Here is a 54595-nt window from a genome sequence, read left to right on the forward strand (position 1 = left end):
AGGTGTGGAGCAGGAGGTGTATGTCGCTGTGCATGGCGGTGATCCCCTCAGTCGGTGGGGCGCGGGAACATGTGGAGGTGGGTGCGTACGACGGCTGATCCTTCGGTGCCCTCCGGGACGCGGTCCCGGTAGCTGTTCACCAGGTCCTGGATCTTTTCGGCAAGTTCCAGGGAGAGTTCAGGGGTGAGGCGCAGCTTGAAGTCGCTGAGGTCGAAGGACTTGCGCCACTCCTCGGGCCATTCGTGCATCGTCCCCAGCCAGGTGTTCAGCTCCTGGGCGTGCGTGGTCGCCACCTCGTGGAGGACGACCCCGACGGCGCCCCGCACCTCGGCGTCCGGGTGTTCCGTGAACGTACTGGTGTTGAAGGTGTTGCCCGCGTGGACTGCCTTCCACCACCGCTCGCGTCCCTTGCCGCGCTCCGGGGCGTCCTCGACGAAGCCGTACGCCGCGAGCTGGCGCAGGTGGTAGCTGGTGGCGCCGCTGGACTCGCCGAGCCGGTCGGCGAGTCCTGAGGCGGTGGCGGGGCCGAACTCCCGCAGGGCATTCAGCAGCCGGATGCGCAGAGGGTGTGCGAGTCCGCGCAGGGTGCGGGTGTCGACGTGGTGGATCTTCGGGTCGTCGGCGTACGGGACCGGCCGGTCCTCGGGCTCGTTCGGTGGCATGGGACGACCATAGACTTGCAAAGAATGCTTTGCAACGTCTTTTTTGCAACTACTTCTTTGTAACCCCCCAGCGGCTCAGCCCTCCTGGATGAACCCCTCCTCGATCAGCCAGTCCTTCGCCACCTCGTGCGGGTCCTCCCCGTCCACGTCCACCTTGGAATTGAGCTCCTGCGCGAGCGGCGTCGTGAGCTTCTCGGTGATGGGCGCCAGCAGTCCGGCGATCTCCGGGTACTTGTCGAGGGTCGCCGTGTGGATGGCGGGGGCGGCGTTGTAGTTGGGGAAGAACTGCTTGTCGTCCTCCAGCACGTCCAGATCCATCGCCTTGATCCGGCCGTCCGTGGTGTACACCTCGCCCAGCAGGCAGCCGCCGGAGTTCACCTGGGTGTAGATGATCCCCGCGTCCATCTTCTTGATGTTCGCGGCCGGCAGGTTCATCCCGTAGTGCTTCTGCATGCCCGGCAGTCCGTCGTCGCGCGAGGCGAACTCGTTCTCCACGCAGACCGTCACGGCCCCCGGGTCCTTCTTGGCGAGCGCGGCCACGTCGGACAGGGTCTTCAGGTGGTACTTGGCGTTGTTCTTCTTGCTGATGGCCAGGGCGTAGGTGTTGTCCAGGGTGGACGGAGGGAGCCAGGTCACCCCGTTGCCCTTGTCCTCGTCGCGGACCACCTCGTACTGCTTCTGCGGGTCGACGACCGGCTTCGCGTGCCCCAGATAGGTGATCCACGCCGTGCCCGTGTAGTCGTACAGGGCGTCCGCCTCGCCCTTGACGACCGCCTCGCGGGCGCTGATCGATCCCGGCAGGTTCGTCCGGTCCAGGACCTCGGCGCCCGCCGCCTTGAAGACGAGGCCCATGATCTGGCCGAGGATGATGTTCTCGCTGAAGTTCTTCGAGGTCACCGTCAGCGAGGCGCCCTTGAGCGGCTGCCCCCGCCCGATCGATCCCGGCTCCACCTCGTCCACCAGCGGCGACCCGCTCTTCAGCCCGCACCCCGTGAGCAGGAGGGCGAGCGCGGCCGTCGACGCCAGGCCCGTGCGTACCCTCACGCTTCCTCCAGTCCGCGTGGCGTCAGCCACAGTTCGACCAGCGAGGCCAGCCAGTCCACCAGCAGGGCCAGTACCACCGTCAGTACGGAGCCGAGCACCAGCACCGGCATGCGCTGCGTCTGGATGCCCGAGGTGATCAGGTCGCCCAGCCCGCCGCCGCCCCCGAAGGTGGCGAGGGTCGCCGTGCCCACGTTGAGGACCAGCGCCGTGCGCACCCCCGCGAGGATCAGCGGTACGGCGAGCGGCAGTTCGACCCGGGTGAGCGTGCCCATCGCGGACATGCCGATGCCCTTGGACGCCTCCACGAGCGTCGGCTCGATCGAGTTCAGACCCGCCACCGTGTTGGAGAGCACCGGCAGGACCGCGTAGATCACCATGCCGATGATCGCCGTCGAGGGGCCGATGCCCAGCCAGATCACGAGCAGCGCCAGCAGCCCGATCGCGGGCGTCGCCTGGCCGATGTTGGCGAGGGCGGTGACCCCGGGGGCCGCCTTCCTCAGCCCGCGCCGGGTCAGCGCGATGCCGAGCGGGATGGCGATGATCAGCACCCAGAAGGTGGAGATGGCGGTCAGCCTGACGTGCTGCCACCAGCGCACCTCCACGTTGTCGCCGGCCAGCGAGTTCTCCGCGATGGAGTCGAGGTCGACGTTGGAGATCCACAGATAGGTCACGACCAGGACGACCGCGCAGACGGCCGGCACCACCACGAGCTTCTGCCAGGTGATGCGGCGCCGCGGCCCGGACGGCGGCGGTGTGGGCTCCGCCTCCTCGTCGCGGAAGGCATGGCCTCCCACGTCGTGCTCACCCGGCGGCCGGGCCCCCTTGGGCGGAGCCTGATGACTGGGGGTCATAGCCCGGTGCCACCGCCCTCCAGCTCGTGCTCCGTCCGGTGGACACGCAGCTCCTCCAGGTCGTGCTGGTGCTCCATCGCCGTGAGCCGGTCGGCCTCCAGGAGCTCCTGCACGGAGTTCATCAGGGTCTGCATGTCGACGACACCGATGAACTCACCGCGCCGCCCCGTGACCGCGACCCGCCCCCCGCTGTCGGTGAGGACGGCCTCCAGCGCGTCGTGCAGCGTCGCGTCCCGGGTGACCGTGTCGTGCACCAGCTGCCCGGCCCTGGCCAGTGAGCCCTTGGCCCGCATCAGGTCGCCGCGCCGCAGCCACTTGTAGGGGCGGTTGTTGCGGTCCAGCATCAGCAGTTCGTTGTGCTGGCCGTCCCGGAGCTTGTTGAAGATCGACTGGAGCGGGTCCTCGACGGTCACCGTGGGGAAGTCGGCGATCCCCACATCGCGTACGCGCGTGAGGTTGAGCCGCTTCAGCGCGGCGCCCGCGCCCACGAAGCCGGAGACGAAATCGTCCGTCGGGTTGGTGAGGATGGCCTCCGGGGTGTCGAACTGCGCGATGTGCGAACGCTCCCGCAGCACGGCGATCCGGTCGCCCAGCTTGATCGCCTCGTCGAAGTCGTGGGTGACGAAGACGATCGTCTTGTGCAGCTCGTGCTGGAGCCGGATCAGCTCGTCCTGGAGGTGGTCGCGGGTGATCGGGTCGACCGCCCCGAAGGGCTCGTCCATGAGCAGTACGGGCGGATCGGCGGCCAGCGCCCTGGCCACTCCCACGCGTTGCTGCTGGCCGCCGGAGAGCTGGCGCGGATAGCGCCCGTGGAACTCGCGCGGATCGAGCCCGACCAGGTCGAGCATCTCCTCGACCCGGTCCTTCACCCCGGACTTCGACCAGCCCGTCATCTTCGGCACGAGGGCGATGTTCTCCGCGACCGTCATGTGCGGGAAGAGACCGGAGGACTGGATGGCGTAGCCGATCTTGCGGCGCAGCTTCACCGGGTCCATGTCGGTGACGTCCTCGTCGTTGATCCTGATCCGCCCGGACGTCGGCTCGATCAGGCGGTTGATCATCTTCAGGGTGGTGGACTTCCCGCAGCCCGACGGGCCCACGAGGATCACGGTCTCGCCTGCCTTGATGTCCATGGACACCTCGTCCACGGCCGGGGCGGCGCTGCCCGGATAGGACTTGGTGAGGTCCTCCAGCTGGATCGTGGCGCCCGCTGTGGTGGCCGGGCGGGGCGGGGTGGTCTCCGCCGGCCCGGTCTCTGCGGTCTCAGACACGGATCCCCCTGGGAATGGTGAGTCGCCCGAGCAGTACGTACGCGGCGTCGAAGAGCAGGGCGAGGATGACGATGCCGATCGTTCCGGCGAGGACCTGGTTGATGGCGTTGGCGCTTCCCAGCGAGGCGAGTCCGCGGAAGATCTCGTTGCCGAGACCGGGGCCCGACGCGTAGGCGGCGATGGCGGCGATGCCCATCAGCATCTGGGTGGAGACACGGATGCCGGTGAGGATGGGCGGCCACGCGAGGGGCAGTTCCACCTTGAGGAGCCTTCGCGTCCGGGACATCCCGATGCCCTTCGCCGCGTCGACGAGGGCCGGGTCCACCCCGCGCAGCCCGACGATGCAGTTGCGGACGATGGGCAGCAGCCCGTACAGCGTCAGGATGATCACGGTGGGCGGGACCCCGAGGCCGACGATCGGGATCAGCAGACCGATCGCGGCGAGCGACGGGATGGTGAGGATCGCCGAGGTGGAGGTGATCGCCAGCGAGCCGCCCCAGCCGCTCCGGTAGCTGACGACACCGATCAGGACGCCGAGGAGCGTGGCGATGACCATGCACTGGAAGACGGCACTGGCGTGCTGATAGGTGTCGGTGAGCAGTTGCTGATGGCGGGTGCCCAGATACTCCCAGAAGTTCACATGGTGCTCCGTAGGCTCAGTCGTTGTCCTCTGCAGCCTGCTCAACCAGCGGGATAATACGCAGGGGCACCGGGTTTTCCATGACGATCGCCGTGGAGGCCCGGACGATGCCATCAAAGCCCACGACGCGGTCGATCACCCGTTGGAGATCCGCGTTGGACCGGGCCACGAGCCGGCAGAGCATGTCCCCGTGCCCGGTGGTCGTGTGCAGTTCGAGCACCTCGGGCACGCCGCTCAAATGGGCACGCACGTCGGCGCCTTGGCCCTGCTTGATCTCCAGCGTGGCGAACGCGGTGACGGGGTAGCCGAGCGCCGAGGGGTCGACATCGGGGCCGAACCCCCGGATGACGCCATTTGACTGAAGCCGGTCCAGCCGCGCCTGCACGGTCCCGCGTGCCACACCGAGACGGCGCGATGCTTCGAGTACGCCGATGCGGGGCTCGCGGGCCAGCAGCACGATGAGCCGGCCGTCCAGATGATCGATCGCCATGATCCGTCTCCCGATGGTCAGCCTGTACAGATAGCCCGCCCATCCTCATGCCCCGCTGGGCAGATTGACCAGTGAGAAGGCGAACTGTTGCGCACCTTGCGAAGCGGCGGGAACCTGCGGACATGACTGAGACTGTGCACACCACCCCCGACACCGCCCGGCAGGCCGATCCCTTCCCGGTCAAGGGAATGGACGCGGTGGTCTTCGCCGTCGGCAACGCCAAGCAGGCGGCGCACTACTACTCGACCGCGTTCGGCATGAAGCTGGTCGCCTACTCCGGACCGGAGAACGGCAGCCGCGAGACCGCGAGTTACGTCCTGACCAATGGCTCGGCCCGCTTCGTCCTCACCTCCGTCATCAAGGCGTCCACCGAATGGGGCACCTTCCTCGCCGACCATGTGCACGCCCACGGCGACGGTGTGGTCGACCTCGCCATCGAGGTCCCCGACGCCCGCGCCGCGTACGCCTACGCCGTCGAGCACGGCGCCACGGGCCTCGCCGAGCCGTACGAGGTCAAGGACGAGCACGGCACCGTCACCCTGGCGGCCATCGCCACGTACGGGAAGACCCGCCACACGCTGGTCGAGCGCTCCGGCTACGACGGCCCGTACCTCCCCGGCTACACGGCGGTGGACCCGATCGTGGAGCCGGCCGCCAAGCGGACCTTCCAGGCCATCGATCACTGCGTCGGCAACGTCGAGCTCGGCCGGATGAACGAGTGGGTGACCTTCTACAACAAGGTCATGGGCTTCACCAACATGAAGGAGTTCGTGGGCGACGACATCGCCACCGAGTACTCCGCCCTGATGTCGAAGGTCGTCGCCGACGGCACGCTCAAGGTGAAGTTCCCCATCAACGAGCCCGCGATCGCGAAGAAGAAGTCGCAGATCGACGAGTACCTGGAGTTCTACGGCGGCGCGGGCGTCCAGCACATCGCGCTCGCCACCAACGACATCGTCGCCTCCGTACGGGCGATGCGGGCCGCCGGAGTGCAGTTCCTGGACACCCCGGACTCCTACTACGACACCCTGGGGGAGTGGGCGGGCGAGACCCGGGTGCCCGTGGAGACGCTGCGCGAGCTGAAGATCCTGGTCGACCGCGACGAGGACGGCTATCTGCTTCAGATCTTCACCAAGCCGGTCCAGGACCGCCCGACCGTCTTCTTCGAGATGATCGAGCGGCACGGCTCGATGGGCTTCGGCAAGGGCAACTTCAAGGCCCTGTTCGAGGCGATCGAGCGCGAGCAGGAGAAGCGCGGCAACCTCTAGGACGGCACACACCAGGGCCCTCCTCCCCGGCCGGGGAGGAGGGCCCTGGTGCCGCTCGCTACGGGGTCGCCGGGGCGCCGCTCCTCGCCGTGCCGGGGGACGGGGCCGACGACGGAGAGGGCTCCCGCACCGTCTCCTTCGCGGGCTCCCGCACCGTCTCCTTCGCGGGCTCCCGCGTGGGCTCCGGCTTCGGGGCGGGCGTGGGCTCGGGGGCGGGCTCGGGCTCCGGCGCGGGCGGCTGCATGTCGGCGGGGCCGCCGTCCGCCGGCTCCCCGAGCTCGTCCAGCGCCTCCCGCGCCAGCGGGGCGGCCAGCGGCGAGAAGTCCGGGTCGGTGCGGAGCGCCTCCTCCAGATGGCCGCGCGCCGGACCGTCCTGGCCGAGGGAGCTCTCGATGACGCCCAGGTGGTACGCGTACGAGGCGTTCCGCACCCCGGTCTCCACCGCCTTCTCGGCGTACTGGAGCGCCTCCTCCGACCGGCCCGCCCGGTGCAGGGACCAGGCCAGCGCGTCCGCCACCGCCGAACTGCGGCGCTGCGCCGCCCACTCCGCGCGCATCAGCTCCACCGCGGCCTCCGGGTCTCCGTGGTCGGCCTCGAAGCGGGCCTCGGTGAGCGACTCGTCGACCCCGGCCGTCCGCGCCCCGGCGAGGAGCTCGCGGAGCGCGGTGTACTGGGTGCGGGCGTCGCCGTCCAGGCCCAGCGACTCGTACAGCTCGCCCAGTTCGAGCACGTACTCGGGGCGGGGCAGCTTCGCCGTCACCGTGCGGTAGTCCGCCAGCGCCTCGTCCGTGCGGTCCAGGGCCACCAGGGCGCGGGCCCGGCCGGCGCGGGAGGCGAGATGTCCCCGGTCGGTGCGCAGGGCCGCCTCGTACTGCGCGAGCGCCTCCGCGGGCTCGCCGCGCTCCGCCGCCAGGTCGCCGAGGCCGTGCAGGGCCGCCGCCTTCTCGGCGGGCGTGGCGGCGAGGTCGGCCGCCTCCTGCGCGGTGGCCAGGGCGTCCTCGCGCCAGCCCTGGTTGCGGTACATCTGCGACGTCCTGGCCAGCGCGGGGGCACCCTTGCGCAGGGTCCCGAACTTCTCCGTGGCCTTCGCCGCCGCCGCGTAGTCCCCCAGGCCGTTGTACGCCTCGATCAGCACCGGGTACGCCGTCCAGCTCTTCGGCTGCCGCGCGCGGACCGTCTCGCCCCACTTCTTCGCCGCGAGGAAGTCGTTCCGGGCGACGGCGAGCGCCCCCAGGCCCACCCACGCCTCCGTGTTGCCCCGCTCGCCGGGCTGCGCCGCCAGCGAGCGCTGGAGGGCCTGCTCCGCACGGGTGTAGTACGCCGCGTCCGCCGACCGCCGCCCCCATTCCACGTACGCCGTACCGAGCACCGCCCAGGACGGCGCGTCGGCCGGGTGCGTCTCCACCCACTTCTGCCGGTCGCCGATCAGCGCCGTCAGATCGGACAGCGAGGCGGGGGAGCCGGCTGCCGCCGCGGCCTCGGCCCGCGCCACGGGTCCCGGAACGGGCGGGGCGGCCTCGCCGGAGTCGTCCGGCACGGCGATCACGGCACCCGCCACGAGCACGGCACCCGCCACCGCGCCGAACGCCGCCCGGCGCAGCGTGGTGCGCATCGGCGCCGGGGGCGGGGGGACGGACGTCGCACCCTGGGGCGGCAGGGTGGAGGGGGAGGGCTCCGGGTTCTGCTGCGGCTTGGCATCCATGGCCATCACTCTGCGTCAGTACGAAGATCGCATCGCGCTCCGCGAAGGGTGCCGCAGACGGGTTCACACCATTGGCCCCGGGTGTCACGCTTGGATCATGGACGCTCTCCTGGAACGACTGAGCACGGGCCTGCCGGCCGAGGCGCTGATCACGGACCCGTCCGTCACCGCCTCGTACGCCCACGACATGGCGAGCTTCTGCGAGGCGGGCGCCCCCGCCGTCGTGGTGCTCCCGCGCACGGCCGAGGAGGTGCAGCACGTCATGCGGACCGCCACCGAGCTGCGCGTCCCCGTGGTGCCCCAGGGCGCCAGGACGGGCCTCTCCGGCGCGGCCAACGCCTCCGACGGCTGCATCGTGCTCTCCCTGGTGAAGATGGACCGCATCCTGGAGATCAGCCCGGTCGACCGGATCGCGGTCGTCGAGCCGGGGGTCGTCAACGCCACGCTGTCCCGGGCCGTCAACGAGCACGGGCTGTACTACCCCCCGGACCCGTCGAGCTGGGAGATGTGCACCATCGGCGGCAACATCGGCACCGCGTCCGGCGGGCTGTGCTGCGTGAAGTACGGCGTCACCGCCGAGTACGTCCTGGGCCTGGAGGTCGTCCTGGCCGACGGCCGGCTGCTGAAGACCGGCCGGCGCACCGCCAAGGGGGTCGCGGGATACGACCTCACCCGGCTCTTCGTCGGATCGGAGGGCAGCCTCGGTATCGTCGTCAAGGCCGTTCTCGCGCTGCGCCCGCAGCCGCCGCGGCAGCTCGTGCTGGCCGCCGAGTTCCCTTCGGCGTCGGCCGCCTGTGACGCGGTGTGCCGGATCATGGAGCGGGGGCACACCCCGTCACTCCTCGAACTGATGGACCGTACGACCGTGCGTGCCGTCAACGCGATGGCCTCCATGGGCCTTCCCGAAACCACCGAGGCGCTGCTGCTCTGCGCCTTCGACACACCCGATCCCTCGGCCGACCTCGCCGCCGTCGGGAAGCTGTGTGCCGAGGCGGGCGCCACCGAGGTCGTGCCCGCCGACGATGCCGCGGAGTCCGAACTCCTGCTACAGGCCCGGCGGATGTCACTCCCCGCACTGGAGACCGTCAAGTCCGCCACGATGATCGACGACGTCTGCGTGCCGCGCTCCGAGCTGGGCGCGATGCTCGAAGGGACCGCGGCCATCGCCGAGAGGTTCGGCCTCACCATCGGCGTCTGCGCCCACGCCGGTGACGGCAACACCCACCCCGTCGTCTGCTTCGACCACACCGACGCCGACGAGTCCCGCAGGGCCCGTGAGTCCTTCGACGAGATCATGGCGCTGGGCCTCGAACTGGGCGGCACCATCACCGGCGAACACGGCGTCGGCGTACTGAAGAAGGAGTGGCTCGCCCGCGAACTGGGCGAGGTCGGGGTCGAGCTGCAGCGGGGCATCAAGGCGGCGTTCGACCCCCTCGGCCTGCTCAATCCCGGCAAGCTGTTCTGACCGACGGGCGGCACCGCTCAGGCCTCGCCGTCCTGCTGCTCCTCCTGGGACCAGGGGTCGCTCATCCACAGGTCGTCGGCCGGAAGGGGCGTCAGCAGCTCGGCGAGGGCCGCGTCCAGCCCGAGCAGCCCGCTCTCGGTCCCCGGCGGCACCACCCGCAGGGTGCGCTCGACCCAGGCGGCGACGGCCGCCGACGGCAGCTCCAGCAGGGCGTTGCCGTCGGGGGAGGTGAGGGCGACGCAGATGACGCCCCGGTCGTCGACCTTGGTCGGCCAGATCCGTACGTCCCCGTGCCCGCACGGCCGGAACACCCCTTCGACGAGCAGCTCCCGGGCGAACGTCCAGTGGACGGGGGACTCGGAGCCGATGTGGAAGGTGATGTGCACGGCGTAGGGGTCGTCGGTGAAGTACGACAGCCGCGCGGGCACGGGGAGGGACCGCTCCGGCGACAGGACCAGCTTCACTTCCAGCTCGCGTTCCACGGCGTTCTGCATGAGGGTGCACGACCTTCCGGTACTCGTAGGGGCCGGTCCCATGACCGGTCCGCACAAGGAGAGAGCGCCCTCACGGACGACTATGACGCGACTTCCAAGAAAAACTTCCGGAGACCTGGAAAGTGGTCCAAACGCCAGGACAGGCCCGGGGCGCGCGGCTGTCTGATAGATGTGGACTCTTGTATTGAGGTCGGCCACCCCCCGACGGCCGGCCGACCTGAGGCCACGAAGAGATACGGGACCACGGTGATGAGCGCCCCAACCCCGGCACCCGGTGACGAAAGCCCCCGCGAGGGGTACTACCCCGACCCTTCCATTCCCGGATATGTCCGGTACTGGAACGGCGCTTCGTGGGTTCCCGGCACCAGCCGGCCCGCGCCCCAGCAGGGCGAGACGACTCCTGCCCCGGCGCCCGCCCCTGTGGCGGACGCGGCCCCGCGGCGGCCCGCCCCGGCGGAGGAGACCGGACCGATGTACCTCGACGAGGTACAGGAGGCGGAGAGCACGGACAGCGGCGCCGCTCACCGCCCCGGCGGCGGTGAGCCGGACGTGGCTCCCAGCAGGCCCAGGCCGGCGTCCGCCTGGCAGGCCGACACCTCCCGGCAGACCGGCTTCGGCGGCGAGCGCGATGCCCGCGTCTCCTGGGGCGGCCAGGATCCCCGTACGCCCGAGGCGCCCGCGCCCCGTCCCGTCACGCCTTCGGCCCCCGCCCGGACTTCGGCCCCCGCTCCGGCTCCCGCCCAGGCTTCGGCTCCGGCTTCCGCCCGGACTTCGGCCCCCGCTCCGGCTCCCGCCCAGGCTTCGGCTCCGGCTCCCGCCCAGGCTTCGGCTCCGGCTTCTGCCCAGGCTCCCGCTCCGGCGGACGGTGCCCCGGCCGACCGCGCGCCCGGGGATGCCCGCACGCCAGGGACCCCGGACCCGACGCGCGGCGCCCTGCCCGGGATGCGGGACGGCGGCGGCGTGTCCGACGGCACCGTCGCCATCCGCGTCGACCGGCCCGGCGCCGGTGACGGGGGCCGTCCGCCGACCGACGGCACGGTCACCATCCGCGCGGTGGGCCCCGGCGGTTCCGCCCGCACCCCGCGTCCGCGCGATGCCGGGCAGGCCCCCGCCGACGGCACGATGACGATCCGCGCCACGACGCCCGCGGCCCAGCCGCAGCCCCAGGCGCCGACGCCCGCTCCCGCCCCGGCGCCCACCCCGCCGCAGGCGCAGGCGCCCGGGCTGTCCACGCCCCTGACCCCCGGCCCCGGTGGAGGGTCGGCGTCCTGGGCGCAGCAGGCCCACCAGCTCGCCCAGCCCGAGCAGGGCGCCCGGCCGCCGCAGCGGCACGTGCCGCAGGGGCAGAGCCCGATGCCCGCGCAAGCGCAGGGCGCCCGGCCCGAGCAGCAGCAGCCGGTCGTGCCCTGGAAGCCTCCGGTCGAGGACCCCTTCCAGCAGCTGGCCCGCGCCCAGGCCTCCGCCAGGCCCGCCGGACTCGGCAAGCGGCTGGCGGCCCGGATCGTCGACACGGTCGTGCTCGGCGCGCTCGTGGGCGCTGTCGGCTTCCCGCTGGCCACCCGGGCGATGGACCACATCGACCAGAAGATCGAGGCGGCCAAGCAGTCCGGCGAGACGGTCACCGTCTGGCTGCTGGACTCCACCACGGCGGGGCTGCTGGGCGGGGTGCTCGCCGCGTTCCTGGTGCTCGGCTTCCTCCTGGAGGCGCTTCCGACCGCGAAGTGGGGCCGCACGCTCGGGAAGAAGCTGTGCGGTCTCCAGGTGCGGGACATCGAGTCCCACGACGCCCCGAGCCTGGGGGCGGCGCTGCGCCGCTGGCTCGTGTACGGGGTGCTGGGCCTGATCGTGCTCGGAGTGGTCAATGTGCTCTGGTGTCTGATCGACCGTCCGTGGCGCCAGTGCTGGCACGACAAGGCGGCCCGCACCTTCGTGGCGGGCTGAGCGCCCCCGCCCGTTCCGGCACACCCCTTCCGTCCCACCTTCCTCAGGAGCCCTGGTGCAGGATCTCGCGGATGCGATCGAGTCGATGGAGCAACTGGTCGTGGGCTGGCGGGCGATGGTGCTCGACCGGGACGTGGCGGCCGACGTACGCGACCTGCCCGGCATCGCCGTACGGTGGGCCGATTCGCGCTTCGCCTTCTGGAACTGCGTCACCCTGACCGACGTCGGCGCGGACCCGGCACTCGTGCGGCAGCGCCTGGGGCACGTCGCGGAGATCATGCGCGCCAAGGAGCGGCCGGGGTTCCTGTGGGTCTTCGAGGACCTCCTGACCGCCGAGGCCCGTGCGGCCCTCGGCGAGGCGGCCGGGCAGGCAGGCCTCGTGCACGCCTTTCCCGGCACCGGCATGGCCGGGGACCTGCTGCCGCTCCCGGCACCGGCCCACCCCGACCTGACGTTCGTCCGCGTGAGCACCGACGAACACCTGCGGGCGTACGCCGATCTCAACTCCCAGGCGTACGGATTCCCGCTGGAGGACGGCCGGGACGGTCTCGTCGGTTCCGCGCTCTGGAAGGACGGGGTGCACGCCTACCTGGGCCTGCGGGACGGGGTCCCGGTGACGTGCGCGGCGACGGTGGAGGCGGCCGGCCGCCTCTTCGTCGTGCTCGTCGCCACGGCTCCCGGGTGGGAGCGCAGGGGCTACGGCGAGGCGGTGACGCGCAAGGCCCTGTACGAGGGCGGCCGGGCCACCGGTCTGACCCGCGCGACCCTGCACGCCACCGCCGCGGGCGCGCCCGTGTACCCGCGCATCGGGTTCGAACCGAACTCCCCGATGGCCTTCTACGCGCTGAGGAACTAGGGCCTCTCGTTCGGATCAGGCCAGGGCGGGCTGAACGGGCCGGGGCGTGTACCAGGCGGGGCCGGATGCCCGGCGGACTGTCCGTGAGAGTGCCTCGTACGCCCGTGTGCTGACGCCCCGTCCCCCGAAGGGACCTCAGCCGTTGCGGGCCTTTACGGGCCGGGGTGCACTGCCCCCATGAGCAACAAACCGCCGCCCCCGCCGCCCGGCCAGCCGCCCGAGGACGACCCCTTCTCCAAGCGTCCACCGCAGGGACCCCCGCCGGGCGGCGGCTCGCCCTACGACAGCGCGCCGCCCCCGCCCCCGCCGCCCGGTCGCGATCCGTACGGCGGGGGGCCCTACGGCGGTGCCGACCCGCTGGCCGGCATGCCGCCGCTCGCCCAGCCGGGCAAGCGGATCCTGGCGCGGCTGATCGACTTCCTCATCATCTCGATCCCGCTGTACCTGATCTCGCTGCCCTTCGGCGGGGCGGTCGACGTCACGTCGGACGACGGCAACGACGACTTCGGCAACGCCGTGGGCAACACCTACAGCGGGCACCAGCTGGTCTGGTCGCTGATCGGGCTGGTGATCTACGTCGCGTACGACACGTACTTCACCCACAAGGACGGCCGGACCCCCGGCAAGCGGCTGCTGAAGATGCGCGTCGCGATGCTCAACGACGGCTCGGTCCCCGACACGAGCTCCTCGCTGATGCGGGCCGTCGTGCTCTGGCTCCCGGCGCTGCTGTGCTGCCCCTGTCTGTGGTGGCTCATCAACATCGTGCTGATGTTCACGGACAAGCCGTACAGGCAGGGGCTCCAGGACAAGGCGGGCAAGACCGTGGTCGTCACCGTCCCCTGACCCGGCGGGTGTTCAGCGGTGCAGCGAGTGCTCGCCCATGCGCCGGCGCTGGGCGGCGGCGATCTCGATGTCCTCGATCGTGCGGTGCGCGCGGAGCCCGGCGGGCGGCGCCGTCGGCCTCCCGGCCGTCCTCGCGCGGGAGGGCAGGGGCACGGTCGTGGCCACCAGCAGGCCCAGGACCAGTGCCGCGGTGCACACGGCGGCGATGCCGATGCCCGATCCCGTACGGAACAGCAGCAGCATGGCGAGGGCGGAGAAGACGACGGTGGCCGAACCGAAGGAGAACTGTGCGGCAGTCGGACGCGGCATGGCGGTATCCGTCCTCGGGGTGTCGGATGGGGGAGTCTCTCAACACGTTCGCACTGTCAATCGACTCTACGACGGTGGATGCCCGTGAGGAACGGGTAGTAAGCGTGACCTAACCCACGGTACCGGTGCACGGGGGGCGCACGGAGTCACGTGGAGGCCAAGGATGAGTATCGGCGCGCCGGTTGGACGCTCGACCGGCAGGGATATCCGTCCGGATAGCGGAAGTGGACTCCCGCATAGTGCACTTGGCCTGTGCAAGTCAAGATCTGTCTTTTCTCTCATAACTCCGATCGAATGTCGTCACTTGTGACGCGTTAATCTGCGCGCGGCCCGTAGGACACCCCCTGGCCGCGGACGCGAACGCCGGGGAGGACTGCATCAAGTGACCACTCAGAGACGGGCGCTACGGGCCACCGCCGTAGCCGTGTGCCTGGCCGCCACCGCGGCGACGGCATCGGCCTTCGCCACGGCCCAGGCAGTTGACAGGACGTCGGGATCGGGCGCCGAGGTCGTGGACCGGCGCGATCCCGCGCCGGTCAAGGCGCACGAGCACGACCTCGAAGGACCCTTCAGCAAGGAGCAGGACGCACAGCGCCAGGCGGCGCTGGAGCAGGTCCTGGCCGGCGACAAGAAGGTGACCGTCAAGGGCGGTTCCAAGGTCGTCAAGCTCGGCAAGAGCAAGTACGTCGAGCTGGGCCGCGAGAAGACCGACAAGATCTTCACCATCCTCGTGGAGTTCGGCGACCAGGTCGACGACACGACGATGTTCGACCCGGACGGCGACGGCCCGAAGCCCCCGGTCAAGAAGTACGGCGGCACGCCCGGCCCGCTGCACAACGAGATAGCCGAGCCGGACCCGGCGAAGGACAACAGCACCGCCTGGCAGGCCGATTACAACCAGGCCCACTTCCAGGACCTGTACTTCGGCGAGGGCGAGGGCAAGGAATCGCTGAAGACGTACTACGAGAAGACGTCCTCCGGGCGCTACTCGGTCGAAGGCGAGGTCTCCGACTGGGTCAAGGTCCCGTACAACGAGGCCCGTTACGGGTCCAACTACTGCGGCTCGACCAACTGCGCCAACGTCTGGGACACCGTCCGCGACGGCGTCAACGCCTGGGTCGCCGACCAGAAGGCCAAGGGCCGCACCCAGGACGAGATCAAGGCGGACCTCGCGCAGTACGACGAGTGGGACCGCTACGACTTCGACGGCGACGGCGACTTCAACGAGCCGGACGGCTACATCGACCACTTCCAGCTGGTCCACGCCGGCGAGGACGAGTCCGCGGGCGGCGGCGCCCAGGGCACCGACGCCCTCTGGGCGCACCGCTGGTACGCGTACGGCACCAACGCCGGTGCGACGGGCCCCGAGGGCAACAAGGCCGGTGGCGCCCAGATCGGTGACACGGGGATCTGGGTCGGCGACTACACCGCGCAGCCCGAGAACGGCGGCCTGGGCGTCTTCGCCCACGAGTACGCCCACGACCTCGGCCTCCCGGACCTGTACGACACCTCCGGCGGCGGCGAGAACTCCGTCGGCTTCTGGTCCCTGATGTCGGCGGGCTCCTGGCTCGGCACCGGCGACGGCCAGATAGGCAACCTCCCGGGCGACATGACCGCCTGGGACAAGCTCCAGCTCGGCTGGCTCGACTACGCATCGGCGAAGGCGGCCACGGCCTCCACGCACAAGCTGGGCGTCGCGGAGTACAACACCAAGGACAAGCAGGCGCTGGTCGTCGAGCTGCCCGAGAAGGCCGTCACCACCACGGTCACGAAGCCCGCGGAGGGCTCGAAGCAGTGGTGGAGCGACATGGGTGACGACCTGTCGAACACCCTGACCCGCTCGCTCGACCTCACCGGGAAGACGTCCGCCTCGCTGGACCTGTCCGGCTGGTACGACATCGAGGCCGACTACGACTACCTCTACACCGAGGTGTCCGAGAACGGCGGCAGCAGCTGGACCGCGCTCGACGGCACGGCCGACGGCAAGGCCATCCCGCGCGACGCCAGTGACAAGCCGGCCCTGACCGACGTCTCCGGTGCTTACAAGAAGCTCGTCTTCCCGCTGGACGCCTACGCGGGCAAGAAGATCGACCTGCGCTTCCGCTACCAGACGGACGGCGGCGCGGGCGGCAAGGGCTTCGCGGCCGACGCCATCACGGTCACCGCCAACGGCGCCGCGCTCTTCACGGACGGCGCCGAGGGCGACGACAACGGCTGGACCGCCAAGGGCTTCTCGCGGATCGGCGAGTCGTTCACCAACGACTACCCGCAGTACTACATCGCGGAGAACCGCCAGTACGTCTCGTACGACAAGACCCTTGAGGTCGGCCCGTACAACTTCGGCTTCTCCACGACCCGTCCGGACTGGGTCGAGCACTACTCGTACCAGAACGGCCTGATGGTGTGGCTCTGGGACACCTCCCAGAAGGACAACAACACCTCGGTCCACCCGGGTCAGGGTCTGATCCTGCCGGTGGACTCCCACGCCAAGCCGCTGAAGTGGACGAACGGCTCGCTCGTGCGCAACAAGATCCAGCCCTTCGACGCGCCGTTCAGCTGGTACCCGAACCAGGGCTTCACGCTGCACAACGCGGACGTGGCGCTCAAGATCAAGCCCTCGCTCGGCGTCCCCGTCTTCGACGACCGCAAGGGCACCTACTGGTACGAGGAAAACCCGACAGGAAGTGTCAAGGTTTCTGACACCAACACCCGGATCTCCATCGTGAACGAGCCGCTCAGCGGCTCGACGATCACGGTGAAGGTCGGTCCCTCGACCAAGTAACCGGTAAAGCCGCAGGTCAAAACATGATCGGCCGTCGCCCTCTAGCGGGCGGCGGCCGATCGTGTTTAGGTGCCTCCTACCGAATCCTTATTGACATGAAGTCCAACGGGGGAGCGCGAAGCATGGCAGGCGGAGGTTTCTGCAGGTTGCCGAACGGCACGGTGGTGGTGGCACTGACCCTGAACAGTCCGGCCGGGGGCTCCGGCCCCGGAGCGCCGGTCCGGGTGCTGGTGCACGCGGTGAACCGGGCGCGCGCCCTGACCAGGCTGCGCAACCTCGGGCTGCGGGCCGTCTACCTCAGGGGCAACGCCCAGCCGCCCACGCCGGACGAGATCACGGCGGTCCTGCACCACCCGGACGGGCTGCTGTGGCGCGGGGCGCCCCAGACCGGCCAGGAGCTCTGGCACCCGATACGGGCCCTGCTGGGCTCCTCCGGCTACGCGGGACCGGCCCGCCCGGCGGCCTGAGGGGCCGCGGGGGACGGGCCCGAGGGGGTCGTCGTCGTGAGCGCGCCGGGAGGGGTCAGACGACCGGCTTGCCGGTGAGCTCCACCCCGGCGGCCCGCATCTCCTCCAGGGCCCGCTCGGTGGTCCCCTCGGCGACACCGGCGGTCAGGTCCAGCAGGACGTGCGTGACGAAGCCCTCGCGGGCGGCGTCCAGCGCGGTGGCCCGTACGCAGTGGTCGGTGGCGATACCGACGACGTCCACAGCGGTGACGGAGCGGTCGCGCAGCCACTGGGCGAGCCCGGTGCCGTTCTCGTCGACCCCCTCGAAGCCGCTGTACGCCGCGGCGTACGCCCCCTTGTCGAAGACGGTGTCGATCGCGCCGGAGGCGACGGCAGGGGCGAAGTTGGGGTGGAAGCCCACGCCCTCCGTGCCGGCGACGCAGTGCGGCGGCCAGGAGTGCTCGAAGTCGGGCGCCGAGGAGAAGTGGTCCCCCGGGTCGATGTGGTGGTCCCTGGTGGCCACGACATGGCGGTAACCGGGCTGTGCCTCACCGATCAGGTCGGTGATGGCGGCGGCGACATCTGCGCCGCCCGCCACCGCGAGGCTGCCGCCCTCGCAGAAGTCGTTCTGAACGTCTACGACGATCAAGGCGCGATGCATGACGGTTGTCCTTCGGTGGGGGAGTCGGCGGGTCGTGCGGAGGCGGACGGTGGGGATGCCATCGAGCCTAGAGAATCGGCGTACCCGGCGGGAGGGGGCGCACACATTCCCTCTTCCACCGGAGCGGGCCCGGACGCGCCGGGCGGGCCGGGAGCCCGGTGCGCCTCAGACGTACTCGGTGGGCAGCACCGGCTCGCCCCGGGACAGCTGCATCGCCGACATCGGCAGCCCCGCCCGCGCCGCTATGTGGCGCTCGCGCGCCGCCTCCAGCGGCTCCCGGCCGACGACCTCGCCGCCCTTGACCAGCTGCACCTGCACCTGCCGGTCCGTGAGCTCGGCGGGGATCTCCCCGCTGCCGATCACCTCGGCCTCGGCGATCCCGTGGTCGTCCAGCCTGCGCGCCGCCCACTTGCGCCCACCGCGCGAGGACTTCGCGCCCAGCGACTTCTTCACCACCGGCAGCAGCGGATCGGCCGGATCGGCGGACCGGGCGCGTGCCACCAGCTTGTAGACCATGGAGCACGTCGGGTGCCCGCTCCCGGTGACCAGCTGGGTGCCGACCCCGTACGTGTCGACGGGCGCGGCGGCCAGCGAGGCGATGGCGTACTCGTCCAGGTCGGAGGTCACCACGATCTTCGTCTCCGTGGCCCCCAGCTCGTCCAGCTGCTGGCGCACCCGGTGCGCGACGAGCAGCAGGTCGCCCGAGTCGATGCGTACGGCGCCGAGCTCCGGTCCCGCGACCTCGACGGCCGTGCGGACCGCCTCGGTCACGTCGTAGGTGTCGACCAGCAGCGAGGTCCCGCGGCCCAGCGAGTCCACCTGGGCCTGGAAGGCGTCCCGCTCGCTGTCGTGCAGCAGCGTGAAGGCGTGCGCGCTCGTCCCGACGGTCGGGATGTTGTAGCGGAAACCGGCCGCCAGGTCGGAGGTGGTGTGGAAGCCGCCGATGTAGGCGGCGCGGGCCGAGGCCACCGCCGACAGCTCATGGGTGCGGCGGGCGCCCATCTCGATGAGCCTGCGGCCCCCGGCGGCGGACGACATGCGGGACGCGGCGGCGGCGATCGCCGAGTCGTGGTTGAGGATCGAGAGGATCACGGTCTCCAGCAGCACGCACTCGGCGAAGGTGCCCTCCACCCGCAGGAGCGGTGAGCCCGGGAAGTACACCTCGCCCTCCGGGTAGCCCCAGATGTCGCCGCTGAAGCGGTAGTCGGCGAGCCAGTCCACGGTGGGGCCGTCCACGACGTTCTGGTCGCGCAGGAAGCCGAGCATCTCGTCGTCGAAGTGGAAGTTCTCCACCGCGTCCAGCACCCGGCCGGTGCCCGCGACGACGCCGTAGCGCCGCCCCTCGGGCAGCCGGCGGGTGAAGGCCTCGAAGACGGAGCGCCGGTCGGCCGTGCCCGCCCTCAGTGCGGCCTGCACCATCGTGAGCTCGTACTGGTCGGTGAAGAGCGCGGTCGACGGCACACCGACCCGTCGCCCAAGGTCCGCTGAGTTCATACCGGGGATGCTACTCCCTATTCGTCAAAGTGACGAGATGGGGGCGCCGTTTGTGCGGGGACCCCTCCCTGGTGGCAGCATGGGGTAGGTGAGCGTTGCTGCCCCCGTAGAGATCGAACGTCCCGAATCGGCCGAGGAGACCTTCGCCGTCCCCGAGCCCGATGTCCCCTGGGTGACGCTGGTGCACAACGACCCGGTCAACCTCATGAGCTATGTGACGTATGTCTTCCAGGCCTACTTCGGCTACTCCAAGGACAAAGCCCACAAGCTGATGCTCGACGTGCATCAGAAGGGCCGCGCGGTCGTCTCCAGCGGCAGCCGCGAGGAGATGGAACGCGACGTCCAGGCCATGCACGGCTACGGACTCTGGGCCACCCTGACCCAGGACCGCAACTGACTCGACCGCTGCCCCTCCGTCCGACCCACTCATCGGAGAATTCATGGCCGGCCACTTCGAGGCCACCCCTGGCGGCGGCGCGTCCGTCGCGCTCGACGAGGTCGAGATCGCCATCCTGCGCTCCCTCGCCGTCCAGCTGCTGGAACTGATCGGCCCCGGCGACGAGCCGGCCGAGGGCGAGGACCCGCTCGCCGCCCTGTTCGCCGAGGGGCCCAGCGAGCCGCCCTCGGACCCGGCACTCGCCCGGCTCTTCCCCGAGGCGTACGGAGACGAGGACAAGGAGCTGCGCGAGGCCTCCGCCGAGTTCCGCCGCTTCACGGAGAACGACCTGCGCACCCGCAAGCGCGAGGACGCCCTCGTCGTCGTGCGGACGCTGGACGCGCTCGCCCCCGTGGCGGACGACGGCGCGGTACTCGCCCTCTCCGCCGAGGAGTGCCACCACTGGCTGGGGTCGCTGAACGACCTCCGGCTCACCATCGGCACCCGCCTTGAGGTGTCCGACGAGGACGAGGGCCAGGACGGTTCTCTGTACCGGCTGCCCGACAGTGATCCGCGCAAGCCGATGGTGATGGCCTATCTCTGGCTCGGGGCCCTCCAGGAAACGCTCGTCGAAACGCTGATGCCCGACTGAGGCCGCCCGGGTTCGCTCAACGGACGCTCAAATCCGAATAACGATCCCGTCACCTGAATGGCGTTCTTTGCTGCGCCTGGAAACGCTTGTCCGCTTTTTCCTGTGGTGTGCGCCACATAATGTCCATCGGCGTCTCCTGCCGGCCGTGGTAAATCTTCACGACCGCCCGGGGACGCCACCCCTGTCCCCGGGGGCGCTACGAGTCGGCCGAACGCCGGCGGCACTCCATCCATATCCGGGGGGATCAGGACCTGATCCGACGCCGACGACGGCGCGGATCGGCGTGGAGAAAGGCGCACCACCATGACATCGGCGCAGGTCGACAACGGACAGGCGGACGGCCCGAAGGCCGTCGACGCCCCGGCGGGCGAGGGCTACCAGCGTGGCCTCGGCGCCCGTCAGATCCAGATGATCGCCATCGGCGGAGCCATCGGAACGGGACTCTTCCTCGGCGCGGGCAAGGCCATCGACAGAGCGGGACCCAGCCTCATCCTGGCGTACGCCGTCGCGGGCCTCGTCATCTTCTTCATCATGCGGGCCCTGGGCGAACTCCTCATGTACCGCCCGGTCTCCGGCTCCTTCTCGGAGTACGCGCGTGAATTCCTGGGCCCCTTCTTCGGGTTCGTGACCGGATGGACGTACTGGCTCTTCTGGGTCGTCACGGGAATCACCGAAGTCACCGCAGCGGCGACCTATATGACGTACTGGTGGGATATCCCGCAATGGCTGTCAGCCTTGGTGTTCACCATCATTCTGTACGGCGCCAACCTGATCTCGGTGAAGCTCTTCGGCGAGCTCGAGTTCTGGTTCTCGATGGTCAAGGTCACCGCGATCCTCGGCATGATCCTCATCTGTGCCGGTGTGCTCACGATCGGCTTCTCCGACGCCGGTGACACCGCCACGGTCGCCAACCTGTGGAACGACGGCGGGTTCTTCCCCGAAGGCATCGGCGGCACGCTGATGACCCTCCAGATCGTGATGTTCGCCTTCCTCGCCGTCGAGCTGGTCGGCGTCACCGCGGGCGAGTCCAAGGACCCCAAGACCGTCCTGCCCAAGGCCATCAACACCGTGCCGTGGCGCATCGCCGTCTTCTACGTCGGCGCGCTGATCATGATCCTGTCGGTGGTCCCGTGGGCCACCTTCAAGCCCGGCGTCTCGCCGTTCGTCGCCGCGTTCCAGGAGATGGGCCTCGGCATCGGCGCCGCGATCGTCAACTTCGTCGTGCTCACCGCCGCGCTCTCCTCCTGCAACTCCGGCATGTACTCCACCGGCCGGATGCTGCGTGACCTGGCGCTCAACGGGCAGGGCCCCAAGGCCTTCACCAAGCTGACGAAGAACGGCCTGCCGCTGGTCGGCACCACCTTCTCCGCCGCGCTGATGCTCGTCGGCGTCTGGATCAACTACCAGTGGCCGGGCGACGCGTTCAACTACGTCGTCTCCTTCGCGACCATCTCCGGCATGTGGGCCTGGATCATGATCCTCGTCTGCCAGATCCGCTTCCGCGCCAAGGCCGACCGGGGCGAGCTGCCCCAGTCCTCCTTCAAGGCGCCCGGCGCGCCGTTCACCAGCTGGTTCGCCCTCGCCTTCATCGGTCTGGTCATCGTCATGATGGCCGTCGACAAGGACGCCAGGATCTCGCTGTACTGCGCACCCGTGTGGGGTCTGATCCTGGGCGTCTCCTACCTGGTGCTCAAGGCGCGCAACCCCGAGAACTCCGCCTTCGCCAAGCGCTGACCCGCGCGACGGCCGCCCCGGGACACCGGCCGCCCCAACGGCCCCTGTCCGGCATCCGGGCCCTCGCGTACCACTCCCCGGTACGCGAGGGCCCGGATGCTTATCCTGGGGGCCATGCTGACCCTTACCCAGGCGCTCTACGACCAGATCGTCGCGCACTCCCGCGCGGACCACCCCGACGAGGCGTGCGGAGTGGTCGCGGGCCCGGCCGGGACGGGCCGCGCCGAGCGCTTCGTCCCGATGCTCAACGCCGCGCGCTCACCCACGTTCTACGAGTTCGACTCCACGGACCTGCTGAAGCTCTACCGCGAGATGGACGACCGCGACGAGGAGCCGGTGATCATCTACCACTCCCACACGGCGACCGAGGCCTACCCCTCGCGCACCGACGTCACGTACGCCAACGAGCCCGGAGCCCACTACGTGCTGGTCTCCACCGCGGACACCGACGACGCGGGCCCCTTCCAGTTCCGCTCGTACCGCATCGTGGACGGCGAGATCACCGAGGAAGAGGTCGAGATCGTCGAGGCCTACCCCTCCGCGGCCTGACCCCCGGCGCGGCGCCGGAGAGCACCGCCCGGCGCCGCTTGTCCAACTGGCGAACGCTCACCATCCACCATGTGGAATCACACACCGTCGCAGGGGTGGGGAATCGATACGATGAGCGCATGGTTCTCCATGACGTGAGCGAAAAGACGCCGGGCGCGATGCTCGTCGCGCGGCTGCACGTCGACCTGTGCAGGCTGTCCAGCGCGATGTGTCCGGCTTCTGCCTGCCCGTGAACCGCCCGGCCTGAGCCGCGGTCCGAGCGCGACCACGTACGCACCACCCCTGCGCGGGGGCACACAAACGCGCGCCCCACGCCACCTCCCCGCTTTCGACAGGAGCCCACGCCATGGCCATCGAGGTCCGCATCCCGACCATCCTCCGCACCTACACCGACGGCGCCAAGGCGGTCGAAGGCAGCGGTGAGACCCTCGCCGACCTCCTCGCCGACCTGGACACCCGCCACAGCGGCATCCGTGAGCGCATCGTCGACGGCGCCCAGCTGCGCCGCTTCGTGAACGTCTATCTCAACGACGAGGACGTCCGCTTCCTCGACGGCATCTCCACCAAGCTCGCCGACGGCGACAGCATCACGATCCTCCCGGCCGTCGCCGGCGGCATGCGCTGATGCGGTACGACTCCCCGCTGGCGGCCGTGGGCAACACGCCCCTGGTCCGCCTGCCGCGGCTGTCCCCGTCCGAGGACGTCCGGATCTGGGCCAAGCTCGAGGACCGCAACCCCACCGGCTCGATCAAGGACCGCCCCGCGCTCCACATGGTCGAGCAGGCGGAGAAGGACGGCCGGCTGACACCCGGCTGCACGATCCTGGAGCCGACCAGCGGCAACACCGGCATCTCGCTCGCCATGGCGGCCAGGCTCAAGGGCTACCGCATCGTGTGCGTCATGCCGGAGAACACCTCGCAGGAGCGGCGCGACCTGCTCACGATGTGGGGCGCCGAGATCATCTCGTCCCCCGCGGCGGGCGGCTCCAACACCGCCGTGCGCGTGGCCAAGGAGCTCTCCGCCGAGCACCCGGACTGGGTGATGCTCTACCAGTACGGCAACGCGGACAACGCGGGCGCCCATTACGCCACCACCGGCCCGGAGATCCTCACCGACCTCCCGTCCATCACCCACTTCGTGGCGGGCCTCGGCACCACGGGCACGCTCATGGGTGTCGGCCGCTACCTCCGGGAGCACAAGCCGGACGTGAGCATCGTCGCCGCCGAGCCCCGCTACGACGACCTCGTCTACGGGCTGCGCAACCTCGACGAGGGCTTCGTCCCCGAGCTCTACGACGCGTCCGTGCTGACCACCCGCTTCTCCGTGGGCTCCGCCGACGCGGTCACCCGCACCCGTGAGCTCCTCCAGCAGGAGGGCATCTTCGCGGGTGTCTCGACGGGCGCCGCACTCCACGCCGCCATCGGCGTCGGCCGCAAGGCCGTCAAGGCGGGGGAGTCCGCGGACATCGTCTTCGTCGTCGCCGACGGCGGCTGGAAGTACCTCTCGACCGGCGTCTACACCGCGCCCACCACGGAAGCGGCGATCGAGACCCTGCACGGCCAGCTCTGGGCCTAGGTTCTGCGAACGGACGGAGGGCGCGGCGCGGGAGGAGATCCCGCGCCGCGCCTTCCGTCCGTTCACCCCAGCCCGCGCACCCGCCCCCACACGGCCGGGTCGAGGTCGCCGGCCTTCCGGCGGAAGCCCGACACCGCCACGTCCCGCAGCTCGTCCGTCTCCAGGAAGCTCTGCCGGCCACGGGCGTCCCCCACCGCACCGGGCGGCAGCGCGATCACTCCCGGCCGCTCCTCGTGGTGCTTGCTGGTGATCTTGGCGACGACCGCCGTGCCGTTGCGTACGGACAGGACGAGGCACGGCCGGTCCTTGGAGCCCGGCCCGTCCTCGTAGGGCACGTCCGCCCACCAGATCTCGCCGGGCCTCGGGTCCCCGTGCGGCCGTCCCTTCTTCCGCCCCGGGGCCCGCTCCGGCGTGCGCCCCGGCGGACGCGTCCGCCCGGCCGGACGCCGCGGACCGCGACCGCCCCGCCCCCGCGCATCGGAGACCGTCGCCACCAGGGCCAGCAGGACCACGGCGGCCAGGGCCATCCACCACCACGTGTTCATGCCTCGACCGTACCGGCGACCGGCGCCGCCCGGGCTTCCATCGAACCGGTGACAGCACAGGTGAGTTCCCCCACAACGGCAGGCCCTGGAGGAGCGACCGGTGGCCGAGCGCCTTACGCTCGACGGACCGCACGAACCCTCCCCGTTCCCAGGCCTCGGAGGTTCACGCTCCATGAAGCTCACCGTCGTCGGCTGCTCCGGCTCGTTCCCGTCCGCGGGTTCGGCATGCTCGAGCTACCTCGTAGAGGCCGACGGCTTCCGGCTGCTCCTCGACATGGGCAACGGCGCCCTCGGCGAGCTGCAGCGCCATGTGGGTCTCTACGACCTCGACGCCATCTTCCTCAGCCATCTGCACGCGGACCACTGCATCGACATGTGCGCGTACTTCGTCGTGCGCTACTACCGCTTCGACGGCGGACGCCCCGCCGCGATCCCCGTGTACGGACCCGAGGGCACCGAGCAGCGGCTGACCACCGCCCATGCCGACACCCCGTCCGACCACGCGATGGGCGAGGTCTTCGACTTCCACACGCTGAAGTCCGGATCGTTCGAGATCGGCCCCTTCTCGGTCCGTACGGAGAAGCTCCGCCACCCCGTCGACACCTTCGGCATCCGGGTCGAGCACAACGGGCGCTCGCTCACGTACTCGGGCGACACCGGTACCTGTGACGCGCTGGCCGAACTCGCGGAGGGGACCGACCTGTTCCTCTGTGAAGCATCGTTCATCCACGGCAAGGAGGACATCCCGGACCTCCACCTCAACGGCCGCGAAGCGGGTGAGTACGCGGCGAACGCGGGAGCGGGCCGGCTCGTCCTGACCCACATCCCGCCGTGGACGGACGCCGAGCGCAATCTCTCCGACGCCCGCGAGGTGTACGAGGGGCCGGTCGAGCTGGCGGTTCCGGGCGCGGTGTACGAGGTCTAGAGACTTCCGCCCGGGCCGGGCGCCCGGGAAAGCCGAAGCCCCACTCTCCCGCGCGGGAGAGTGGGGCTTCGGCATGCGCTGCCCAGGGCCTACGCCTTGGTGAGGTCCTCGACCTCCTCCTCGGGCTCACGGCCCGGGGTGGTGAGGTTGAACTTCGTGATGGCGAAGCGGAAGACCACGTAGTAGATCACCGCGAAGACGAGACCGATCGGGATGATCATCCAGGGCTTGGTCGCCAGGTTCCAGTTCAGGAAGTAGTCGATCGCGCCGGCGGAGAAGCTGAAGCCGTGGTGCACGCCCAGGCCCCACGTGACCGCCAGCGACACGGCGGTCAGCACCGCGTGGATCACGTACAGCAGCGGCGCGATGAACATGAACGCGAACTCGATCGGCTCCGTGATGCCGGTGACGAACGAGGTCAGCGCGAGGGACATCATCATGCCGCCGACAGCCTTGCGGCGCTCGGGGCGGGCGCAGTGCGTGATCGCCAGAGCGGCGGCGGGCAGCGCGAACATCATGATCGGGAAGAAGCCGGACATGAACTGACCGGCCGAGGGGTCACCGTGGAAGAAGCGCGGCAGGTCGCCGTGCCACACGGCACCCGCGGAGTCCGTGAAGGAACCGATCTCCTGCCAGGCCACGGTGTTCACGAACTGGTGCATGCCGACCGGCAGCAGAGCGCGGTTGACGACACCGAAGACACCGGCGCCGGCGGCGCCCAGACCGGTCATCCACTCACCGAAGTCGGTGATGATGTTGCCTATCGGCTCCCAGGCCAGGCCGAAGAGGACACCCATGATGGTGCCGACGAAGGCCATGATGATCGGCACGAGGCGGCGGCCGTTGAAGAAGCCGAGCCAGTCGACCAGCTTGGTGCGGTGGTAGCGCTGCCAGATGACGGCGGCCAGGAGGCCCATGATGATGCCGCCGAAGACCTTGGGGTCGTTGTACGTCGCGGCGACGTCGACGCCCTTGTTGGCCGTGGTGTTGACGACGGCTTCGGAGGTCGGGAAGGCGGTCAGCACGTTCTTGTAGACCAGGAAGCCGACCAGGGCGGCGAGCGCGGTGGAGCCGTCGGCCTTCTTGGCGAAGCCGATGGCGATACCGACGCAGAACAGCAGCGGCAGGTTGGCGAAGACCGCGTCACCGGCGCTCGCGAAGACCGTGGCGACCTTGCCCCAGCCGAGGCCCTCGGCGCCGAAGACGTCCGGCTGCCCGAGGCGGAGCAGAATGCCCGCTGCCGGCAGCACGGCGATCGGCAGCTGCAGGCTGCGACCCACCTTCTGCAGGCCCTGGAACACGCCGGCGCCCCGCTTCTTCGCGGGGGCGGCCGGAGCGGTGTCCGTACTCATCAACTTCCTCCAGTAGGCAAGGCGCCGCCAGGGACAGGGGGGTTTTCGGGGGGCGGCGACTCGAGGAACGCGGCGACAGAGACGGCCGCGTGGTCTGGACCACTCAGTGGTGTAGACCAGTTTTAGCACGGTGAGGGTTAGATAAGGAACCTTCAATTTGTCCCGTAGTGCGCCCGACACCCTCGGTGACATGGCGAAGGCCCCCCGGACCGTCTGGTCCGGGGGCCTCGCGGAGGGTCTGGAAGCCTTTACTTCGTCAGGTCGTCCTCGATCGTCTTCTCCTCCTCGACGGGCTCGCGCCCAGGTGTCTGGAGGTTGAACTTGGTGATCGCGAACCGGAAGATCACGTAGTAGACGACCGCGAAACACAGCCCGATCGGGATGATCAGCCAGGGTTTCGTGTCCAGATGCCAGTTGACGACGTAGTCGATCAGCCCGGCCGAGAAGCTGAACCCCGCGTGCACGCCGAACGCCCAGGTGACGCCCATCGAGATGCCGGTGAGGATCGCGTGCACCCCGTACAGCAGCGGTGCGACGAAGAGGAACGAGAACTCCAGCGGCTCCGTCACGCCCGTCACGAACGACGTCAGCGCGACGGACAGCATCAGGCCGGACACTTCCTTGCGTCGCTCCGGACGGGCGCAGTGGGCGATGGCGAGTGCCGCGGCCGGCAGGCCGAACATCATGATCGGGAAGAAGCCCGAGGTGAACTGCCCCGCCGACGGGTCGCCGGCGAAGAACCGCGAGATGTCGCCCTGGACCGTGCCGCCGTCGTCGCCGGTGAACTCGCCCGCCTGGAACCAGAAGAAGGTGTTCAGGAACTGGTGCATCCCGATCGGGATCAGCAGCCGGTTCGCGAAACCGAAGATCGCCGCGCCCCAGGCGCCGAGGTCGATCAGCTGCTTGGCGAACCAGGTCAGCGCGTCGCCCACGGGCTGCCACAGCAGGCCGAACAGCGTGCCCAGGATCACGCAGAGGAACGCCATCAGGATCGGGACCAGGCGGCGGCCGTTGAAGAAGCCGAGCCAGTCGACCAGCTTGGTGCGGTGGTAGCGCTGCCAGATCACCGCGGTCAGCAGCCCGATGATGATCCCGCCGAGGACGCCCGGGTTCTGCGGTACACCGTCCGGGGTCGCCTCGGTCACCGTGTCGTCCACGGGGAACGCGGCCAGCACGCCCCGGTAGACGAGGAAGCCGACGACGGCGGCGAGCGCGGTGGAGCCGTCGGCCTTCTTCGCGAAGCCGATCGCCACGCCGATGCAGAAGAGCAGCGGCAGGCCCACCTCGCCGTCGAGGATCGCCGTACCGCCGTTGAGGAGGACCTTTGCGAACTTGTCCCAGAAGGCGCCGTGCAGCGAGGAGTCGAAGAGATTGCCGAGGCTGACGAGGAGGCCCGCCGCGGGCAGCACCGCCACCGGCAGCTGAAGGCTGCGCCCGACCTTCTGCAAGCCCTGGACCGGCCCGTTCCACCACTTGCGCTGCGGTGCTGCCGCCGCGTTCGCACTCATCGGCATCCTCCCGGAACACGCCAGGTTTGGCGGTCGTTGCAAACTGGTGTAGACCAGTTGCGGTACGGTGCGGAGCCCCGCCGAAAGACAGGGCGCCGGTGATCGTCATCATTGAGGACCGTGCGGTTACCCGCCCGCGAAGTTGGGCCAACCGTGCGTTACCGTGACGAAACGGACCCATGGTGGGCCGCCCCACGCACGTGAAGACCAGGGAGAAGGACATGGCCAGCAAGGCTGAGAAGATCGTCGCCGGGCTCGGCGGTATCGAGAACATCGACGAGATCGAAGGCTGCATCACCCGCCTCCGCACCGAGGTCCACGACCCGAGCAAGGTCGACGAAGCCGCGCTCAAGGCCGCCGGAGCCCACGGCGTCGTCAAGATGGGCACCGCGATCCAGGTCGTCATCGGCACCGACGCCGACCCCATCGCCGCCGACATCGAAGACATGATGTGACCGGCTGAACAGGCCGGCCCACCCAGGTCCCACGCGCAGGCCCCGCTCCGTCCCCGACCGGCCCGGAGCGGGGCCTGCCGTGCACCCGAACGGACCTGGCCGCTCCAGCCGATAGGCTCGGCGCCATGTCTCGTATCGACGGCCGCACACCCGAACAGCTCCGACCCGTCACCATCGAACGCGGATGGAGCAAGCACGCCGAAGGCTCCGTACTCATCTCCTTCGGCGACACCAAGGTCTTCTGCACCGCCTCCGTCACCGAAGGCGTCCCGCGCTGGCGCAAGGGCAGCGGCGAAGGCTGGGTCACGGCCGAGTACTCCATGCTGCCCCGCTCCACCAACACCCGCGGCGACCGTGAGTCCGTACGCGGCAAGATCGGCGGCCGCACCCACGAGATCAGCCGTCTCATCGGCCGCTCGCTGCGCGCCGTCATCGACTACAAGGCCCTCGGCGAGAACACCATCGTCCTGGACTGCGACGTCCTCCAGGCCGACGGCGGCACCCGCACCGCGGCCATCACCGGCGCCTATGTCGCCCTGGCCGACGCCGTCGCCTGGGCCCAGGGCAAGAAGATCATCAAGCACGGCCGCAAGCCCCTCACCGGAACCGTCGCCGCGATCAGCGTCGGCATCGTCGACGGCACCCCCCTCCTCGACCTCTGCTACGAGGAGGACGTCCGCGCCGAGACCGACATGAACGTCGTCTGCACCGGAGACGGCCGCTTCGTCGAGGTCCAGGGCACCGCCGAGGCCGAGCCGTTCGACCGCGCCGAACTCAACGCGCTCCTCGACCTCGCCACCGCCGGCTGCGCCGATCTGGCCAAGCTCCAGGAGGAGGCGCTCGCCCGCACACTCGGCGAGTAAAGAAGCAACCAAATACGCAGCGCACAGCGTCGTAACGGATACGGGCGCACGGGTCGAACCGTGCGTCCGTCCATGTATCCGCCCCCGGGAGGGACCGCACCATGGCCTCGCGCCGCCGTCACCACCGCACCGCACTCGCCGTCACCGCCACCCTGCTGACGCTCACCGCCGCGGTGGGCTGCGGCGCCGTCGACAAGGCCCTGGACTGCGTCCGCACCGCCGACGCGATCGCCACCAGTGTCGACAACCTCCAGCAGGCCATATCCAACGCCTCCAACGACCCCACGCAGGCGTCGGAAGCCCTGGACCAGATCGACAAGGAGCTCAAGGAGCTCGGTGACACCACGGACAACGCGGACCTGAGCAAGGCCGTCGACGACCTTCAGGCAGGCGTCACCAACGTCCGCGACTCCATCGAGAAGGGCGATGCCACCCCCGACATCACCCCGGTCACGGACGCCGCCACCGAGATCGGCAAGGTCTGCACCCCGTAACCGGCAGCGATAATCGACGCATGACGCGTCTGATCCTCGCCACCCGCAACGCCGGGAAAATCACCGAACTCCACGCGATCCTCGCCGACGCCGGTCTCACACACGACCTCGTCGGCGCGGACGCGTACCCCGACATCCCCGACGTCAAGGAAACCGGCGTCACCTTCGCCGAGAACGCCCTCCTCAAGGCCCACGCCCTGGCCCGGGCCACCGGCCACCCCGCCGTCGCGGACGACAGCGGCCTCTGCGTCGACGTGCTCGGCGGGGCCCCCGGCATCTTCTCGGCGCGCTGGTCCGGCGTGCACGGCGACGACCAGGCCAACCTGGACCTGCTCCTCGCCCAGCTCTCCGACATCGACACCCCGCACCGCGGCGCGTACTTCGCGTGCGCCGCCGCCCTGGCCCTCCCCGACGGTACGGAACGCGTGGTCGAGGGCCGCCTCACGGGCATCCTGCGCCACACCCCGGCCGGCGAGCACGGCTTCGGCTACGACCCCGTCCTCCAGCCGGACGGCGAGACGCGGACCTGCGCCGAGCTCACGCCCGCGGAGAAGAACGCGATCAGCCACCGGGGCAAGGCGTTCCGGGCGCTGGTGCCGGTGGTGCGGGAACTGGTGGTCTGAGCGGGACGCCGAGTGGCCCGCCCCCTGAACAGGGCGGGCCACTCGGGTCGGTGCGGCCGGTGGGACTCGAACCCACACGGGATTTCTCCCACTGGGACCTAAACCCAGCTCGGCTGCCAGTTACGACACGGCCGCATACCCCCGCCATGCTAGCGGGAGGATGTCCCGCGCGGTACGCGCCCGGGGCGCCCGTACGCACGACGAACGAGGGCGGTGTACTCCGGCCTGCTGCCGGTGTACGCCGCCCTCGGGTGGTACGCGGTCGCGGGGGGTGCCCCGCCCGGCCATGGCCGTTACTTCGGGTCGGCGCTGAACTTGGAGGTCGACCAGCGGTAGCCGAGCACCGCCAGGCCGACGGACCAGGCCACGGCGAGCCATCCGTTGTGGCCGATCTCGGTGCCGAGCAGCAGCCCGCGCAGGGTCTCGATGGCCGGGGTGAAGGGCTGGTACTCGGCGATCGGCTGGAACCAGCCCGGCATCGCGTCGATCGGGGTGAAGGCGCTGGAGATGAGCGGCAGGAGGATCAGAGGCATCGCGCTGTTGCTGGCGGCCTCCGCGTTCGGGCTGGCCATGCCCATGCCGACCGCGATCCAGGTGAGTGCCAGGGCGAAGAGGGCGATCAGTCCGAAGGCCGCCAGCCACTCCAGGGCCGAGGCGTCGGTGGAGCGGAAGCCGATGGCCACGCCGACGGCGCCGACGAGGACCACGCTGGCCATTGACTGAAGGACGCTGCCGACGACATGCCCGACGAGCACGGAGCCCCGGTGGATCGCCATGGTGCGGAAGCGGGCGATGATCCCCTCGGACATGTCGGTCGCCACCGAGACCGCCGCGCCGATGACGGTGGAGCCGATGGTCATCAGCAGGATGCCCGGGAGGACGTAGGCGATGTACTCGGAGCGGCCGGCGCCGCCGCCGATGCCCGCCCCCATCACGTCGCCGAAGATGTAGACGAAGAGCAGCAGCAGCATCACCGGGGTGAGCAGCAGGTTCAGGGTGAGGGAGGGGTAGCGCCGGGCGTGCAGGAGGTTGCGGCGCAGCATGGTGGACGAGTCGCGCACGGCGAGGGAGAGGGTGCTCATCGGACGGTCTCCTTGGACTGGGTGGTGCTCTGGGCGGGGACGCCGGTGCCGGTGAGGGCGAAGAACACGTCGTCGAGGTCGGGGGTGTGCACGGTGAGTTCGTCGGCTTCGATGCCGGAGGTGTCGAGCCGGTCGAGGATGGCGCGCAGCTCGCGCTGACTCCCGTCGCTGAGGATCTGGAGGGCGAGCGCTTCGTCGTCGCGGGTGGCGTCGGCCAGGGCGTCCGCGGCGGAGCGGTAGGCGTCGGGGTCGGTGAAGCGGAGGCGTACGTGGCCGCCGGGGATGAGCCGCTTGAGCTGTTCGGCCGTGCCTTCGGCGGCGATCCTTCCGTCGTTCAGTACGGCGATGTGGTCGGCGAGTTCGTCGGCCTCCTCCAGGTACTGGGTGGTGAGGAAGACGGTGACGCCGTCGGAGACGAGCTCGCGGATGATGCCCCACATGGTGTGGCGGGCGCGGGGGTCGAGGCCGGTGGTCGGTTCGTCGAGGAAGATGATCCGCGGGCTGCCGACCAGGGTCATGGCGATGTCGAGGCGGCGCTTCATGCCGCCGGAGTAGGTGGACGCGGGCTTCTTCGCGGCCTCCACCAGGTCGAAGCGTTCGAGGAGTTCGGCGGTGACCCGCCGCCCCTCGGCCTTGGAGAGGTGGTGCAGATCGGCCATGAGGAGCATGTTCTCCTCGCCGGTGATCAGGCCGTCCACGGCGGAGAACTGCCCGGTGACGCCGATCGAGGCACGCACGGCCTGCGGGTCGGTGGCGATGTCGTGCCCCGCGACGCGGATCTCGCCGGAGGTGGGGTCGGCGCCGATGAGGGTGGAGAGGATCTTGACGGCGGTGGTCTTGCCGGCGCCGTTCGGGCCGAGCAGGGAGAAGATGGTTCCTTCAGGGACAGCCAGGTCCAGGCCGTCGAGGACGGTCTTCTCGCCGTAGGACTTGCGCAGACCGTTCGCTGCGATGGCCGGGTTCGTCATGCCGGTGCTCCTTGGAAGGGGATGAGGGTCAGAGACTGCGGGCGGTGATGTCGCCCTGGGAGACGGTCGCCCTGATGCTCAGGGCGGGCGTGCCGTCGCTGTTCTTCAGCGCGTTGTCGATGCGGCCGTAGCCGGTGCCGGCGTCCAGCGAGGCGGAGACACCGCGAGCGGCGCCGATGGTGATGTCGCCCTGCTGGGTGCTGAGCCTGAGGTGTCCGCGCACGGCCTCGGTGATCTTCAGGTCGCCGCGCTGAGTGCTGATCTCGCCCGAGCCGTTCAGCAGGCCGACCGTGATGTCGGCGTCGAGACCGGTGAGGTGGGCGCTCGCGGCCTCGTCGAGCTTGACCGCGCCGTGGCCGCCGTCGAAGGAGACGTCGCCGAGCCGTCCGACGCCGCGGAAGTCGGCGGCTGCTGCCTTCGCCTCGACGTGGGAGCCGGCGGGCAGCTGGACCGTGACCTCGACGGACCCGGTGCTGCCGAGGAGGGAGTTCTTCGCCGGCGGGGCCTGGACCCGGAGGACTCCGTCGCCGTAGGTGACCTCGATCCGCTCCGCCGCCTTCACGTCGCGGCTGTTGGAGGCGTCCAGGGGCCGGACCTCGACCGTGGTGTCGGCACGGTCGGCGGCGATGAACCGGATGTGTCCCGCGGAGATGCCGAGGACGGCCGAGACGGGGGCGGGGGTGTCGAACTTCTGCATGGTGTTCTCCCTGATTCGCAGCGTGCGCTCTGTCGGCCCGCTGTTTCCGATGAGGGAAAAGCTACGTTGCGTTCGATGTTCTGGCAACGCACTTGTTGCACTAGATCTGAGTAATCCCAGGTAGAAGTAGATATTTTGTTGCAATGACTCGCAAGCTAACGCAACGTCACCTGTCTGTTTGTTGCAATGGACGTGAAGTGAACGCTATGATGTGGACACCACGAACATGAGGAGGCCGCGATGCCGGGAGGCAGGCTCACCCAGCAGGAACGCCAGCAGATCGCGATGGGTCTGGCCGACGGCCTCGCCTATGCGGAGATCGCGCGGAGTCTGGACCGTCCGACCTCGACGGTCACGCGTGAGGTGATGCGCAACGGCGGCCCCGCCGGCTATCGCGCCGACCTCGCCCACCGCGCCACCGAGCAGCGCACGCACCGGCGCAAGCCGGCCTCGGCACGAGGTCCCCTGCCGGCCCCCGACCCGCACGGACGTGATGCCCTGGCCCTGGCCGAGTACGAGGAGACGTTCACGACCGTCCTCATGTCCTCGGGGCTGAACAAGATGGCGTCCCGGGTGCTGACCTGCCTGTTCACCACCGACGCGGGCAGCCTCACCGCGTCCGAACTCGCCTCGCGCCTCCAGGTCAGCCCGGCGTCCGTCTCCAAGGCGATCACCTACCTGGAGAGCCAGAGCCTCGTCCGCAGGGAACGCGACGAACGCCGCCGCGACCGCTATCTCGTCGACGGCGAACTCTTCTACCAGGCGACGATCGCCAGCGCCCGGGCCAATGACCTGCTCGTCGAGACAGCACGCAAGGGTGTCGCCGTCCTCGGCCCCGACACCCCCGCCGCCGTGCGCCTGGAGAACGTCGCCCGCTTCCTCGACTTCATCAGCGACAGCATCACCCGCGCCGCCGAGCAGGCCCGCGCGGTCCTGCACACGGGGGCCGAGCCGCCTTCGGAGCGCTGACCGGGGGAGACGACGAGAAGGGGCCCGTACCGCGTGCTGCGGTACGGGCCCCTTCCGTGCGGGACGCGCGTCAGAACTTCGGGTCCGGGCTCTGGGCGTGGACCAGTTCGGCGGCTTCCTCCTCCGACTCGACCGACGGCGGGGAGCCGGCCAGCGGCTTGTTGGCGGTCTCCTTCATGCAGGCCACGGCGATGACACCGACCAGCGCCGCCGCCATCGCGTAGTACGCGGGCATGAGGTTCGAGCCGCTCCAGCTGATCAGGGCGGTGATCACCAGAGGGGTCGTGCCACCGAAGATCGAGGCCGAGAGGTTGTAGCCGACCGACAGGGAGCCGTAGCGGACGTTGGTCGGGAACAGCGCCGGGAGCGCGGCGGACATCGTGCCCAGCATGCAGACCAGCGAGAGGCCCAGCATGAGCATGCCGATGATGATGGCCGGGATGCTGCCCTGGCGGATCAGCAGGAACGCGGGCAGGGACAGGAACAGGAAGCCGAGCATGCCCGTCATCAGCAGGGGCTTGCGGCCGAAGCGGTCCGAGAGCTTGCCGAACTGGCTGATGATCAGCATCAGGAAGACCATGACGCCGAGCAGGATGAGCAGCCCGTGGGTCTCGCTGTAGCCGAGCTCGTCGGAGAGGTACGTCGGCATGTACGACAGCAGCATGTAGTCCGCGATGTTGTACGCGCCGACCAGCGCGATGCAGAGGATCAGCGTCGGCCAGTACTGCCGGAAGATCTTGGCGAGGTCGCCCTTGGCCGTGGACTCGACGTGGTCGGCGGCCTCGGTGGCGTGGGCGGTGCCGCCCTCCAGCTTCTGGAAGGCCGGGGTCTCGTCCAGGCGCAGTCGCAGATAGAGGCCGACGAGGCCCAGCGGGCCGGCGACCAGGAACGGGATGCGCCAGCCCCAGGACTCCATCTGGCCGGTGTCCAGGACGGCGTAGAGCAGCGTGACCAGCCCGGCCGCGCCGACGTATCCGGCCAGGGTGCCGAATTCGAGGAAGCTGCCGAAGAACCCGCGGCGCTTGTCGGGGGCGTACTCGGCGATGAAGGTGGACGCGCCGCCGTACTCGCCGCCCGTGGAGAAGCCCTGGAGCATCCGGAAGAAGATCAGCAGGACCGCGGCCCAGACGCCGATGGTGTCGTGGGACGGGATGAGGCCGATCGCGAAGGTGCCGATCGCCATCAGGATCATCGTGAGGGCGAGGACCTTCTTGCGGCCGATCTTGTCGCCCATGGGGCCGAAGAACATGCCGCCCAGAGGCCGCACGAGGAAGGCCACGGCGAAGGTCGCGAACGACGAAAGGAGCTGGGTGGTGTCGTTCCCCGACGGGAAGAACACATGCCCGATGGTGACGGCGAGGTAGGAGTAGATACCGAAGTCGAACCACTCCATGGCGTTACCGAGCGAGGCCGCCTTCACCGCGCGCTTGACCGCCTGGTCGTCGGTGACCGTGATGTCGGTCCGGCGCAGCCTGGGGTTCTGGCGCTTTCTGATCGCGCGGAAGAGCGCGGGGTGGCGTTTGACCGCTTCAGGGTCGGCCGCCTGGTGGGGGTCGGAGGCCGCCATGGCCGGGTCCTTTCGTCGAACGGTGTTCCAGGAAAGGCTTCTGCGCGGTCATGGCGATTGCAAACCGAATCGAGGGGCCGATGCGATCTCGCTCACAGCATGTTTCGGCCAGGACCCCCACGAACCGGCCTCAGATCCCGAGGTCCTTGATGATCTTGGCGACATGGCCGGTCGCCTTGACGTTGTAGAGCGCGCGCTCCACCTTGCCCTCTTCGTCGACCACGATCGTGGAGCGGATGACGCCCGTCACCACTTTGCCGTAGAGCTTCTTCTCGCCGTAGGCGCCGTACGCCTCCAGGGTCTCCTTGGAGGGGTCGCCGACCAGCGTGACCTTGAGGTTCTCCTTCTCGCGGAACTTCGCGAGCTTCTCCGGCTTGTCGGGCGACACGCCGATGACGTCGTAGCCGGCGGTCGCGAGGACGTCGAGGTTGTCGGTGAAGTCGCACGCCTGCTTGGTGCAACCGGGGGTAAGAGCGGCGGGGTAGAAGTAGACGATGACCTTGCGGCCCTTGTGGTCCGCGAGCGAGATCTCATTGCCGTCCGCGTCCGGAAGGGTGAAGGCGGGGGCGGTGTCGCCGGTCTGCAGTCGCTCGCTCATGTCTCTCCTCGAGTGGCGCACGGGGTGTGTGGGACCGAGCGTAATAGGGGGTGCCGCCGGGTGGAGGAGCGGCCGAGCTGACAGACTGTCGATGAAGGTTTACCCGACGACGACCACGGAGGCGGCGCAGTGTCGGATACCAGGACCCCTGCGCAGATCGAGGCGGACATCATCAGCAGGCGCGCACAGCTCGCCGTGGTGCTGGACGAGATCGGGGTGCGGGTGCACCCGAAGACGATGATCGGTGACGCGAAGGCCAAGGTCGCGTCGACGGTGGACCGGACGGCCGGGCGTGCGTTCGTCGCGGTGAACCGGTCGGTGTCGGACGTGAAGGCGCAGTTCGTGACCGAGGAGGGTTCGCCCCGGCTGGAGCGGGTCATTCCGGCGGCGCTGCTGGTGGCCGGTGCGGTGGCTCTGCTGACGCTCTCCTCGCGGCCCTCGTCCTCGCGGTCCTCGCGGCGCAAGAGGCGCTGAGCGCGCTCGTCCCGTACGGGCCCTGGGGCATCCGGGGCACCGCGGGGCAGGTAGGTTTCGGGGCGTGAGCGACAACGGCATGAGCAACACCGACGACAAGCTGCCGATCCGGATGCTGCACGACCGTGTGCTGGTCCGGTCCGATTCGCCCGAGGGCGAGCGGCGGTCGGGCGGCGGCATCCTGATTCCGGCGACGGCGGCGGTCGGCCGCCGTCTGGCATGGGCCGTGGTGGTCGCCGTCGGCCAGAACGTGCGGACCGTGGAGCCGGGAGACCGGGTGCTCTACGACCCCGAGGACCGGGCCGAGGTCGAGGTGCGGGGCGTGGCGTACGTGCTGATGCGCGAGCGGGACCTGCACGCGGTGGCGGCTGACCGCTTCGAGGGCTCGGTGGATTCGACCGGGCTGTATCTGTAGGCGGACCCGCGCGGGTGTGGCCGGAGGGCCTGGTGACCGCGGTCACCAGGCCCTCCGGCTTTTGTTGCTACGGTGGAGACACCCCCGACGAGACGCGCCGTACCGGGTTTCCGCAAAGACGACGCACCCGTTCTGTTCGCGTGTTTCGTCGTGGAGGTGCCGTCGTGGCGTGGGTTCTGCTGATCGTCGCCGGTCTGCTGGAAGTGGGCTGGTCGATCGGGATGAAGTACACCGAGGGGTTCACCCGGCTGTGGCCGAGCGTGTTCACCGGCCTGGGGATCGTGGCCAGCATGATGCTGCTGTCGCAGGCTGCGAAGACGCTGCCGATCGGTACGGCGTACGGGGTGTGGGTCGGCATCGGCGCCGCCGGTGCGGCCGTGCTCGGCATGGTCGTGCTCAACGAGCCGGTGACCGCCGCCCGTATCTTCTTCGTCTGTCTGCTGCTGGTGGCGGTGGTGGGGCTGAAGGCGACCTCCGGCCACTGAGGGTGTCAGGGGCGGACGGCGTGGAGCGCCGCGTCGTCCCTGGTCCGGTCGCTCGCGGGGACGCGTTCCTCGCCGGTCCCCGCGGGCTCCCCGCCCGCGGGGACCGCGTCCGTCTCCCGGCCGGAGGCGGCCCGTGAGGGTGCCCCGGCCGGGGTGGCCGCGCCGGGCGCCCGCCGCTCATGGGCGACCCCGGAAGGGCCGTCCGGTGTGCGTGAGCCGGTGCCGTTCTCCTCACGGGACTCCTCGCCGGACTCCTCGCGCGAGTCCTCCCGGGAGTCACGGGATTCTCCCGGTCCGGGCGGGTCGTCGCTCTCCCCGGAGTCCCGGGTGTCGCCTCCCTCCGCCTCTTCCGTGTCCTCCTCTTCTTCTCCCTCGCTCTCGTCCGGTTCGGGCTCCACGGGGCCTTCCTCGGCCTCCAGCTCGAAGCCCCGCACCTCGCTGCCCTCCAGGGCGGCCTTGGTGTAGGCGGCCCAGGTCTGGGCGGGTGCGCCGCCGCCGTTCATACGGGCGAGGCCGAGGGCTCCGTACAGCGGCTTCTGGACCCCGGTCTCGGGGTCCTGGCCCATGACGGCGATGACGGTGGCCAGGTCGGGGGTGTAGCCGGCGAACCAGGCCGCCCTGTCCTCCTCGGCGGTGCCCGTCTTGCCGGCGGCGGGGCGGCCCGCGGCCAGGGCGGCGGTGCCGGTGCCGCCGTCGACCACGCTGCGCAGGACGGAGGTGGTGGTGTCGGCGGCTTCGCGGCTGATGGCCCGCCGGGTCGTCCTGGCGGGGAGGTCCAGCTCGGTGCCGTCCTTGGTGATCTTGACGACGAGCGTGTGGGGGCGCTGTCTGCCGTGGTCGGCGAGGGTGGCGTAGGCGGAGGCCATGTCGACGGCGCTGGCGGTGGCGGGGCCGAGCGCGATGGAGGGGGAGGCCGTGAGGTCGGGGGTGTCCTGGGGGATGCCGAGGGCGATCGCGGTGTCCTTGACCTCCTGGGGCCCGACGTCCTGGGCCATCTGGGCGTAGACGGCGTTGACGGACTTGTCGGTGGCCTCGCGGACGGTGATGGAGCCGTAGTCCACGTCGTCCTCGTTGGCGGGGGCGTAGCCGGTGGAGCCGGTGGCGCTCTGGACGGTGCGTTTGTTGTCGCCGTCGTAGCGGGTGTTGGGGGTGATGGCGCGCTCCTTCTGGGTGGTGGACCCGTTGGCGAGCGCGGCGGCGAGGACGAAGGGCTTGAAGGTTGACCCGACCTGGTAGTCCCGGCGGGTCGCGTTGTTGACGAACTGCCTGGTGTAGTCGATTCCGCCGTAGAGGGCGACGACGTGGCCGTTGGCGGGGTCGATGGAGGCGCCTCCCGCGCGGACGTTGCGGTCGGCTTCGCGTTCCTCGCTGGTCTTGGACAGGACGTTGTCCTGGACGGCTTCGACGAGGGCGTCCTGCTTCTTCTTCTGGAGTGTGGTGGTGATGCGGTAGCCGCCGGTGGCGAGGGTGGACTCGTCGATGATCTTGTTCTTGGTGAGGTAGTCCTCGACGGCGTGGACGATGTAGCCGCGCTGGCCGGAGAGTGCGGTGGCGGGCTTGGCCTTGTCGGGGACGGGGAAGGCCATCGCGTCGCGGTCGGCGGCGCTGAGCCAGTCGTGCTCGACCATGCCGTCGAGTACGTAGTCCCAGCGGGCGAGGACGGCCTTCCTGTTCTCGGGGTGGGTGACGACGTCGTACGAGCTGGGGGCGTTGAGCAGGGAGGCGAGGTAGGCGCCTTCGCCGGTGCCGAGGTCCTCGACGTCCTTGCCGTAGTAGGCGTGGGAGGCGGCCTGGATGCCGTAGGCGTTGCGGCCGAAGTAGCTCGTGTTGAGGTAGCCCTCCAGGATCTCGTCCTTGCTCTTCTCGCGGTCGAGCTTGATGGAGATGAAGAACTCCTTGGCCTTGCGGATGACGGTCTGTTCCTGGCCGAGGTAGTAGTTCTTGACGTACTGCTGGGTGATGGTGGAGCCGCCCTGCCTGCCCTTGCCGGTGACGGTGTTCCAGCCCGCGCGGAGGGTGGCCTTGATGTCGATGGCGTCCTCGGAGTAGAAGTCCCGGTCCTCGGCGGCGAGTACGGCGTGCTGGATGTTCTTCGGGATGCGGTCCAGCGGGATCTTCTCGCGGTTGATCTCGCCGTCCCGGGCGATGACGGTCTTCCCGTCCGCGTACACGTAGACGTTGGCCTCCGCGGTCGCGGCGGCGTTCGCCGCGGGGATGTCGATGAGCTGGTAGCCGGCGATGAATCCGCCGACGAGGAGGAGGGCGAACAGCAGGACGCCGCCGAGGACCATCCGCCAGGTGGGGACGGCCCGGCGCCAGCCGGTGCGCTTGGGCCGCTTGGGGCGTTTTGTGCGCCCCTTGGTGGCTTCTGCGCCGTTCGGGTGAGGGGTGTCGGCGGCGGAGGACGCGGCCGAGGGGTCTCGGGGGGCCCAGCCCCCGGAGCCCCGCTGACCAGGGTCTCCGTCGTGCTGCGGTGGCTCGTCGCTCATGACTGTGGAGGCTCCTCGACTGCGGATGATTTTCCTATAGTGCACTTTTCGGGCGGATAACCCTCGGAACACTCCACGGAAATGGGGTCGCGGCGGACGGTCGCAGGGGACTAACGTCGTGCGCTTTGGCGGAAAGGGGGGCGAGGTGCGGCTCTACGCCGTGGTGGCGGCCGGTGGGTTCCGGCGGCATGCCACCTATCGGGTGGCGACGCTCGCGGGGGTGTTCACCAACACCGTCTTCGGTTTCATCCTGGCGTACACCTACATCGCCCTGTGGGACGAGCGTCCGCACCTCGGCGGGTACGACATGCCGCAGGCGCTGACCTATGTGTGGCTGGGTCAGGCCCTGCTGATGACCTGCGCGATGATGGGCGGCGGCTTCGAGGACGAGCTGATGGAGCGCATCCGTACGGGTGACATCGCGGTCGATCTGTACCGGCCCGCCGATCTGCAGCTGTGGTGGCTGGCGGGCGACCTGGGCCGGGCGGCGTTCCATCTGCTGGGGCGCGGGATCGTGCCGATGGTCCTGGGGGCCCTGGCCTTCGATCTGGCGCTGCCCGTCTCGCCCTGGACCTGGCTGGCCTTCCTGGTGTCCGTGGCGCTCGGGGTGGTGGTGAGCTTCGCGGTGCGCTTCCTGGTGGCGCTGTCCGCGTTCTGGCTCCTGGACGGCGCGGGGGCCATGCAGATCGCCTGGCTGGCCGGGCTGTTCTTCTCCGGGATGGTGCTGCCGCTGAATCTGTTCCCCGGGGCGCTGGGGGAGGTGGCGCGGGCGCTGCCCTGGTCGTCGCTGCTCCAGGTGCCCGCCGATGTGTTCCTCGGTACGCACGAGGGCCGGGATCTGCTGGGGGCGTACGCCTTCCAGGCCGGCTGGGCCGTGGTGCTGCTGCTGGCGGGCCGGCTGCTGCAGTCGGTGGCGACCAGGAGGGCGGTGGTCCAGGGTGGCTGACGTCCGGGTCGGGCCGATCGTGGCGCGGGAGCCGGAGACGGCGTTCGCCGAGCGGTCGCGGCTGGTCGAGGGGGTGCGGGCCTACGGGCTGATCGTGGCGATGTGGCTGCGCTCGACGATGGCGTACCGCGCGTCGTTCGTGATGACGGCCCTCGGGAACTTCGTGGCGACGGGCCTCGACTTCGTCGCGATCCTGCTGATGTTCACGCACATCGACGTGCTGGGCGGCTTCACGCTGCCGGAGGTCGCTCTGCTGTACGGGACGTCGGCGACGGCGTTCGGTCTCTCCGACCTGCTGCTGGGGTCGATGGACCGGCTGGGGCAGCGGGTGCGGGACGGGACGCTGGACACGCTGCTGGTGCGGCCGGTACCGGTGCTGGCGCAGGTGGCGGCGGACCGGTTCGCGCTGCGCAGGCTGGGGCGGATCACCCAGGGGCTGCTGGTGCTGGGCTACGCGCTGGGGACGCTGGACATCGCGTGGGCCCCGCTGAAGGTGGCGATGCTGCCGATGATGGTGCTGAGCGGGGCGGCCGTCTTCGGGGCGGTGTTCGTGGCGGGTGGGGCGTTCCAGTTCTGGGCCCAGGACGCGTCGCAGGTGCAGAACGCGTTCACGTACGGGGGAACGACGCTGTTGCAGTACCCGCCGTCGGTCTTCGCGAAGGACCTGGTGCGCGGGGTGACGTTCGTCGTGCCGCTGGCCTTCGCGAGCTGGCTGCCCGCGCTGTACGTGCTGGGCCGGGACTATCCGCTGGATCTGCCGCGGTGGGTGGCGTTCCTGCCGCCGCTGGTGGCGTTGGGGTGCTGGGTTCTGGCGGGACTGGCGTGGCGGGTGGGGCTTCGGTCCTACCGCAGTACGGGAAGTTGAGGAGTGCGCGTGGACGAGATGGACTTCATCGAGCTCGACGGCGTCGAGAAGGTCTTCGACGTACGCCGCAGGACCGGTTTCCTGCGCCGTGAACGGCGTGAGGTGCGGGCGGTGGACGGGATCAGCTTCCGGGTGCCGCGCGGCGAGATGGTCGGTTACATCGGCCCGAACGGGGCGGGCAAGTCGACGACGATCAAGATGCTGACGGGCATCCTCACGCCGAGCGGCGGCCGGCTGCGGGTCGCGGGGATCGACCCCAATCGGGAGCGCACGAAGCTGGCTCACCGCATCGGTGTGGTGTTCGGGCAGCGCACGACGCTCTGGTGGGACCTGCCGCTGCGCGACTCGTACCGGCTGATGCACCGGATGTACCGCATCCCCGACAGCCGCTTCCGGGAGAACCTGGACCGGTGTGTCGAACTCCTCGATCTGGGAGCCCTGTTGGAGGTTCCCGTGCGCCAGCTGTCACTGGGGCAGCGGATGCGCGGCGACATCGCGGCGGCGCTGCTGCACGATCCGGAGGTGCTGTACCTGGACGAGCCGACGATCGGGCTCGACGTCGTCTCCAAGGCCAAGGTGCGGGGCTTCCTGCGGGACTTGAACGCGGAGCGGTCCACGACGGTGCTGCTGACCACGCACGACCTGACCGACATCGAACAGCTGTGCAAGCGGGTGATGGTGATCGACCACGGCCGTCTGGTGTACGACGGGGCGCTCGCCGGGCTGCACGAGGTGGGGGAGAGCGAGCGCACGCTCGTCGTGGACCTGGAGCGGGAGCTGCCCCCGATCGAGCTCGCGTCGGAGCCGTCGGTGCGCGTCGTGAAGGTGGAAGGGCCCCGGCAGTGGCTGGCGTTCCCGGCGGCCGGGTCGGCCGCGCCGCTGGTGGCGCGCATCGCGGCGGAGTATCCACTGGTCGATCTGTCGGTGCGCGAGCCGGACATCGAGTCCGTGATCGCGAAGATGTACGTGTCGGAACCATCGCTCTAGGCCCGTCCCGCGATCGCTCTATAGGGTGCCCGGTATGACAAGTGAAAACCCGGACATGCGAGCCTCCGACGCGGAGCGGGAGCGGGTCGCCGAGACCCTGCGGGAGGCCGTGGCCGAGGGCCGGCTGGAGATGGACGAGTTCGAGCAGCGGCTCGACGCGACGTACAAGGCGCGTACGCACGGGGAGTTGGAGCCGCTCGTACGTGATCTTCCGGTGCCGGGCACGCTTGCCGGGCCGGTGACCGGGGCGGTGTCCGAGCGCCGCGGCTCGTCGGCCGACTGGCCCTCGCGGATCGGCGGCACCGCCACCTCGTCGGGAGGGTTCGCCTTCTGGGGCGGGTTCAGCCGCAAGGGCCACTGGACGGTGGGCCGGACGTTCACCTCGTTCGCGATGTGGGGAGGCGGCGAGATCGATCTGCGCGAGGCCCGGTTCGCCGAGCGGGACGTCGTGATCCGCTGCTTCACGATCATGGGCGGTATCCAGGTGACCGTGCCGCCGGACCTCGATGTCGACGTGCGAGGTCTCGGCATCATGGGCGGCTTCGGGGAGCACTCCAAGCTCGACGAGGAGACGGAACCGGCGCCCGGCTCGCCCCGGGTGCGGGTGACGGGATTCGCGCTCATGGGCGGCGTCGGTGTGGAGCGCAAGCGGAGCAGGGCGCAGAAGCGCCTCCTCAAGGAGCAGCAGGAACAGCTGCGGGGGCCGGACACGGGGGACGGGCGCAAGGAGCTCGGCTGAGCCGGGCGGGGAGCCCGGCCGGCTCAGCCGGTCAGAACGCGTCCGACTTCGGCGTCCCGTCCACGGTGTCGAGGTCGATGGCCTGGCCCAGGGCGCGGTAGCCGGCGTCGTTGAAGTGCAGCCGGTCGCCCGAGTCGTACTCGGGAAGGACCCGGTTGGGCGCGTAGGGGTCGCGCACGGCGCGGTCGAAGTCGGCGAAGGCGTCGAAGACCCGGCCGGAGCGGATCTCCTCGTTGACCGCCAGACGCACGGCGTTGCGCTCCGGCGTCCAGGTGGGGTAGCCCTGGAACGGCGTCAGGGTCGCCCCGACGACCCGCAGTCCCCGGGCGTGCGCGCGCTCGGTGAGGGCGCGGAGTCCGGCCGTGACGCGCCGGGCGTCGGTCTCCTGGGGGACCTGCTGCACATCGTTGATGCCGAGGGCGATGATCACGGTCCTCGCCCCGGCGACGGAGAGCACGTCGCGGTCGAAGCGGCCGGCCGCGCTCTGTCCGCCCACGTGCCGCACACCGCCCACGGTCAGCGGGCTGTCGCGCAGGAGGCGGTTGCCCGCGATGCCCTGGTTGGCGACCCCGTAGCGGTGCCGCAGCCGGTCGGCGAGGACGTCCGTCCAGCGGGAGTTGGCGTCGGTGGTGGAGCCGCTTCCCGCGGTGAGGGAGTCGCCTATCGCGACGATCGCACCGGGTGCCCCCTCGTTGCGGACGTCGACGGCGGTCAGATAGCGCCAGCGGGTGGTGCTCCATGTGCCGTGGGCGTCGGCCAGGTAGGACGTCTGGTGGGTGTTGGGGTGCTGGGTGACCGGCCCGGCGGCGTACGGCGTGCGCAGGGTGACCTCAAGGTCGGCGTCGGGGGCGACGGGGACGACGACGGGGTCGCTGACGACCTGCCGGCCCGCGGCGATCGTGACGGCGGCCAGGCCCTGGAAGGTCACCGGCCGGGTGTTGACGGCTGCCTGGTCGACGACGAGCGGGGTGGAGCCGAAGAGGTTGGACAGGGTGATGCGGGCGGCGTCACCGCCGACGCTGGTGTGCACGATGTTGCGGACGGTGCGGCCGGGGTAGCCCTGGGCGGCGTTCGGCTCGGCGCTGACGGGGGCTCCGGTCCAGGTGACGACCCAGGTGCCGGTGGAGTTGGCCGGTGCGGCCGGGTTGCGCGCCGCCGCGTGGGCCCCGGTTCCGGCGAGCGGCGTCTCCCGCTTGCCCGCGATCAGCGTCGTACCGAAAGCGACGGCGGCGGCGAGCGCGGCGGTGCCTGCCACGAGGGCGATGAGCAGGGCATACCCCTGGCGCCTGGGCATCTGCGGTGATTCTCCTTGCGATGTTCGACCCGGTATCCGGGTTGCTCTCATGATGCGACAGGCCCTGGGGAACTCGACGTGCGGCCCAGGAGTAGGTGAGGTAGGGACAATGCGTACGGCACGGCGTGGCGCGTACGCGGACGGGTGGAGCGGATGGAACAGGACGCGGGACAGGGAACGGCCGGGATGGCCGGGGCTCCGGACGGGGGGCGGCCGAGGCCGCCGTCCGGCGGGTTCGCGTACACCGCCGCCGATGAGGAGAAGCGGCGCGGGGTGCGCCGCATGAAGACCACCGCCACAGGGCTGCTCCTGCTCGTCGCGCTCGTGTACGTCCTCGCCACCTGGGCGGAGAACGCGGGTGTGGGCGGCTGGCCGGGCTTCGTCGCTGCGGCTGCCGAGGCTGGAATGGTGGGTGCGCTGGCGGACTGGTTCGCCGTCACGGCGCTCTTCCGGCGTCCGCTCGGCCTGCCCATCCCGCACACCGCCATCATTCCCACCAAGAAGGACCAGTTGGGGGAGTCACTCGGTTCCTTCGTGGGCGAGAATTTTCTCTCCGGGGACGTCGTTCGTGACCGGATTCACGCCCTGGGCGTCGGTGCGAGGCTCGGGAACTGGCTGGCGGAGCCCGCGCACGCGGACCGGGTGACCGCCGAGCTGGCCACCGCGCTGCGCGGCGCGCTGACCGTGCTGCGGGACTCCGACGTGCAGGCCGTCGTGGGAGAGGCGATCACCCGGAGGGCGGACACGGTGGAAGTCGGCCCGGGGATGGGCAAGATGCTGGAGAAGATCGTCGCGGACGGCGGCCACCGCAGGGTCGTCGACCTCGTCTGCGTACGCGCGCACGACTGGCTGGTCCTGCACGGCGACTCCGTCATGGACGCGGTGCAGGGCGGGGCGCCGGGGTGGACGCCCCGGTTCGTGGACAAGCGCGTGGGGGAGCGGGTCTACAAGGAGCTGCTGCGCTTCGTCACGGAGATGCGCGACATGCCGGGGCATCCGGCGCGCGGCTCCATCGACACGTTCCTGACGGACTTCGCCGCCGACCTCCAGACGGACTCGGACACCCGGGCCAGGGTGGAGCGGCTGAAGTCGGAGATCCTGGGGCGCCGCGAGGTCCAGGACGTCATCGCGTCCGCCTGGTCCTCCGTACGCGCGATGATCATGGCGGCGGCCGAGGACGAGCGCAGCGAGCTGCGGCTGAGGGCCAGGGCCTCGCTGATCTCGCTGGGCGCGCGGCTGGCCTCGGACGAGCGGCTCCAGGCCAAGCTGGAGGGCTGGCTGGAGGACGCCGCGGCGTATGTCGTCACGACGTACCGCGCGGAGATCACCTCGCTGATCAGCGACACGGTCGCGGGGTGGGACGCCGACCAGACGTCGAGGAAGATCGAGGCGCACATCGGGCGCGACCTGCAGTTCATCCGGATCAACGGCACGGTGGTGGGCGCGCTGGCCGGGCTGGCGATCTACTCGGTGTCGCAGGCGTTCGGGGGCTGACGGCTGACGGCTGACGGCTGACGGTCGACGGCCGGGGCCCCGGAGCCGACCGGAGGCGCGCCCGTCCTGTCGTGGCGGGCACGCCCCCGGGTCACGCGGGGAGTTGCTCCTCAGTACGCACCCCGCGGCGCCCGTGTTCAATCCCCGGGCACGGAATTTCTCAGGCGGCGCGCCGGGTGACGGCCCACGAGGCGGCGGCGACACCACCCGCGACGGCGAACACCGAGGGCCAGGCGCCGACCTTCTTGGCGAGCGGGTGCGAGCCGGCGAACGCGGCGACATACGCGAGGGTGAGCCCGGTGGCGGCCTTGGCCCCGGCCTGCCGGTTCCACTCGTACGCCGCCACCGACCCGGCCGCCGCCAGGGCGACGCCGCCCAGCGGACGCTTGCGCGTCCAGCGGGCGATCGCGTACCCGCCGACGAGTCCGCTCGCCGCCACCGCCGCTGCCGGAACCTTCGCCATTGCCGCCACCTTCGCTCTTCCGCTCATCCCTGGTCCGAGGATTCGAGGATAGGCCGCGGGCGGGGCGGGCCGGAGCCCGGCCCGCCCGGTGGCCGGTCAGTCGGTGCCGAACTCCATGGCGGCGCGGTCCAGCAGCTCGTCGTCGCCGGAGACCTCGCCACGGGAGGCGATGGCCTGGGCGCCGCCCTCGGGCATGGTGCCGATCAGGCCGGTCGCCGCCGCCTGGGCGGCGCCGATCAGGGAGGCCTGGGGCGTGCCGACGAGGCCGAGGCTCGCGAACTGCTCCAGCCGGGCGCGCGAGTCGGCGATGTCGAGGTTGCGCATGGTGAGCTGGCCGATCCGGTCGACCGGGCCGAACGCCGAGTCCTCGGTGCGCTCCATGGAGAGCTTGTCCGGGTGGTAGCTGAACGCCGGGCCGGTGGTGTCGAGGATCGAGTAGTCCTCACCGCGCCGCAGCCGCAGCGTGACCTCGCCGGTGACGGCCGAGCCGACCCAGCGCTGGAGCGACTCGCGGACCATCAGGGCCTGCGGGTCCAGCCAGCGGCCCTCGTACATCAGACGGCCGAGGCGCCGGCCCTCGTTGTGGTAGTGCGCGAGGGTGTCCTCGTTGTGGATGGCGTTGACGAGGCGCTCGTAGGCGGCGTGCAGGAGCGCCATGCCCGGCGCCTCGTAGATGCCGCGGCTCTTCGCCTCGATGATCCGGTTCTCGATCTGGTCGGACATGCCCAGGCCGTGGCGTCCGCCGATCGCGTTCGCCTCCATGACCAGGTCGACCGGGGTGGCGAACGACTTGCCGTTGATCGTCACCGGGCGGCCCTGCTCGAAGCCGATCGTGACGTCCTCGACGTCGATCTCGACCGAGGGGTCCCAGAAGCGGACGCCCATGATCGGGTCGACGGTCTCCACGCCGGTGTCCAGGTGCTCCAGCGTCTTGGCCTCGTGGGTGGCGCCCCAGATGTTGGCGTCGGTGGAGTAGGCCTTCTCGGTGCTGTCGCGGTAGGGCAGCCCGTGGGCGACCAGCCACTCCGACATCTCCTTGCGGCCGCCCAGCTCGGTGACGAAGTCGGCGTCGAGCCAGGGCTTGTAGATGCGCAGGTGCGGGTTGGCGAGGAGGCCGTAGCGGTAGAACCGCTCGATGTCGTTGCCCTTGAACGTCGATCCGTCGCCCCAGATCTGTACGTTGTCCTCGAGCATCGCCCGGACCAGCAGGGTGCCGGTCACGGCGCGGCCGAGCGGCGTCGTGTTGAAGTAGGCACGGCCGCCGGAGCGGATGTGGAACGCGCCGCACGCGAGCGCGGCCAGGCCCTCCTCGACCAGTGCCGCACGGCAGTCGACCAGGCGCGCGATCTCGGCGCCGTAGGCCTTCGCGCGGCCGGGCACCGAGGCGATATCGGGCTCGTCGTACTGGCCGATGTCGGCGGTGTAGGTGCACGGGACGGCACCCTTGTCGCGCATCCACGCGACCGCGACCGAGGTGTCGAGGCCGCCCGAGAAAGCGATGCCGACGCGCTCGCCGGTGGGCAGGGAGGTGAGAACCTTAGACATAGGAAGAGTATGCACTCACTCGCATGTATATGCAAATGCTGCGGTGGGCGCCGGTGGGGCCGGCCCGGGGGCGGGGTGCCGCCGGGGTGCACAAGCGTTTACCCCCGGGCCCGCGCTGGTGATGCGCGCCGTCCCGGTCGCCGAGACGGGCGCGGCCAACGGGCTGAACACCCTGATGCGTTCGATCGGCCAGGCGTTCTGCGGCGCCGCCGTGGCCGCCGTACTCGCCAACATGACGTTCCTGGCGGCCGGCCGCCCGGCCCCGACCCTCGGGGCCTGCCGGCTGGTCTTCCTGATCGCAGGGGGCGCCGCGCCGCTGGCCCTCGCGGTGACACTGTGCCTTCCCGGCCACCGCGCGGATGCGGGTACGGTCGGAGGGAAACGCAGGCGCAGCGGCCGTGCACGGGCGATGCCGATCCAGGGGGGCGCATGACCGCCCGAGTCGCCGCAGCGACGCCGGAAACGGCTGCCACCGGCTACGCCCCCGCGCTCCAGCGCTTGGTCGAGGGCTGAACGCCCGGCAGGGGTAAGGTCTGGTCCAACTGACGAGGGGGGCCTCATGTTTTGCAGGGCCATCCGGAGGACTACCGCTGACCCGGGGCCGGGTCGCCCCCGCAGGGCTACCTGTGACCCGGGGCCGGATCACACCCGCAGGACGTCGATCCCCAGATCGGTGAACTCCCCGACGACGTCCTCGGGCGCGTCCTGGTCCGTGACCAGGACGGACACCGCCCCGGTCTCGCAGACCTGGGCGAAGGCCCGGCGGCCGAGCTTGGAGGAGTCGGCGACGACGATCACCGTGCCCGCGCACTCGGCGAGGGCACGGTTGGCCCCGGCCTCGGACTCGTCGTGCGTGGCCGCTCCGAAGCGCGGGTGCACGGCGTCCACGCCGAGGATCGTGTAGTCGAGGGCGAGGGTGCGCAGCACGGAGTCGACCAGAGGGCCGACGAGTTCGTACGAATTCGGCCTGGCCACCCCGCCGGTGACGACGATCTTCACCTGGGGTCGCACGGCCAGCTCGTTGGCGATGTTGATCGCGTTGGTCACCACCGTCAGCGCCGTGCCCCCGCCCGAGGGCTCGGGGCGCAGAGCCAGTTCCCTGGCCACCTCGGAGGTCGTCGTACCGCCGTTGAGGCCGACCGTGGAGCCCGTCGGGACCAGCTCGGCCGCGGCTTTGGCGATGCGCTGCTTCTCGTCCGCCCTGCGGGCCGCCTTGTAGCGCAACGGCAGGTCGTAGGCGACGGCGCTCACCACGGCGCCGCCCCGGGTGCGGGTCAGGAGATTCTGCCGGGCGAGCTCGTCCAGGTCGCGTCGGACCGTGGCGGCGGAACAGCCGAGCTGCTCGGCCGCGTCGAGTACGTCGAGATGCCCCTGGTCGCTGAGGATCTCCAGCAGCCGGGTCCATCGGGTGTGTGCCGCCACCTGGTCCTCCTTGTCCGGAGCGAAACCCTATCTCCCGGGCCGGGCGAGGACGCCCAGCAGGCGTGTCACCTCGGCGGCGACCGCGTCGCGGGCCGGGCCGAGGTACTTCCGCGGATCGGCGGCCTCGGCATGGGCGTCCAGATAGGTGCGGACCGCCCCGGTGAACAGCTTGTTGAGGTGCGTGGAGATGTTGACCTTGGTCATGCCGGCGCCGATCGCCGCCGCGAGGCCCGCGTCCCCGACCCCCGACGAGCCGTGCAGCACGAGCGGCACGCCCACCGCGTCGCGCAGCCGGGAGATCAGCGCGAAGTCGAGCACGGCGTCGCGGGTCAGCATCGCGTGCGAGCTCCCGACCGCCACCGCGAGCGCGTCCACCCCCGTCGCCTCGACGAACGCCCGCGCCTCGGCCGGATCGGTGCGCACGCCCGGGGCGTGCGCACCGTCCTTGCCCCCGATCTCCCCGAGTTCGGCCTCCACCCAGACCCCGTGGCCGTGGCAGAAGGCGGTGATCTCACGCGTCGCGTCGACGTTCTCGTCGTACGGGAGCTTCGACGCGTCGAACATGACGGAGGTGAAGCCGAGCCGGACGGCCTCGCGGACCAGCTCCGTCGACTCGGCGTGATCGAGGTGCACGGCCACCGGAACACCCGCCGCCCGCGCTACGGCCAGCGAGGCGAGCCCGATCGGTTCGAGGGAGCCGTGGTAGCGGGCGGTGTTCTCGCTGACCTGGAGGATCACCGGCAGCCGGGCGGCCTCCGCCCCTGACGCGATGGCCTGGGCGTGCTCGATCTGCACGACGTTGAAGGCCCCGACGCCCGTCGCGTCCCTGCGTGCGCCGTGCGTGATGTCACCGGTGGATATGAGCGGCATGGGCGTCCTTCGCGGATCGGGCTGCGTGAACCGTGGGCGAATGGTGCTCGAAGTTGCTTATTTATAGCGCGTTTGAAGCACATTAGAAAAGGCCAGCCGCCCCCGGCGAGGGCCGGGGGCGGCTGTGAGGTGGGGTGGGAGGGGAAGTTGCTACTCGCAGGCGACTCCGTCGCCGTCCCGGTCGAGGTGGGATCCGTATCCAGGGTCCCCGCGGTGGATGGGGGCGGCCCCTGCGGCGCGTACGGCGGTGCAGTTGGCGTAGTAGGTGCCGCTTCCGCCAACGGAGCCCCCGCTCGAACTGCCGCCGGAGGTTCCTCCGCTCGATCCCGACGATCCGTACGGCTCGCATCCGACTCCGTCGCCGTCCCGGTCCAGATGGGCGGCGTAACCCGGTTCGCCGCGCCTGACGGGGGCCGCCCCCGCGGCGCGCGGCGTCGCAGTTCTCGTAGTGCACGGAGGGCTTCGCCGGCTTCGCCTTCGGTGTCCGGGCGGTTGTCGGGGTCGGCGTCGGGGTGACCCCGGCCAACGTCCTCGACGCCTGCCGCCTGGAGGTGGCACCCGAGCAGGAACGGTTCGTTTCCCCGGTCGCCGAGATGAGCGAGGACCAGGTCGTCGGCGAGCTGGAACTGGCGCGCGCCCGCCCCGGACCCCGGTGATCCACATGCGGACCGGGAGCCGGGGCGCGAGGATCGGGGTACGGGCGGTGGCCCGGGTCGCGTCTCGGCCCTCTCGGGCTGGTTCTCCCTTCCAGACGCGCCGGTCCGCCTCCCGGCCAGACGACCAGGGGGACAGCTGGAGGTACGGATGCCGCGGCCCCTGTGGACCGGAGCGATCAGCTTCGGACTGGTGACGATCCCGATCAAGGTCGTGTCGGCCACCGAGAACCACTCGATCTCCTTCCACCAGTACCACCGCGAGGACATGGGCCGTATCCGCACCCGCAAGGTGTGCGAGATCGACGGCAAGGTGCTCTCCCAGGACGAGATCGGCAAGGGGTACGAGGTCGCCAAGGACCGGACCGTGCCCGTCACCGACGAGGAACTCGACCGGATGCCGCTGCCGACGGCGAAGGCCATCGAGATCGTCGCGTTCGTCGAGGCGGACAGCATCGATCCCGTCCGGATCAGCGACAGCTACTACCTCGCGGTCGACGGCCAGGTCGCGGCCAAGCCGTACACCCTGCTGCGGCAGGCGCTGGAGCGCAGCGACAAGGTCGCCGTCGCGAAGTTCGCCTGGCACAACCGCGAGCGGCTCGGCCTGCTGCGGGTGCGGGAGGAGGCCATCGTGCTGCACGCGATGCGCTGGCCGGACGAGATCCGCAGCCCCGAGTCCCTGGCCCCCCGGGAGACGGAGCTCGACGAGGGCGAGATCGAACGGGCCGTGCAGCTCACCGACAGCATGGCCCTGGACGACATCTCCGGCTTCCGCGACCACTACAGGGAGGCCCTGGAGAAGCTCCTCGCGGCCAAGTCCGAGGGCAAGGCGCTCCCGGCGGCGGCCGGGGGCGAGGAGGAGGAGCCCGGAAAGGTCATGGACCTGATGGCGGCGCTGAACGCGTCGGTTAAGGCGGCCAAGGAGACCCGGGGCGAGGACGCGACCGTCCACGAGATGACGCCCGGCAAGCCCCGCGCCCGGAAGAAGGCGGCCCCCGCGGCGAAGAAGCGGACAGCCGCCAAGAAGACGACGACGGCGGCGAAGAAGACGACGGCGAAGAAGCAGCAGCCGGCGAGGACCGCCGCGAAGAAGCGGACCGCCTCCTGATTCCGGCCCGCCCGGTCCGGGTGGGACCTGCTGACCGATGCCGTCCGGGGCCAGGCCCGGCGGAATGCCCTGTCCCAGGTCGTCCGGGCCCGGGTCCGGGCGGGACGTCCTAACCGATGTCGTCCGGGGCCAGGTCCGGCCGCAGCCGGTGCCAGGAGGGCTGGCGCAGCCGCCCCGCCCTCGTCCGGGTCGAGTAGCGCACCTCGCCGACGAGCCGTGGCAGCACCCACCGCGCCCCGGCGACCGGCGGTGTCTCGTCGAAGGGGCAGGTGTCGACGGCCGCGACCCGCAGCAGCTCGGCGAGCCTGTTCCGCTCGGCGTCGCTCCACCCCGTGCCGACGCTGCCCGCGTACCGCAGACCGCCCGGGTGCCGTTCCCCGACCAGCAGGGCACCGGGCAGGCCGCCCAGCCTGCCGCGGCCGGGCACCCAGCCGCCGACGACGACGTCCACCGTGCGGGCATGGCGGATCTTGATCCACGTACGGGCGCGGACCCCCGGCTCGTACACCGAGCTCAGCCGCTTGGCGACCACGCCCTCCAGACCGGCTTCCCGCGTCATGGCCAGGGCCTCCTCGCCGTGCCCGACGACCACCGCCGGCGTCGACCAGCGCGGTCCGTGCAGCCCGAGCCCCTCCAGCTCCGCCCGCCGCTCCGTGTACGGCAGCGGTACGAGGCTCCGCTCGCCCAGGAACACCGCGTCGAACAGCACCAGGTGGGCGGGGACCCGCTGCGCCATGCGGGCGGCCCTGGCCGGTGATCCGGACAGCCCCATCCGCGACTGGAGCCGCTCGAAGTCGCTGCGCCCCTCGCTGTCCAGCGCGACGATCTCGCCGTCCAGCACCGCCGGGACGCCGCCGAGCGCGGGACCCAGCGCCGCGAGATCCGGATAGGCCGGAGTGATGTCCGCCCCGGACCTGGCCAGCAGCCGGACCGACCCGTCGCCCGGCAGATAGACCATGGCGCGCTGGCCGTCCTGCTTCACCTCGTACGCCCACTGGTCGGCGGTCGCACCGGGCGGCAGCCGGCCGGGGGTGGCGAGCATGGGGGCGACGCGGGGCAGGGAGGCCATGGCTGCACCATCTCAGGCGAAACGCCGGCCGGCCCGCGGACACCACCTGTCCACGGGCCGGGCGCGACGGTTCCCGGCCGTCAGTTGTAGCCGAAGCCCCGGGGGAGCGGGGCCTGCCGGAACAGCCGGGTCGGCACGGCGTCGGCCAGTGCCTGGTAGCCCGCCGGGTTGAGGTGGAGGTGGTCGCCGGTGTCCAGGGAGGCCAGCAGCTGCCGGGGCGCCCGCGGGTCGCGCACGGTCCGGTCGAAGTCGATCACGCTGTCGAAGCGTCCGCTCGTACGGATCCAGGTGTTGACCGTCTGCCGGGCCTGCTCGCGGTGGCCGTCCGGGTCGTCGTAGCCGGTGTTGCCGCCCAGGGGCGTCAGCGTCGCCCCGTACACCCGGATGCCGTGGGTGTGGGCCCGGGTGATGATCTGCTCGTACGCCGCGATCACATCGGCCGCGACCTGCTTCTGGGCGGCCGGAGTCGCCTCGGCCGTGCCGATGTCGTTGATGCCCTCGAAGACGAGCAGCCAGTCCACCCCGC

Annotated in this window: 59 protein-coding genes, 1 tRNA gene and 1 riboswitch (1 of these 61 only partly in view); of the genes, 31 read left to right on the plus strand and 29 right to left on the minus strand. The window is 70.5% G+C overall.

Going from position 1 to position 54595, the window contains the following annotated elements:
• Positions 1-47 precede the first annotated feature (47 nt).
• The 6 genes from ACWCQM_RS03610 to ACWCQM_RS03635 form a co-directional block, all read right to left on the minus strand.
• Positions 48-662: an ArsR/SmtB family transcription factor gene (locus ACWCQM_RS03610; protein ID WP_450913709.1), complete on the minus strand. Its 615-nt coding sequence runs from the start codon at positions 660-662 to the stop codon at positions 48-50.
• Positions 663-737: 75 nt separating this feature from the next.
• Positions 738-1706 (minus strand): glycine betaine ABC transporter substrate-binding protein, encoded by a 969-nt coding sequence (locus ACWCQM_RS03615; RefSeq protein ID WP_450913710.1) that lies wholly within the window; start codon positions 1704-1706, stop codon positions 738-740.
• Positions 1703-2557, minus strand: coding sequence for an ABC transporter permease (locus tag ACWCQM_RS03620; RefSeq protein WP_450913711.1), 855 nt, complete (start codon positions 2555-2557; stop codon positions 1703-1705). Before ACWCQM_RS03620 ends, ACWCQM_RS03615 begins: the two co-directional genes overlap by 4 nt.
• Positions 2554-3828, minus strand: a complete 1275-nt coding sequence (locus ACWCQM_RS03625; RefSeq protein ID WP_450913712.1) for an ABC transporter ATP-binding protein — start codon at positions 3826-3828, stop codon at positions 2554-2556. The genes ACWCQM_RS03620 and ACWCQM_RS03625 overlap by 4 nt, the downstream gene beginning before the upstream one ends.
• A complete protein-coding gene (locus ACWCQM_RS03630) occupies positions 3821-4468 on the minus strand; it encodes an ABC transporter permease (RefSeq protein WP_450913713.1) in 648 nt (215 codons plus the stop codon). Before ACWCQM_RS03630 ends, ACWCQM_RS03625 begins: the two co-directional genes overlap by 8 nt.
• Positions 4469-4484: 16 nt before the next feature.
• Entirely contained in the window at positions 4485-4958 is a 474-nt protein-coding gene (locus ACWCQM_RS03635) for an Lrp/AsnC family transcriptional regulator (RefSeq protein ID WP_073746315.1), read from the minus strand.
• Positions 4959-5080: 122 nt separating this feature from the next.
• On the opposite strand from ACWCQM_RS03635, the gene hppD reads away from it, so the two are divergent.
• Positions 5081-6226, plus strand: a complete 1146-nt coding sequence (hppD, locus tag ACWCQM_RS03640) for a 4-hydroxyphenylpyruvate dioxygenase (RefSeq protein WP_450913714.1) — start codon at positions 5081-5083, stop codon at positions 6224-6226.
• A 58-nt stretch (positions 6227-6284) separates the two neighbouring features.
• Here the strand turns inward: hppD and ACWCQM_RS03645 are convergent, their stop codons facing one another.
• On the minus strand, positions 6285-7928 hold the full coding sequence (locus ACWCQM_RS03645; RefSeq protein WP_450913715.1) for a tetratricopeptide repeat protein: 1644 nt from the start codon (positions 7926-7928) through the stop codon (positions 6285-6287).
• Between the two features lie 97 nt (positions 7929-8025).
• Here ACWCQM_RS03645 and ACWCQM_RS03650 point away from each other — a divergent pair, with 97 nt between their 5' ends.
• Complete coding sequence (locus ACWCQM_RS03650) at positions 8026-9393, plus strand: FAD-binding oxidoreductase (protein ID WP_450913716.1); 1368 nt, start codon at positions 8026-8028, stop codon at positions 9391-9393.
• A 17-nt stretch (positions 9394-9410) separates the two neighbouring features.
• On the opposite strand, the gene ACWCQM_RS03655 is transcribed toward ACWCQM_RS03650, so the two are convergent.
• Complete coding sequence (locus tag ACWCQM_RS03655) at positions 9411-9887, minus strand: SsgA family sporulation/cell division regulator (RefSeq protein ID WP_450913717.1); 477 nt, start codon at positions 9885-9887, stop codon at positions 9411-9413.
• A 249-nt stretch (positions 9888-10136) separates the two neighbouring features.
• Here ACWCQM_RS03655 and ACWCQM_RS03660 point away from each other — a divergent pair, with 249 nt between their 5' ends.
• The 3 genes from ACWCQM_RS03660 (at position 10137) to ACWCQM_RS03670 (ending at position 13527) form a co-directional block, all read left to right on the plus strand.
• Positions 10137-11828, plus strand: a complete 1692-nt coding sequence (locus ACWCQM_RS03660) for an RDD family protein (protein ID WP_450913718.1) — start codon at positions 10137-10139, stop codon at positions 11826-11828.
• Between the two features lie 55 nt (positions 11829-11883).
• Complete coding sequence (locus tag ACWCQM_RS03665) at positions 11884-12684, plus strand: GNAT family N-acetyltransferase (protein WP_450913719.1); 801 nt, start codon at positions 11884-11886, stop codon at positions 12682-12684.
• A 177-nt stretch (positions 12685-12861) separates the two neighbouring features.
• Positions 12862-13527: an RDD family protein gene (locus ACWCQM_RS03670; RefSeq protein WP_450913720.1), complete on the plus strand. Its 666-nt coding sequence runs from the start codon at positions 12862-12864 to the stop codon at positions 13525-13527.
• Positions 13528-13539: 12 nt separating this feature from the next.
• Here ACWCQM_RS03670 and ACWCQM_RS03675 read toward each other — a convergent pair whose 3' ends face one another.
• Entirely contained in the window at positions 13540-13836 is a 297-nt protein-coding gene (locus tag ACWCQM_RS03675; protein WP_450913721.1) for a hypothetical protein, read from the minus strand.
• A 382-nt stretch (positions 13837-14218) separates the two neighbouring features.
• Here ACWCQM_RS03675 and ACWCQM_RS03680 point away from each other — a divergent pair, with 382 nt between their 5' ends.
• Both ACWCQM_RS03680 and ACWCQM_RS03685 read left to right on the plus strand, forming a co-directional pair.
• The gene (locus ACWCQM_RS03680) at positions 14219-16618 is read left to right on the plus strand and encodes an immune inhibitor A domain-containing protein (RefSeq protein WP_450913722.1); all 2400 of its coding nucleotides are present in this window, start codon (positions 14219-14221) and stop codon (positions 16616-16618) included.
• A gap of 122 nt (positions 16619-16740) precedes the next feature.
• A complete protein-coding gene (locus ACWCQM_RS03685; RefSeq protein WP_450913723.1) occupies positions 16741-17085 on the plus strand; it encodes a hypothetical protein in 345 nt (114 codons plus the stop codon).
• Positions 17086-17140: 55 nt separating this feature from the next.
• Here the strand turns inward: ACWCQM_RS03685 and ACWCQM_RS03690 are convergent, their stop codons facing one another.
• Both ACWCQM_RS03690 and ACWCQM_RS03695 read right to left on the minus strand, forming a co-directional pair.
• Positions 17141-17725: an isochorismatase family protein gene (locus ACWCQM_RS03690; RefSeq protein WP_450913724.1), complete on the minus strand. Its 585-nt coding sequence runs from the start codon at positions 17723-17725 to the stop codon at positions 17141-17143.
• Between the two features lie 165 nt (positions 17726-17890).
• Positions 17891-19219 carry a nicotinate phosphoribosyltransferase gene (locus ACWCQM_RS03695; protein WP_450913725.1) on the minus strand — a complete coding sequence of 443 codons (1329 nt, stop codon included), beginning with the start codon at positions 19217-19219 and terminating at the stop codon, positions 17891-17893.
• Positions 19220-19307: 88 nt separating this feature from the next.
• On the opposite strand from ACWCQM_RS03695, the gene clpS reads away from it, so the two are divergent.
• The 7 genes from clpS to ACWCQM_RS03730 all read left to right on the plus strand — a co-directional run bounded on the left by clpS (position 19308) and on the right by ACWCQM_RS03730 (position 24105).
• Complete coding sequence (gene clpS, locus ACWCQM_RS03700; RefSeq protein WP_031100168.1) at positions 19308-19616, plus strand: ATP-dependent Clp protease adapter ClpS; 309 nt, start codon at positions 19308-19310, stop codon at positions 19614-19616.
• A gap of 43 nt (positions 19617-19659) precedes the next feature.
• On the plus strand, positions 19660-20247 hold the full coding sequence (locus ACWCQM_RS03705) for a DUF2017 domain-containing protein (protein ID WP_450913726.1): 588 nt from the start codon (positions 19660-19662) through the stop codon (positions 20245-20247).
• 303 nt (positions 20248-20550) lie between these two features.
• Complete coding sequence (locus tag ACWCQM_RS03710; RefSeq protein ID WP_450913727.1) at positions 20551-21981, plus strand: amino acid permease; 1431 nt, start codon at positions 20551-20553, stop codon at positions 21979-21981.
• Between the two features lie 114 nt (positions 21982-22095).
• Positions 22096-22530 (plus strand): Mov34/MPN/PAD-1 family protein, encoded by a 435-nt coding sequence (locus ACWCQM_RS03715; protein ID WP_450913728.1) that lies wholly within the window; start codon positions 22096-22098, stop codon positions 22528-22530.
• Between the two features lie 119 nt (positions 22531-22649).
• The gene (locus ACWCQM_RS03720) at positions 22650-22763 is read left to right on the plus strand and encodes a putative leader peptide (protein WP_338014630.1); all 114 of its coding nucleotides are present in this window, start codon (positions 22650-22652) and stop codon (positions 22761-22763) included.
• A 113-nt stretch (positions 22764-22876) separates the two neighbouring features.
• The gene (locus tag ACWCQM_RS03725) at positions 22877-23155 is read left to right on the plus strand and encodes a MoaD/ThiS family protein (RefSeq protein WP_073746345.1); all 279 of its coding nucleotides are present in this window, start codon (positions 22877-22879) and stop codon (positions 23153-23155) included.
• Positions 23155-24105: a PLP-dependent cysteine synthase family protein gene (locus ACWCQM_RS03730; RefSeq protein WP_073746347.1), complete on the plus strand. Its 951-nt coding sequence runs from the start codon at positions 23155-23157 to the stop codon at positions 24103-24105. The genes ACWCQM_RS03725 and ACWCQM_RS03730 overlap by 1 nt, the downstream gene beginning before the upstream one ends.
• Before the next feature lie 62 nt (positions 24106-24167).
• Here ACWCQM_RS03730 and ACWCQM_RS03735 read toward each other — a convergent pair whose 3' ends face one another.
• Entirely contained in the window at positions 24168-24650 is a 483-nt protein-coding gene (locus ACWCQM_RS03735; RefSeq protein ID WP_450913729.1) for a type II toxin-antitoxin system PemK/MazF family toxin, read from the minus strand.
• Between the two features lie 172 nt (positions 24651-24822).
• On the opposite strand from ACWCQM_RS03735, the gene ACWCQM_RS03740 reads away from it, so the two are divergent.
• Positions 24823-25575, plus strand: coding sequence for an MBL fold metallo-hydrolase (locus ACWCQM_RS03740; protein ID WP_450913730.1), 753 nt, complete (start codon positions 24823-24825; stop codon positions 25573-25575).
• A gap of 89 nt (positions 25576-25664) precedes the next feature.
• Here ACWCQM_RS03740 and ACWCQM_RS03745 read toward each other — a convergent pair whose 3' ends face one another.
• Complete coding sequence (locus ACWCQM_RS03745) at positions 25665-26927, minus strand: PTS transporter subunit EIIC (protein WP_450913731.1); 1263 nt, start codon at positions 26925-26927, stop codon at positions 25665-25667.
• Positions 26928-27175: 248 nt separating this feature from the next.
• Positions 27176-28435 (minus strand): PTS transporter subunit EIIC, encoded by a 1260-nt coding sequence (locus ACWCQM_RS03750; RefSeq protein WP_450913732.1) that lies wholly within the window; start codon positions 28433-28435, stop codon positions 27176-27178.
• Positions 28436-28614: 179 nt separating this feature from the next.
• Here ACWCQM_RS03750 and ACWCQM_RS03755 point away from each other — a divergent pair, with 179 nt between their 5' ends.
• The 4 genes from ACWCQM_RS03755 to rdgB all read left to right on the plus strand — a co-directional run bounded on the left by ACWCQM_RS03755 (position 28615) and on the right by rdgB (position 30870).
• Positions 28615-28890, plus strand: coding sequence for a glucose PTS transporter subunit EIIB (locus ACWCQM_RS03755; RefSeq protein WP_073746355.1), 276 nt, complete (start codon positions 28615-28617; stop codon positions 28888-28890).
• Positions 28891-29015: 125 nt separating this feature from the next.
• On the plus strand, positions 29016-29753 hold the full coding sequence (rph, locus tag ACWCQM_RS03760) for a ribonuclease PH (RefSeq protein WP_450913733.1): 738 nt from the start codon (positions 29016-29018) through the stop codon (positions 29751-29753).
• A 101-nt stretch (positions 29754-29854) separates the two neighbouring features.
• Positions 29855-30247 carry a hypothetical protein gene (locus ACWCQM_RS03765; protein ID WP_450913734.1) on the plus strand — a complete coding sequence of 131 codons (393 nt, stop codon included), beginning with the start codon at positions 29855-29857 and terminating at the stop codon, positions 30245-30247.
• Between the two features lie 20 nt (positions 30248-30267).
• Positions 30268-30870, plus strand: a complete 603-nt coding sequence (rdgB, locus tag ACWCQM_RS03770; protein ID WP_450913735.1) for an RdgB/HAM1 family non-canonical purine NTP pyrophosphatase — start codon at positions 30268-30270, stop codon at positions 30868-30870.
• 51 nt (positions 30871-30921) lie between these two features.
• Here rdgB and ACWCQM_RS03775 read toward each other — a convergent pair.
• The 4 genes from ACWCQM_RS03775 to ACWCQM_RS03790 form a co-directional block, all read right to left on the minus strand.
• Positions 30922-31005, minus strand: a tRNA-Leu gene (locus ACWCQM_RS03775).
• Between the two features lie 158 nt (positions 31006-31163).
• On the minus strand, positions 31164-31952 hold the full coding sequence (locus ACWCQM_RS03780; RefSeq protein WP_450913736.1) for an ABC transporter permease: 789 nt from the start codon (positions 31950-31952) through the stop codon (positions 31164-31166).
• Entirely contained in the window at positions 31949-32920 is a 972-nt protein-coding gene (locus ACWCQM_RS03785) for an ATP-binding cassette domain-containing protein (protein WP_450913737.1), read from the minus strand. The genes ACWCQM_RS03780 and ACWCQM_RS03785 overlap by 4 nt, the downstream gene beginning before the upstream one ends.
• 28 nt (positions 32921-32948) lie before the next feature.
• On the minus strand, positions 32949-33617 hold the full coding sequence (locus tag ACWCQM_RS03790) for a hypothetical protein (RefSeq protein ID WP_450913738.1): 669 nt from the start codon (positions 33615-33617) through the stop codon (positions 32949-32951).
• Positions 33618-33857: 240 nt separating this feature from the next.
• Between ACWCQM_RS03790 and ACWCQM_RS03795 the strand changes: the two genes are divergently transcribed.
• The gene (locus ACWCQM_RS03795; protein WP_450913739.1) at positions 33858-34586 is read left to right on the plus strand and encodes a helix-turn-helix domain-containing protein; all 729 of its coding nucleotides are present in this window, start codon (positions 33858-33860) and stop codon (positions 34584-34586) included.
• Between the two features lie 70 nt (positions 34587-34656).
• Here ACWCQM_RS03795 and proP read toward each other — a convergent pair whose 3' ends face one another.
• On the minus strand, positions 34657-36153 hold the full coding sequence (gene proP / locus ACWCQM_RS03800; protein ID WP_450913740.1) for a glycine betaine/L-proline transporter ProP: 1497 nt from the start codon (positions 36151-36153) through the stop codon (positions 34657-34659).
• Between the two features lie 130 nt (positions 36154-36283).
• Complete coding sequence (bcp, locus tag ACWCQM_RS03805; RefSeq protein WP_450913741.1) at positions 36284-36751, minus strand: thioredoxin-dependent thiol peroxidase; 468 nt, start codon at positions 36749-36751, stop codon at positions 36284-36286.
• A gap of 129 nt (positions 36752-36880) precedes the next feature.
• Here bcp and ACWCQM_RS03810 point away from each other — a divergent pair, with 129 nt between their 5' ends.
• The 3 genes from ACWCQM_RS03810 (at position 36881) to ACWCQM_RS03820 (ending at position 38125) form a co-directional block, all read left to right on the plus strand.
• Entirely contained in the window at positions 36881-37225 is a 345-nt protein-coding gene (locus ACWCQM_RS03810) for a DUF3618 domain-containing protein (protein WP_450913742.1), read from the plus strand.
• 79 nt (positions 37226-37304) lie between these two features.
• Entirely contained in the window at positions 37305-37640 is a 336-nt protein-coding gene (locus ACWCQM_RS03815) for a GroES family chaperonin (RefSeq protein ID WP_073747983.1), read from the plus strand.
• 66 nt (positions 37641-37706) lie between these two features.
• Positions 37707-37768: riboswitch (guanidine-III (ykkC-III) riboswitch) on the plus strand.
• A gap of 36 nt (positions 37769-37804) precedes the next feature.
• Entirely contained in the window at positions 37805-38125 is a 321-nt protein-coding gene (locus ACWCQM_RS03820) for a DMT family transporter (protein ID WP_014156030.1), read from the plus strand.
• A gap of 5 nt (positions 38126-38130) precedes the next feature.
• Here ACWCQM_RS03820 and ACWCQM_RS03825 read toward each other — a convergent pair whose 3' ends face one another.
• Positions 38131-40614 (minus strand): transglycosylase domain-containing protein, encoded by a 2484-nt coding sequence (locus ACWCQM_RS03825; protein ID WP_450913743.1) that lies wholly within the window; start codon positions 40612-40614, stop codon positions 38131-38133.
• 145 nt (positions 40615-40759) lie between these two features.
• On the opposite strand from ACWCQM_RS03825, the gene ACWCQM_RS03830 reads away from it, so the two are divergent.
• From ACWCQM_RS03830 to ACWCQM_RS03845, 4 genes are read left to right on the plus strand one after another with little or no spacing between them, the layout of a single operon-like run.
• A complete protein-coding gene (locus tag ACWCQM_RS03830) occupies positions 40760-41560 on the plus strand; it encodes an ABC transporter permease (protein WP_450913744.1) in 801 nt (266 codons plus the stop codon).
• Positions 41553-42425 carry an ABC transporter permease gene (locus ACWCQM_RS03835; protein ID WP_450913745.1) on the plus strand — a complete coding sequence of 291 codons (873 nt, stop codon included), beginning with the start codon at positions 41553-41555 and terminating at the stop codon, positions 42423-42425. Before ACWCQM_RS03830 ends, ACWCQM_RS03835 begins: the two co-directional genes overlap by 8 nt.
• Positions 42426-42443: 18 nt before the next feature.
• A complete protein-coding gene (locus ACWCQM_RS03840; protein ID WP_450914081.1) occupies positions 42444-43412 on the plus strand; it encodes an ABC transporter ATP-binding protein in 969 nt (322 codons plus the stop codon).
• Between the two features lie 55 nt (positions 43413-43467).
• Positions 43468-44151: a DUF1707 domain-containing protein gene (locus ACWCQM_RS03845; RefSeq protein ID WP_450914082.1), complete on the plus strand. Its 684-nt coding sequence runs from the start codon at positions 43468-43470 to the stop codon at positions 44149-44151.
• Between the two features lie 31 nt (positions 44152-44182).
• Here ACWCQM_RS03845 and ACWCQM_RS03850 read toward each other — a convergent pair whose 3' ends face one another.
• Positions 44183-45445 carry an SGNH/GDSL hydrolase family protein gene (locus tag ACWCQM_RS03850; protein ID WP_450913746.1) on the minus strand — a complete coding sequence of 421 codons (1263 nt, stop codon included), beginning with the start codon at positions 45443-45445 and terminating at the stop codon, positions 44183-44185.
• A gap of 153 nt (positions 45446-45598) precedes the next feature.
• Between ACWCQM_RS03850 and ACWCQM_RS03855 the strand changes: the two genes are divergently transcribed.
• Positions 45599-46939, plus strand: coding sequence for a DUF445 domain-containing protein (locus tag ACWCQM_RS03855; protein WP_450913747.1), 1341 nt, complete (start codon positions 45599-45601; stop codon positions 46937-46939).
• A 160-nt stretch (positions 46940-47099) separates the two neighbouring features.
• Here the strand turns inward: ACWCQM_RS03855 and ACWCQM_RS03860 are convergent, their stop codons facing one another.
• Together ACWCQM_RS03860 and argG are read right to left on the minus strand one after the other, a co-directional pair.
• A complete protein-coding gene (locus tag ACWCQM_RS03860; RefSeq protein ID WP_073746389.1) occupies positions 47100-47402 on the minus strand; it encodes a hypothetical protein in 303 nt (100 codons plus the stop codon).
• Positions 47403-47498: 96 nt separating this feature from the next.
• Positions 47499-48947, minus strand: coding sequence for an argininosuccinate synthase (gene argG / locus ACWCQM_RS03865; RefSeq protein ID WP_450913748.1), 1449 nt, complete (start codon positions 48945-48947; stop codon positions 47499-47501).
• 118 nt (positions 48948-49065) lie between these two features.
• Here argG and ACWCQM_RS03870 point away from each other — a divergent pair, with 118 nt between their 5' ends.
• Positions 49066-49380 carry a hypothetical protein gene (locus tag ACWCQM_RS03870; protein ID WP_450913749.1) on the plus strand — a complete coding sequence of 105 codons (315 nt, stop codon included), beginning with the start codon at positions 49066-49068 and terminating at the stop codon, positions 49378-49380.
• A gap of 209 nt (positions 49381-49589) precedes the next feature.
• Here the strand turns inward: ACWCQM_RS03870 and ACWCQM_RS03875 are convergent, their stop codons facing one another.
• The 3 genes from ACWCQM_RS03875 to ACWCQM_RS03885 form a co-directional block, all read right to left on the minus strand.
• Entirely contained in the window at positions 49590-50369 is a 780-nt protein-coding gene (locus ACWCQM_RS03875; protein WP_450913750.1) for a DeoR/GlpR family DNA-binding transcription regulator, read from the minus strand.
• A gap of 27 nt (positions 50370-50396) precedes the next feature.
• On the minus strand, positions 50397-51239 hold the full coding sequence (locus ACWCQM_RS03880; RefSeq protein WP_450913751.1) for a class II fructose-bisphosphate aldolase: 843 nt from the start codon (positions 51237-51239) through the stop codon (positions 50397-50399).
• Positions 51240-51389: 150 nt separating this feature from the next.
• On the minus strand, positions 51390-51797 hold the full coding sequence (locus tag ACWCQM_RS03885) for an excalibur calcium-binding domain-containing protein (protein WP_450913752.1): 408 nt from the start codon (positions 51795-51797) through the stop codon (positions 51390-51392).
• Here ACWCQM_RS03885 and ACWCQM_RS03890 point away from each other — a divergent pair.
• Together ACWCQM_RS03890 and ku are read left to right on the plus strand one after the other, a co-directional pair.
• Positions 51752-51895 carry a hypothetical protein gene (locus ACWCQM_RS03890; RefSeq protein WP_450914091.1) on the plus strand — a complete coding sequence of 48 codons (144 nt, stop codon included), beginning with the start codon at positions 51752-51754 and terminating at the stop codon, positions 51893-51895. The two genes, ACWCQM_RS03885 and ACWCQM_RS03890, sit on opposite strands and share 46 nt — an antisense overlap.
• 148 nt (positions 51896-52043) lie before the next feature.
• Positions 52044-53000 (plus strand): non-homologous end joining protein Ku, encoded by a 957-nt coding sequence (gene ku, locus ACWCQM_RS03895; RefSeq protein WP_450913753.1) that lies wholly within the window; start codon positions 52044-52046, stop codon positions 52998-53000.
• A gap of 109 nt (positions 53001-53109) precedes the next feature.
• On the opposite strand, the gene ligD is transcribed toward ku, so the two are convergent.
• Positions 53110-54069 (minus strand): non-homologous end-joining DNA ligase, encoded by a 960-nt coding sequence (gene ligD / locus ACWCQM_RS03900; protein ID WP_450913754.1) that lies wholly within the window; start codon positions 54067-54069, stop codon positions 53110-53112.
• Between the two features lie 80 nt (positions 54070-54149).
• Positions 54150-54595: the final stretch of an SGNH/GDSL hydrolase family protein gene (locus tag ACWCQM_RS03905; protein WP_450913755.1), read on the minus strand. Its footprint extends 895 nt past the window's final position; the window shows 446 of its 1341 coding nt (coding positions 896-1341); its start codon lies beyond the right edge, outside the window — the gene reads right to left on this strand; the stop codon is at positions 54150-54152.

Source organism: Streptomyces sp. NPDC002125 (assembly GCF_053593715.1).

Excerpts from the sequence above, each read along its gene's own strand:
- ACWCQM_RS03610 (WP_450913709.1), bottom strand. The coding sequence starts at position 662 with ATGCCACCGAACGAGCCCGAGGACCGGCCGGTCCCGTACGCCGACGAC.
- ACWCQM_RS03620 (WP_450913711.1), bottom strand. The coding sequence starts at position 2,557 with ATGACCCCCAGTCATCAGGCTCCGCCCAAGGGGGCCCGGCCGCCGGGT.
- ACWCQM_RS03635 (WP_073746315.1), bottom strand. The coding sequence starts at position 4,958 with ATGGCGATCGATCATCTGGACGGCCGGCTCATCGTGCTGCTGGCCCGC.
- hppD (WP_450913714.1), top strand. The coding sequence starts at position 5,081 with ATGACTGAGACTGTGCACACCACCCCCGACACCGCCCGGCAGGCCGAT.
- ACWCQM_RS03645 (WP_450913715.1), bottom strand. The coding sequence starts at position 7,928 with ATGGATGCCAAGCCGCAGCAGAACCCGGAGCCCTCCCCCTCCACCCTG.
- ACWCQM_RS03650 (WP_450913716.1), top strand. The coding sequence starts at position 8,026 with ATGGACGCTCTCCTGGAACGACTGAGCACGGGCCTGCCGGCCGAGGCG.
- ACWCQM_RS03655 (WP_450913717.1), bottom strand. The coding sequence starts at position 9,887 with ATGCAGAACGCCGTGGAACGCGAGCTGGAAGTGAAGCTGGTCCTGTCG.
- ACWCQM_RS03660 (WP_450913718.1), top strand. The coding sequence starts at position 10,137 with ATGAGCGCCCCAACCCCGGCACCCGGTGACGAAAGCCCCCGCGAGGGG.
- ACWCQM_RS03670 (WP_450913720.1), top strand. The coding sequence starts at position 12,862 with ATGAGCAACAAACCGCCGCCCCCGCCGCCCGGCCAGCCGCCCGAGGAC.
- ACWCQM_RS03675 (WP_450913721.1), bottom strand. The coding sequence starts at position 13,836 with ATGCCGCGTCCGACTGCCGCACAGTTCTCCTTCGGTTCGGCCACCGTC.
- ACWCQM_RS03685 (WP_450913723.1), top strand. The coding sequence starts at position 16,741 with ATGGCAGGCGGAGGTTTCTGCAGGTTGCCGAACGGCACGGTGGTGGTG.
- ACWCQM_RS03690 (WP_450913724.1), bottom strand. The coding sequence starts at position 17,725 with ATGCATCGCGCCTTGATCGTCGTAGACGTTCAGAACGACTTCTGCGAG.
- ACWCQM_RS03695 (WP_450913725.1), bottom strand. The coding sequence starts at position 19,219 with ATGAACTCAGCGGACCTTGGGCGACGGGTCGGTGTGCCGTCGACCGCG.
- ACWCQM_RS03705 (WP_450913726.1), top strand. The coding sequence starts at position 19,660 with ATGGCCGGCCACTTCGAGGCCACCCCTGGCGGCGGCGCGTCCGTCGCG.
- ACWCQM_RS03710 (WP_450913727.1), top strand. The coding sequence starts at position 20,551 with ATGACATCGGCGCAGGTCGACAACGGACAGGCGGACGGCCCGAAGGCC.
- ACWCQM_RS03715 (WP_450913728.1), top strand. The coding sequence starts at position 22,096 with ATGCTGACCCTTACCCAGGCGCTCTACGACCAGATCGTCGCGCACTCC.
- ACWCQM_RS03720 (WP_338014630.1), top strand. The coding sequence starts at position 22,650 with ATGGTTCTCCATGACGTGAGCGAAAAGACGCCGGGCGCGATGCTCGTC.
- ACWCQM_RS03725 (WP_073746345.1), top strand. The coding sequence starts at position 22,877 with ATGGCCATCGAGGTCCGCATCCCGACCATCCTCCGCACCTACACCGAC.
- ACWCQM_RS03730 (WP_073746347.1), top strand. The coding sequence starts at position 23,155 with ATGCGGTACGACTCCCCGCTGGCGGCCGTGGGCAACACGCCCCTGGTC.
- ACWCQM_RS03735 (WP_450913729.1), bottom strand. The coding sequence starts at position 24,650 with ATGAACACGTGGTGGTGGATGGCCCTGGCCGCCGTGGTCCTGCTGGCC.
- ACWCQM_RS03740 (WP_450913730.1), top strand. The coding sequence starts at position 24,823 with ATGAAGCTCACCGTCGTCGGCTGCTCCGGCTCGTTCCCGTCCGCGGGT.
- ACWCQM_RS03745 (WP_450913731.1), bottom strand. The coding sequence starts at position 26,927 with ATGAGTACGGACACCGCTCCGGCCGCCCCCGCGAAGAAGCGGGGCGCC.
- ACWCQM_RS03750 (WP_450913732.1), bottom strand. The coding sequence starts at position 28,435 with ATGAGTGCGAACGCGGCGGCAGCACCGCAGCGCAAGTGGTGGAACGGG.
- ACWCQM_RS03755 (WP_073746355.1), top strand. The coding sequence starts at position 28,615 with ATGGTGGGCCGCCCCACGCACGTGAAGACCAGGGAGAAGGACATGGCC.
- rph (WP_450913733.1), top strand. The coding sequence starts at position 29,016 with ATGTCTCGTATCGACGGCCGCACACCCGAACAGCTCCGACCCGTCACC.
- ACWCQM_RS03765 (WP_450913734.1), top strand. The coding sequence starts at position 29,855 with ATGGCCTCGCGCCGCCGTCACCACCGCACCGCACTCGCCGTCACCGCC.
- rdgB (WP_450913735.1), top strand. The coding sequence starts at position 30,268 with ATGACGCGTCTGATCCTCGCCACCCGCAACGCCGGGAAAATCACCGAA.
- ACWCQM_RS03780 (WP_450913736.1), bottom strand. The coding sequence starts at position 31,952 with ATGAGCACCCTCTCCCTCGCCGTGCGCGACTCGTCCACCATGCTGCGC.
- ACWCQM_RS03785 (WP_450913737.1), bottom strand. The coding sequence starts at position 32,920 with ATGACGAACCCGGCCATCGCAGCGAACGGTCTGCGCAAGTCCTACGGC.
- ACWCQM_RS03790 (WP_450913738.1), bottom strand. The coding sequence starts at position 33,617 with ATGCAGAAGTTCGACACCCCCGCCCCCGTCTCGGCCGTCCTCGGCATC.
- ACWCQM_RS03795 (WP_450913739.1), top strand. The coding sequence starts at position 33,858 with ATGCCGGGAGGCAGGCTCACCCAGCAGGAACGCCAGCAGATCGCGATG.
- proP (WP_450913740.1), bottom strand. The coding sequence starts at position 36,153 with ATGGCGGCCTCCGACCCCCACCAGGCGGCCGACCCTGAAGCGGTCAAA.
- bcp (WP_450913741.1), bottom strand. The coding sequence starts at position 36,751 with ATGAGCGAGCGACTGCAGACCGGCGACACCGCCCCCGCCTTCACCCTT.
- ACWCQM_RS03815 (WP_073747983.1), top strand. The coding sequence starts at position 37,305 with ATGAGCAACACCGACGACAAGCTGCCGATCCGGATGCTGCACGACCGT.
- ACWCQM_RS03825 (WP_450913743.1), bottom strand. The coding sequence starts at position 40,614 with ATGAGCGACGAGCCACCGCAGCACGACGGAGACCCTGGTCAGCGGGGC.
- ACWCQM_RS03840 (WP_450914081.1), top strand. The coding sequence starts at position 42,444 with ATGGACTTCATCGAGCTCGACGGCGTCGAGAAGGTCTTCGACGTACGC.
- ACWCQM_RS03845 (WP_450914082.1), top strand. The coding sequence starts at position 43,468 with ATGCGAGCCTCCGACGCGGAGCGGGAGCGGGTCGCCGAGACCCTGCGG.
- ACWCQM_RS03850 (WP_450913746.1), bottom strand. The coding sequence starts at position 45,445 with ATGCCCAGGCGCCAGGGGTATGCCCTGCTCATCGCCCTCGTGGCAGGC.
- ACWCQM_RS03855 (WP_450913747.1), top strand. The coding sequence starts at position 45,599 with ATGGAACAGGACGCGGGACAGGGAACGGCCGGGATGGCCGGGGCTCCG.
- ACWCQM_RS03860 (WP_073746389.1), bottom strand. The coding sequence starts at position 47,402 with ATGGCGAAGGTTCCGGCAGCGGCGGTGGCGGCGAGCGGACTCGTCGGC.
- argG (WP_450913748.1), bottom strand. The coding sequence starts at position 48,947 with ATGTCTAAGGTTCTCACCTCCCTGCCCACCGGCGAGCGCGTCGGCATC.
- ACWCQM_RS03880 (WP_450913751.1), bottom strand. The coding sequence starts at position 51,239 with ATGCCGCTCATATCCACCGGTGACATCACGCACGGCGCACGCAGGGAC.
- ku (WP_450913753.1), top strand. The coding sequence starts at position 52,044 with ATGCCGCGGCCCCTGTGGACCGGAGCGATCAGCTTCGGACTGGTGACG.
- ligD (WP_450913754.1), bottom strand. The coding sequence starts at position 54,069 with ATGGCCTCCCTGCCCCGCGTCGCCCCCATGCTCGCCACCCCCGGCCGG.